Annotated in this window: 37 protein-coding genes; 11 read left to right on the top strand and 26 right to left on the bottom strand. The window is 66.9% G+C overall.

Annotated elements, in window-relative coordinates:
- Nucleotides 1–53: 53 nt before the first annotated feature.
- The 3 genes from QZ332_RS05815 to ilvA form a co-directional block, all read right to left on the bottom strand.
- Nucleotides 54–431: a RidA family protein gene (locus tag QZ332_RS05815; RefSeq protein WP_295763508.1), complete on the bottom strand. Its 378-nt coding sequence runs from the start codon at nucleotides 429–431 to the stop codon at nucleotides 54–56.
- Nucleotides 432–477: 46 nt separating this feature from the next.
- Nucleotides 478–1,665, bottom strand: a complete 1,188-nt coding sequence (locus tag QZ332_RS05820; RefSeq protein ID WP_295763510.1) for a dicarboxylate/amino acid:cation symporter — start codon at nucleotides 1,663–1,665, stop codon at nucleotides 478–480.
- A 116-nt stretch (nucleotides 1,666–1,781) separates the two neighbouring features.
- Complete coding sequence (gene ilvA / locus QZ332_RS05825; RefSeq protein WP_295763513.1) at nucleotides 1,782–2,957, bottom strand: threonine ammonia-lyase; 1,176 nt, start codon at nucleotides 2,955–2,957, stop codon at nucleotides 1,782–1,784.
- 581 nt (nucleotides 2,958–3,538) lie between these two features.
- On the opposite strand from ilvA, the gene QZ332_RS05830 reads away from it, so the two are divergent.
- Nucleotides 3,539–4,777 carry a glycerate kinase gene (locus QZ332_RS05830; protein ID WP_295763516.1) on the top strand — a complete coding sequence of 413 codons (1,239 nt, stop codon included), beginning with the start codon at nucleotides 3,539–3,541 and terminating at the stop codon, nucleotides 4,775–4,777.
- A gap of 306 nt (nucleotides 4,778–5,083) precedes the next feature.
- On the opposite strand, the gene QZ332_RS05835 is transcribed toward QZ332_RS05830, so the two are convergent.
- The 10 genes from QZ332_RS05835 to QZ332_RS05880 all read right to left on the bottom strand — a co-directional run bounded on the left by QZ332_RS05835 (nucleotide 5,084) and on the right by QZ332_RS05880 (nucleotide 13,054).
- Nucleotides 5,084–5,686: a C39 family peptidase gene (locus QZ332_RS05835; protein ID WP_295763518.1), complete on the bottom strand. Its 603-nt coding sequence runs from the start codon at nucleotides 5,684–5,686 to the stop codon at nucleotides 5,084–5,086.
- A 14-nt stretch (nucleotides 5,687–5,700) separates the two neighbouring features.
- A complete protein-coding gene (locus QZ332_RS05840) occupies nucleotides 5,701–5,931 on the bottom strand; it encodes a hypothetical protein (protein WP_295763521.1) in 231 nt (76 codons plus the stop codon).
- A gap of 9 nt (nucleotides 5,932–5,940) precedes the next feature.
- Nucleotides 5,941–7,050, bottom strand: a complete 1,110-nt coding sequence (locus tag QZ332_RS05845) for a DUF6765 family protein (RefSeq protein ID WP_295763524.1) — start codon at nucleotides 7,048–7,050, stop codon at nucleotides 5,941–5,943.
- Complete coding sequence (locus QZ332_RS05850; protein WP_295763527.1) at nucleotides 7,050–8,096, bottom strand: DUF6765 family protein; 1,047 nt, start codon at nucleotides 8,094–8,096, stop codon at nucleotides 7,050–7,052. Before QZ332_RS05850 ends, QZ332_RS05845 begins: the two co-directional genes overlap by 1 nt.
- A gap of 105 nt (nucleotides 8,097–8,201) precedes the next feature.
- The gene (locus QZ332_RS05855; protein WP_295763529.1) at nucleotides 8,202–8,816 is read right to left on the bottom strand and encodes a hypothetical protein; all 615 of its coding nucleotides are present in this window, start codon (nucleotides 8,814–8,816) and stop codon (nucleotides 8,202–8,204) included.
- A gap of 115 nt (nucleotides 8,817–8,931) precedes the next feature.
- A complete protein-coding gene (locus QZ332_RS05860) occupies nucleotides 8,932–9,465 on the bottom strand; it encodes a hypothetical protein (protein ID WP_295763532.1) in 534 nt (177 codons plus the stop codon).
- A gap of 670 nt (nucleotides 9,466–10,135) precedes the next feature.
- On the bottom strand, nucleotides 10,136–10,705 hold the full coding sequence (locus tag QZ332_RS05865) for a hypothetical protein (RefSeq protein WP_295763535.1): 570 nt from the start codon (nucleotides 10,703–10,705) through the stop codon (nucleotides 10,136–10,138).
- Nucleotides 10,702–11,265, bottom strand: coding sequence for a hypothetical protein (locus tag QZ332_RS05870; RefSeq protein ID WP_295763537.1), 564 nt, complete (start codon nucleotides 11,263–11,265; stop codon nucleotides 10,702–10,704). The genes QZ332_RS05865 and QZ332_RS05870 overlap by 4 nt, the downstream gene beginning before the upstream one ends.
- Nucleotide 11,266: 1 nt before the next feature.
- Nucleotides 11,267–12,247, bottom strand: a complete 981-nt coding sequence (pilM, locus tag QZ332_RS05875; RefSeq protein ID WP_295763540.1) for a pilus assembly protein PilM — start codon at nucleotides 12,245–12,247, stop codon at nucleotides 11,267–11,269.
- 33 nt (nucleotides 12,248–12,280) lie between these two features.
- Nucleotides 12,281–13,054 carry an A24 family peptidase gene (locus tag QZ332_RS05880; RefSeq protein WP_295763544.1) on the bottom strand — a complete coding sequence of 258 codons (774 nt, stop codon included), beginning with the start codon at nucleotides 13,052–13,054 and terminating at the stop codon, nucleotides 12,281–12,283.
- A 240-nt stretch (nucleotides 13,055–13,294) separates the two neighbouring features.
- Between QZ332_RS05880 and QZ332_RS05885 the strand changes: the two genes are divergently transcribed.
- Complete coding sequence (locus QZ332_RS05885) at nucleotides 13,295–13,441, top strand: hypothetical protein (protein ID WP_295763546.1); 147 nt, start codon at nucleotides 13,295–13,297, stop codon at nucleotides 13,439–13,441.
- Nucleotides 13,442–13,618: 177 nt separating this feature from the next.
- Here the strand turns inward: QZ332_RS05885 and QZ332_RS05890 are convergent, their stop codons facing one another.
- The 8 genes from QZ332_RS05890 to QZ332_RS05925 form a co-directional block, all read right to left on the bottom strand.
- Nucleotides 13,619–14,122, bottom strand: a complete 504-nt coding sequence (locus QZ332_RS05890) for a prepilin-type N-terminal cleavage/methylation domain-containing protein (protein WP_295763548.1) — start codon at nucleotides 14,120–14,122, stop codon at nucleotides 13,619–13,621.
- Between the two features lie 78 nt (nucleotides 14,123–14,200).
- Entirely contained in the window at nucleotides 14,201–15,409 is a 1,209-nt protein-coding gene (locus QZ332_RS05895) for a type II secretion system F family protein (RefSeq protein WP_295763554.1), read from the bottom strand.
- A gap of 12 nt (nucleotides 15,410–15,421) precedes the next feature.
- Entirely contained in the window at nucleotides 15,422–16,525 is a 1,104-nt protein-coding gene (locus QZ332_RS05900) for a type IV pilus twitching motility protein PilT (RefSeq protein ID WP_295763559.1), read from the bottom strand.
- An 8-nt stretch (nucleotides 16,526–16,533) separates the two neighbouring features.
- Nucleotides 16,534–18,228, bottom strand: coding sequence for a GspE/PulE family protein (locus tag QZ332_RS05905; RefSeq protein WP_295763562.1), 1,695 nt, complete (start codon nucleotides 18,226–18,228; stop codon nucleotides 16,534–16,536).
- On the bottom strand, nucleotides 18,225–18,758 hold the full coding sequence (locus tag QZ332_RS05910; RefSeq protein WP_295763566.1) for a type II secretion system protein J: 534 nt from the start codon (nucleotides 18,756–18,758) through the stop codon (nucleotides 18,225–18,227). The genes QZ332_RS05905 and QZ332_RS05910 overlap by 4 nt, the downstream gene beginning before the upstream one ends.
- Nucleotides 18,755–19,087: a hypothetical protein gene (locus QZ332_RS05915; RefSeq protein ID WP_295763568.1), complete on the bottom strand. Its 333-nt coding sequence runs from the start codon at nucleotides 19,085–19,087 to the stop codon at nucleotides 18,755–18,757. The genes QZ332_RS05910 and QZ332_RS05915 overlap by 4 nt, the downstream gene beginning before the upstream one ends.
- On the bottom strand, nucleotides 19,084–19,875 hold the full coding sequence (locus QZ332_RS05920; protein WP_295763571.1) for a hypothetical protein: 792 nt from the start codon (nucleotides 19,873–19,875) through the stop codon (nucleotides 19,084–19,086). Before QZ332_RS05920 ends, QZ332_RS05915 begins: the two co-directional genes overlap by 4 nt.
- Nucleotides 19,876–19,894: 19 nt before the next feature.
- Nucleotides 19,895–27,124, bottom strand: a complete 7,230-nt coding sequence (locus QZ332_RS05925; protein WP_295763574.1) for a type II secretion system protein — start codon at nucleotides 27,122–27,124, stop codon at nucleotides 19,895–19,897.
- Between the two features lie 168 nt (nucleotides 27,125–27,292).
- Between QZ332_RS05925 and QZ332_RS05930 the strand changes: the two genes are divergently transcribed.
- Complete coding sequence (locus QZ332_RS05930; protein WP_295763575.1) at nucleotides 27,293–27,640, top strand: helix-turn-helix domain-containing protein; 348 nt, start codon at nucleotides 27,293–27,295, stop codon at nucleotides 27,638–27,640.
- Between the two features lie 3 nt (nucleotides 27,641–27,643).
- Here QZ332_RS05930 and QZ332_RS05935 read toward each other — a convergent pair whose 3' ends face one another.
- Nucleotides 27,644–27,880, bottom strand: a complete 237-nt coding sequence (locus tag QZ332_RS05935; RefSeq protein WP_295763578.1) for a hypothetical protein — start codon at nucleotides 27,878–27,880, stop codon at nucleotides 27,644–27,646.
- A gap of 210 nt (nucleotides 27,881–28,090) precedes the next feature.
- On the opposite strand from QZ332_RS05935, the gene QZ332_RS05940 reads away from it, so the two are divergent.
- The 5 genes from QZ332_RS05940 (at nucleotide 28,091) to QZ332_RS05960 (ending at nucleotide 33,116) form a co-directional block, all read left to right on the top strand.
- Complete coding sequence (locus QZ332_RS05940) at nucleotides 28,091–28,840, top strand: LytTR family DNA-binding domain-containing protein (protein ID WP_295763580.1); 750 nt, start codon at nucleotides 28,091–28,093, stop codon at nucleotides 28,838–28,840.
- Nucleotides 28,837–30,282: a sensor histidine kinase gene (locus QZ332_RS05945; RefSeq protein WP_295763583.1), complete on the top strand. Its 1,446-nt coding sequence runs from the start codon at nucleotides 28,837–28,839 to the stop codon at nucleotides 30,280–30,282. Before QZ332_RS05940 ends, QZ332_RS05945 begins: the two co-directional genes overlap by 4 nt.
- A 186-nt stretch (nucleotides 30,283–30,468) precedes the next feature.
- Nucleotides 30,469–32,187 carry a DUF342 domain-containing protein gene (locus QZ332_RS05950; protein ID WP_295763586.1) on the top strand — a complete coding sequence of 573 codons (1,719 nt, stop codon included), beginning with the start codon at nucleotides 30,469–30,471 and terminating at the stop codon, nucleotides 32,185–32,187.
- 31 nt (nucleotides 32,188–32,218) lie between these two features.
- On the top strand, nucleotides 32,219–32,713 hold the full coding sequence (locus QZ332_RS05955; protein WP_295763588.1) for a hypothetical protein: 495 nt from the start codon (nucleotides 32,219–32,221) through the stop codon (nucleotides 32,711–32,713).
- Between the two features lie 16 nt (nucleotides 32,714–32,729).
- Entirely contained in the window at nucleotides 32,730–33,116 is a 387-nt protein-coding gene (locus QZ332_RS05960; protein WP_295763591.1) for a response regulator, read from the top strand.
- A gap of 188 nt (nucleotides 33,117–33,304) precedes the next feature.
- Here QZ332_RS05960 and QZ332_RS05965 read toward each other — a convergent pair whose 3' ends face one another.
- Nucleotides 33,305–34,978, bottom strand: a complete 1,674-nt coding sequence (locus tag QZ332_RS05965; RefSeq protein WP_295763594.1) for a methyl-accepting chemotaxis protein — start codon at nucleotides 34,976–34,978, stop codon at nucleotides 33,305–33,307.
- 472 nt (nucleotides 34,979–35,450) lie between these two features.
- On the opposite strand from QZ332_RS05965, the gene QZ332_RS05970 reads away from it, so the two are divergent.
- Nucleotides 35,451–37,415 (top strand): methyl-accepting chemotaxis protein, encoded by a 1,965-nt coding sequence (locus QZ332_RS05970; protein ID WP_295763596.1) that lies wholly within the window; start codon nucleotides 35,451–35,453, stop codon nucleotides 37,413–37,415.
- A 64-nt stretch (nucleotides 37,416–37,479) separates the two neighbouring features.
- The gene (locus QZ332_RS05975) at nucleotides 37,480–38,433 is read left to right on the top strand and encodes a nucleoside hydrolase (protein WP_295763599.1); all 954 of its coding nucleotides are present in this window, start codon (nucleotides 37,480–37,482) and stop codon (nucleotides 38,431–38,433) included.
- 185 nt (nucleotides 38,434–38,618) lie between these two features.
- Here QZ332_RS05975 and QZ332_RS05980 read toward each other — a convergent pair whose 3' ends face one another.
- The 3 genes from QZ332_RS05980 to QZ332_RS05990 all read right to left on the bottom strand — a co-directional run bounded on the left by QZ332_RS05980 (nucleotide 38,619) and on the right by QZ332_RS05990 (nucleotide 42,671).
- Complete coding sequence (locus tag QZ332_RS05980; RefSeq protein WP_295763601.1) at nucleotides 38,619–39,695, bottom strand: ABC transporter ATP-binding protein; 1,077 nt, start codon at nucleotides 39,693–39,695, stop codon at nucleotides 38,619–38,621.
- A gap of 3 nt (nucleotides 39,696–39,698) precedes the next feature.
- Nucleotides 39,699–41,408: an iron ABC transporter permease gene (locus QZ332_RS05985; RefSeq protein WP_295763604.1), complete on the bottom strand. Its 1,710-nt coding sequence runs from the start codon at nucleotides 41,406–41,408 to the stop codon at nucleotides 39,699–39,701.
- Nucleotides 41,409–41,504: 96 nt separating this feature from the next.
- Nucleotides 41,505–42,671 (bottom strand): ABC transporter substrate-binding protein, encoded by a 1,167-nt coding sequence (locus QZ332_RS05990; protein WP_295763607.1) that lies wholly within the window; start codon nucleotides 42,669–42,671, stop codon nucleotides 41,505–41,507.
- Between the two features lie 388 nt (nucleotides 42,672–43,059).
- Between QZ332_RS05990 and QZ332_RS05995 the strand changes: the two genes are divergently transcribed.
- On the top strand, nucleotides 43,060–43,577 hold a 518-nt coding region (locus QZ332_RS05995; protein WP_295763610.1), incomplete at its 3' end, for a citrate/2-methylcitrate synthase.

A 43,577-nucleotide genomic window follows, 5' to 3' on the forward strand; every position in this document is an offset into this window, starting at 1 on the left:
CGTGCCACCGGATCTCTACGATGTCTTTCATTCTCTCTTCTCCTTTCCTGTGCTCAGCGGCAGACGGCCACGATCTCGATCTCACACAGGACCTGCTTGGGCAGCTCCCGCACCGCCACGCAGGAACGGGCGGGCTTGCCGGTGAAATACTTGCCGTAAACGCCGTTGAACGCAGCGAAGTCTGCCATATCCGCCAGGAAGCAGGTGGTCTTGACCACGTCCTCGAAGCCCAGGCCGTTGGCCTCCAGGATCGCCTGGATGTTCTGGCACGCCCGATCGGCCTGCTCTTCGATGGTGGTCCCGACCACCGCGCCGGTCTCCGGGGACAGGGGCACCTGGCCGGAGGCGAACAGGAACCCATTGGCCTTCATGGCCTGGGAATAGGGACCGATGGCGGAAGGAGCGGCAGAGGTGCTGGTGATCTCGATCATAGCGATCTTCCTTTCTATACTGTGATTTTCAAAGGCCGGCGTCCGGTCATTTATCGCTGCCGCCGTCGATGGCGTCCATCAGGACGGCGATGGCGCCGTCGCCGGTGACGTTGCAGGCGGTGCCGAAGGAATCCTGCGCGATGTACAGGGCGATCATCAGGGTCAGCATGGCCTCATTGAAGCCCAGCATAGACTCCAGGATGCCCAGAGCGGCCATGACAGCGCCGCCGGGGACGCCGGGGGCGGCGACCATGGTCACGCCCAGCATCATGATGAAGGGGAACATCTGCGCGATGTTGACGTCCCAGCCGTTGAGCATCATGATGGCGATGGCGCAGCTGGTCAGGGTGATGGTGGAGCCGGAGAGGTGGATCGTGGCGCACAGGGGGCACACGAACTCGGCCATCTTCTTGCTGACGCCGTTCTTCTTGGTGCAGTCCACGGTGACCGGGATCGTGGCGGCGGAGGACTGGGTGCCGATGGCGGTCATGTAGGCGGGGATCATGTTGCGGACCATGCCGATGGGGTTCTTCTTGGAGAAGGTGCCGGCGACGGTGTACTGGAAGAGGATGATGATGATGTGCATCACGATGATGATCACGAAGACCTTGGCGAACACGCTCATGATCTCCACCACGGTGCCGGCGTAGGTCATGTTGGCGAAGATGCCGTAGATGTGGAAGGGCAGCAGGGGGATGAGGATGTTGGCCACCAGCTTCTCCACGATCTCCTGGAAGCCGAAGAAGATGTCCTTCAGGGGCTTATTGCGGGTAACGGCGATGCCCAGGCCCAGGATGAAGGAGATCAGCAGGGCGGTCATGACGCCCATGAGGGGCGGCATCTCCACGGTGAACAGGCCGGGGAGCATGGTGTCCTCCGCGTTCTGGGCGTTGTCCATCACGATGGAGCCCACCTTCAGGAAGCTGGGGAACAGCACCCGGTCCACGCAGAAGGCGAAGGTGCCCGCGATCAGGGTGGAGATATAGGCGATGCCGGCGGTGAGGCCCAGGGTCTTGCCCGCGCCCTCGCCCAGGTCGGCGATGCCGGGGGCCACGAAGCCGATGATGATCAGGGGGATGCAGAAGTTCAGGAAGTTGCCGAAGATGCTGTTGAACGTCGCGCCGATCCGGACGATGATCGGCTGGTCCATCATCTGGGAGACGGCGCCGACGAGGATACCGAGTACGATCGCGATGACGATCCTGGGCAGCAGGCCTAACTTTTTCTTATTCATGACGCTTTACTCTCCTTTCCAAGGGAGAGCCTCTCCTTTTTCAATATTTTCCATTCGATGCGCGCATGGGGTCAGCGGGCTCGTTGCTGAGGATGCGGTGTCTTTCCCGGTCTTTCTCAATTGATGAACGTATAGCCTTTGGTGCGCAGCGCCTGTTTGATCTGGCGCACATGTTCCATGTTCCTGGTCTCCAGGGACATGGAGACGATGCAGGTGCCGACGTCGGAATACTCGTTGTCCCGGACATGGTTGACGCTGACGATATTGGCCCCGGATTCCGAGACGACCTGGAGGAGCTGGATCAATGTGCCGGGCTTGTCGGCGACCTTGGCGGAGATCTCCGCCAGACGGCCGGACTTGGACAGGCCCTTGCTGATGATGCGGGACAGCGTAGTCACGTCCACGTTGCCGCCGGAGACGACGCAGACGGTCTTCCTCTCGGAGACGTCCACCTTGCCGAACATGCAGGCGGCGACCGTCGTGGCGCCCGCGCCCTCGGACACGGTCTTCTGGCCCTCCATCAGGGCCAGGATGGCGGCGCAGATCTCGTCCTCCGAAACGGTGACGATCTCATCCACATAGTTCTGGCAGATCTCGAAGGTCAGATCGCCGGGGGTGAGGACATGGATGCCGTCGGCGATGGTGTCGCCGTCCTTGACCGTGACGACCTCCCCGGCCTTCCGGGACTCGTACATGGACGCCACCGCGGCGGCCTGTACGCCGACGACGCGGCAGGAGGGCTTCAGGCTCTTGATGGCGAAGGCGATGCCGCTGATGAGGCCGCCGCCGCCGATGGGGACCACCACCTGCTCCACATCCGGGAGCTGGTCCAGGATCTCCAGGCCGATCGTGCCCTGGCCGGCGATCACGTAGGGGTCGTTGAACGGGTGGGCGAAGGTATAGCCCTCCTCCTCGGCCAGGCGGTTGGCCTCCCGGGCGGCGTCGTCATACACGCCGGGGACCAGGACCACGTCCGCGCCGTAGCCCTTGGTGGCCTCCACCTTGCTGATGGGCGCGCCGGCGGGCATGCAGATGGTCGACTTGATGCCCAGCCGCGTGGCGGAAAGGGCGACGCCCTGGGCGTGGTTCCCGGCGGAGCAGGCGATCACGCCTTTCGCCGCCTCCTCGGCAGAGAGGGAACGGATCTTGTTGTAAGCGCCCCGGAGCTTGAACGATCCGGTGAGCTGAAGGTTTTCCGCTTTGATGTACAGGTTCTCCCCGATCTTGGGGGCGGATTCCAGCGGGGTCCGCCGAGAGATGCCGTGCAGAGCGTTCTGCGCATCCCAGATCATTTGCAGAGTCAGCGTAAAGATCCCTCCTTCGGTCAGTTTTCATTCGGTGTGGCAGCCCCGGGCACGATGCCCGGGCCCGATGCGGGACGGGCGTGATATTGCAACAATAGGGATATGGGCCGCAGGGAGCGCTTTGTTGCAATCGCCGACATGTCTCTTGAGCATACACAATTTATTTTGTATGTGTCCTCCTTTCAAAAACAAGTATAAAGGATGGACGGTCGGAAAACAATGCACAAATCTTCCAAATGCCTATGGAGAAAAAATAACAATATGACGGGATGTCTCCGGCGGGGAGACGCACATCCGCCCATGGAGTGCATCCGGCCCGGCCGCCGCTCACGGAGGCGCCCGGCCGCCCTGACAGGAGGCCCGGGGACCGGAGCGTCCCCGCCCCGGTCCCCGGGGGGACACCCCCCGGGAAAGGCCCCCCGCCGTCCCGCGCTCCCCTACCGAAGGCCCCGGCAGATCCGTGAAAACGGGCCCTCGAACTTCGGCCGCCCCCCTTGCCTTCGGCCCGCGGATGGGGTAACATACAGGCAGAGCGGACGAGCGTCATGATAGGGAGAGGAGCGTCGGATATGGACTTGAGGATGCGGAGGGACGCGGACCGGATCGTCTCCGCCAGTCTGCGGGCGGTGCTGCCGGACGAGGCGGTGCGGCGGGCCCTGGAGGCGTTCCGCCCCGCAGGGGGCCGGACGCTGCTGGTGGCCGCGGGGAAGGCCGCGTGGCAGATGGCCGCGGCGGCGGCGGATGCCCTGGGGCACGTGGACGGCGGCGTGGTGGTGACGAAATACGGCCACGTGAAGGGCCCCATCCCCGGCGTGCGCTGCTATGAGGCCGGGCACCCGCTGCCCGACGGGAACGGCGCCTCCGCCACCGCGGAGGCGCTGGCGCTGACGGAGGGGCTGACGGCGGAGGACACCGTGCTGTTCCTGCTCTCCGGCGGCGGGAGCGCGCTCTTCGAGCGCCCCCTCATCCCCGTGGAGGAGCTGCGGGACATCACGCAGCAGATGCTGGCCTCCGGCGCGGACATCGTGGAGATGAACACCATCCGCAAGCGCCTCAGCGGGGTGAAGGGCGGGCGGTTCGCCCTGGCCTGCGCCCCGGCGCGGGTGTTCAGCATCGTGCTCAGCGACATCCTGGGGGACCCGCTGGACATGATCGCCAGCGGCCCCGCCTGCCCGGACAGCTCCACCTGCGCCCAGGCCCTGGCCGCCGCGGACAAATACGGCCTGCGGCTGTCCGCGCAGGCCCGCGCCCTGCTGGCGCGGGAGACGCCCAAGGCGCTGTCCAACGTCACCACCCGCATCACCGGCAGCGTCCGGGAGCTCTGCGCCGCCGCCGCGCGGCAGTGCCGGGAGCTGGGCTACGAGCCGCTGCTGCTGACGGACCGGCTCTGCTGCGAGGCCCGGGAGGCCGGGAGCTTCCTGGCCAGCGTCCTGCGGACCCACGCCGGGGACGGCAGGCGCCTGGCCTTCATCGCCGGAGGCGAGACGATCGTGCATCTGACCGGCGGGGGCAGGGGCGGACGGAACCAGGAGCTGGCCCTGGCGGCGGCCCCCGGCATCGCCGGGATCCCCGGCGCGGCGGTCTTCTCGGTGGGCAGCGACGGCACGGACGGCCCCACCGACGCCGCCGGCGGCTATGTGGACGGGGACACCCTGGCGGAGCTGGAGGCCCACGGACTGGATGTGTCCGCCGTCCTGCGGGAGAACGACGCCTATCCCGCGCTGGAGCGGACCGGCGGGCTCATCATGACCGGGGCCACCGGCACCAACGTCAACGACGTGGCGGCGGCCCTGCTGGCCCCGGAGTGAACAGGACGGCGGCGGAGCCTACGCTCCGCCGCCCAGCCTGTCGAAAAGGCTTTTCGACAGGCTGGGCAAGTTTTCAGGACTTTCAAAAAGTCCTGAAAACTTATGATCTGAACGGTGCAGGAGACCCTTCCTGGGTCTCCCGCACACACTCTCCCTTCCCGTTGGATCGGTCCTCTCTTTTTTGACAAGATGAACGAAAGGGACCCCTATCGGGTCCCTTTCGTGACTCTCTCCCTTCCCGTCGGGGAAGTCTCCTCTGCTTTTTCGGCCACTCGGGCGGCGGAGCCTACGCTCCGCCGCCGTTCGTCAGGGCCGCTGAGGGCCCCTGGCATCGATCAGCCAATAACAGCGGACCTGCCGCCGGAAGGCCGCGGGGTCGCCGTTCGTCCGCCGCTCCTCCTGGCTGGCCGGGTCCAAGATCCGCACCTTGTCGTTCCAGGCCCAGACCAGCACGAAGTGTCCTCTCTTGGTCCAGATCCCCGGCCCCATCAGGGCGATGGCGTAATATCCCTGCCCCAGGCGCTCCCGGACCTGCTCATGGACCGGATGCTCCGGCTGGTCCAAGATCCGCCCGCCCAGCAGCTGCCGGCACTCGATGCCGAACGCCGCCATCTGGGGCTGGAAATAGCTGTAGTAAGTGCCCTGCCCCAACGCCTTATAACCGTTGGCCATGCTCCAGGCGCAGGTGGTCACCGGCGTGACGGATCCGTCCTTCAGCGTGGCGATCGCCATGGCGGCGCAGGTGGGCCCGCACCCGGCGCTGCCGATGGTGGACGTCTCCTTCTTCACCCGATAGGGCTTGTCCCGCCACCTCGGGTCGCTTTGGCAGTAATAGACCGGTTTTTTGTTCCCGGCGCCCTCTCCCGTCCGGCTGCCGCCGGCCGCCGTGAGGGCCTCTGTTCGTTCCATGTCCTTCCTCCTTCTCAATCTCGTCCATCCTGCGGGGCAGGTCCCTCCCGGACGGGGAGCTCCGCCGGGGAGCCGCAGAGGTAGCACGCGGCGTCCCGCCACTCCTCCGGCGGATACGCCTCCGGGCGCAGGGCCCGGAGGGCCTGTACGACCCTGCCGCGGTTCCCGGCCAGATGCAGGTCCGAGAGGAACGCGCATCCGGTCAAGCGGACCAGCGCGTCCAGCAGCGTCTCCTCGGACGCCATCCCGAGACCCTACCGGCCGCCGGCCAGCCCGCCGATATAGTCCCGCAGGGGCTGGCACTCGTCCCACACCAGGGTCAGATGCTCCTTTGCCGCTTTGAGGAACTTCTCCCGCTGCTCTCCCCGCTCCTTGGGCCCTCCGAAGGGCTCATACGGCTGCACCGCCCAAAGCCCGGGCCCTCCCGCCTCCTGCTCCGCACGCTCCGTATAGTCGTACCAGGCCGAGGCCAGGTCCTCGTCGCTCGCGGAACGGAGGAACACGCCGAGCATCTCCCGGGTCTCCTCCCACTGCGGCCCCCTCTGGTCGATGAGGGCGCTCCGGTCCATCCGGACGTCGAAGGGAGCGGCCTCGCCGCCGCCGAGGATATACCGCATCGCGTCCGTCATCTGGAGATAGGCGCAGTAGAACTCCAGCGGATTGTAGCGGGTGATCCAGGGGTCTCCCTCCCCGTGCCATTGGGCCTTGTAATGCAGGGTCTCGCAGGGCAGGTCCAGGCAGGTCCCGATCCGCCCGTGCCCCAGGTACCCGAAGGAGCTCCTGGTGGGCGCGGGGCTGTAGTCCCCGGGCCTGTACCGGACGTCGTCCAGGATGTCCTCCGGCGCGGCGTCCTTCCCCGGGACGATGTGCTTGACCTGGCAGACCTCGTTGAGGTCGTAGGAGGCGATCCCGGCGAAGCCCTGATGGGCGAAGGTGTCCGCCAGCACGTGCATGGCGATCCCGATTCGCAGGAGGGCCTTCTCCCGGTCCTGCCCGCCGTCATAGGACTGCTTCGCCCCCTGGACGACCGCGCCGGCCAGCTTGCTCTCCGGCCCGCAGATCAGCATCTTCTCGGGCGTGAGGGGGCCCTGTCCGCCCCGCATCTCCCCCCGGAAGGACGCATAGTCCCCGGGGAGGAAGTGGAACACCGGCCAGATGAGGGCCTGCGTCCTGCGCTGCGCCCCGCTGCGGTCGAAGACGTCCAGCATGTCCTCGAAGACGATCGTGGAGGCGGACTGCACCGTGACCCCATCGCACTCGTCCACATACCGGGCGGCCCGGGCGATGAGCCGGGCGTCGCCGGCGGAGGCCCCGGCCCGCCGGGCCGCGGAATAGGTGACATAATAGTGGAAATTCAGATCCATCACACCAGACCTCCCGTCTTTTCAGTCTCAGGCCGCTTCGCGCTCCGGCGGAGCGCCGGGCACGCATCCCACACCAGGTCCCGGAACGCGAAGAGCTGGCGGTCGAAGCTGTCGATATAGTCCCGGTCCGTCTCCCAGACAGGCTCCCGGTGATCGCAGGGGCGCCGCCGGCACCAGGCGAACGGCTGCCACCACTCCTCCGGCAGGCTCTCATCCGAGGGGAAGCCGGAGAAGGACAGCGCCAGCCCGCGGGCCTCGTCCGAGGACTCGGAGGGGGGCTCGAAGTCCGCCTTGGCCCTGCGGATGTACGCCAGCGCCTCCTTCATCACGAGATACGCGCCGGCAAAGCGGGACGGGCCGACCCAGGAGACCGTGGGGACCACCCTCCAGGGGGACTGGTAGGTGAAGATCCGGCCGGGGGCCCCGGCCAGCGCCCCCAGCTGCGCGCACCCCAGGAAGGAGGACGGCGGGTCCTCCGGGGCATAGGGCTCCAGCTCGAACGGGTCCTCCGCGGACAGGGGGCCGTCCCGGCCCAGCAGCTGCCGCATCTGCTCCGGAGGGATCTCCTTCGCCGTCAGGATGCCCCCGGCGGCGTTGACGGTCTCGCTGGCCACGCCGGCGAACCCCCGGTGCAGGCAGGCGTCTGCCAGGGCGTGCAGGACGATGCCCGCGGCCTGCCGGGCGCCGGTGTGGGCCTCGTCGTCCCGCCAGCGCTCCCGCGCCCATCCCGCGGCGCGCCGGGAGAGGCTGCCGTCCGGGCCGCTGACCAGGGAGAGCGCGTCCCGCATCCCCGGGGCGTTCCCGGACCGCGGATCTGCCTGCGCCATGGTCCGCGCCGGGTCTCCCGGCAGGTAGTGGAGCGCGGCCATCACCCCCGGCGACGCCGCCTTTTTCGCCGGGGAGGCCGCGTCCCCCTCCCCGGAGCCGTCCGCCGTATAGCTCTCCGCGAAGCGCACGGCCCGCGCGACCGCATCGGCGTCCTCCGCCGTGAGGCCCGCCGCCAGGGCGGCGGTATAGGAGGCGAAGTAGTAAAAATTCTCATTCATGTCATGATGCCGCCTTTCTGCCCGCCCGGGCCGTCCCGGGCGGGCACAGGGTTGGAGATGCGCCGCGGGCGGGGATGGTCCCCGCCCGCGGCATAGGGGAGCCGCTCACTTGAGGATCCAGGAATTGTTGCCGCTGAGCTCCACGGTCCGGGAGAAGACGTTGACGGGGTACTCGATCTCGAACTTCTGGGTCATGCGGTTGACGTCGATGACCTCGCCCTCCTCGAACTTGCCGAAGGCGATCCAGTAGCGGGGGTGGGGCATGAAGGTGTACTTCAGGTTGGGAGCGGCCACGCAGGCCACGGCAGGCTTGCCGGACATGGCCACGCCCACGGAGACGGTGTCGGGGGGGATCGTGCTGTCGCAGACGACGCCCAGCTTGCCGGACTTGGTGGCGTTGTCGGACGCGCCGAAGCGGAACGCGCCCCGGTCGCGGGTCAGCAGCAGCGTGTTGGCGTCGGTGTCGGACGGATCGGCGTCCATGATCTGGGACGCCTGGAACACCACGCCGGGGGTCAGGTCGCCCTGCTCGCTCCAGGCCAGGCTGTAGTCGATGTCCCACTCGAAGCGCAGGCGGGTGCCGGGGTGCGCGGTCTTGTTGAACCACACCAGGGGCCGGATGTCGTCCATCTGGCCGTCATAGGTCTGGTAGAGACAAATGTCCCCGCAGTCGGTCCCCTTGTGGATCACGTCCAGGGTGTAGAGAGTGTGCTTGCTCATGGTGAGTTCCTCCTGATAAGATGTAGATTCAGTCCGTATCGCTCTCGAACTGTGGCCTAAGTATACCATAGGCCGCTGCCGGAGATCGGAAGCCGATCGGAAACTTTTCGGAAGATCAGGAAAAATCCTCCAGCAGCCGCCGGTAGTAACGCGCGGCGGCCCGGTCCCCGGCCTCGCGGAAGTGCTGTTCGGCCAGGGAGAGCAGCTCCATGTAGCGCATGTCGTAATACGCCTCCGCCCGGGCGCTCCACTCGTAATATTCGTTCATGAGGAACGGCGCGGTATACAGCTCGATGGCGGCCGTGCAGCAGCCGATGACGGCCCGGTACCGCCAGAGCCGCTCGAACCGGGCGGCGTCGCTGTCGATCCGGGCCGGATCGAGCCATAAGGTGTCCCGGCTGGCCTGGAGGGGCAGGCCGGGCAGGCGGCGCAGGGCGGCGCAGACCTTATACAGGCTGTCCATGGCGTGGGCGGGGCCGGTCCCCGGCCAGAGGAGCTCGGCGGCGTACGCCTTCCGCACGGCGCGCCCCCGCTCGGACAGCAGGAGGGCCAGCAGCTCCGCGGACTTCTTGTTGGGCAGCTTCAGCAGCCTGCCGCCGCGGTACAGGGAAAACGTCCCGAAGCAGACCGCGTAGAGGTCCGCCTCCAATGGGGGGGAGAGGACGCCGGATCAAGGTCCCTCTCCGGCGTCAAGTATAAGATCCGATCTTCCGTGTGGCAGCAGAGGGCGTCCCCTGCCCGCAGGGACAGCCGCCCCATGACGGGCTCCGGCAGGCGGAGCGAACCGTCCTCTCGTATGACGATCTTCAGCATCGTGATGTTCCTCCCGATCCAAATACTTGTCCGCAGGCGCCCCATCCTGGCCGCGCCGCCGGACGGCGGCGGGCGGGGCGGGACGCAGGGGACAGCATAGGTATCATAGGCATGAGGACCGCGCAAATGTAACTGAAACGCGTCGGATCGGGGAAAAATATCTTTGATTTTGGGGAAATCGGTGCTTTTTTCGACAAAAATGTAAAATTTTGGAAGTCATGGACCCGTTTGGGCCCCGCCGCTCCGCAAGACCCGGGACATCCGCCGGGTCCGGGGCCCGCTCCCCGGCGGCGGGCCCGCCTTCGGACGCCGCTCCTCCGGCCGGCCCGCGGGGGCGGCTGAGCGGCTCCTCCGGCCCCTTATGAGGAGCGGCCGGGGGAGCCGTGCCCGATGTCCGCCATGCCGCCGCACGACGAAAATGGCCAGCAGTGTCCCCACTACTGGCCAAAGATCTTATCCATCCCCCCCGCCCGCCGGGCAGGGGATCGTATCATGTCCGGCCGCGCTCAGGCCGTCTGCCCGGACGGGGCCGCCTGGGGCTGCGCCTGGTACTCGAAGTACACCACGTTCCCGCTGACCGTCACGGGGCCCTGGGCCCCCTGGCCCAGGCTGAGGCTCACGCTGTCCAGCATACAGCGGTAGTCGCTGTCGTGGAGCTGCTGGAGCACCGCCTTGGCGGAATCATAGCTCCCGGTGGCGAAGGTCATGGAGATGCTCCGCCGGACGATGGGCTGGGAGGCGTCTACCGTGCTGAAGGACAGGCTGTAGTCCTCCGTGCCGGAGAGGATGGCGTTCAGCTCGAACATGACGGGCTGGAGGTTGTCATAGTCGGCGATGCTCACCGGCGGCGTGTCGGCGGCGAACAGCTCCTCCAGCTCCCGCTCCATCCGGCGCTTCTCCTCCAGGCGGAGCTGGGCGGCCTCCGTCTGCGTCCGGATGGACTCCGTCTCCCCGACGCAGCGGTCCCGTTCGGCGGTCATGGGCATGTAGAACAGCAGCATATAGCCGCTGACCACCAGGATGACGCCCAGCAGCGCCAGCAGCATCCATTCCCGGGCCGTCAATTGTCTCCTCATCCCGTCACCTCCTTCCGCAGATCGATCAGCACATCGACTTGGACCGAGGCGCCGGCGGGGACGGCCCCTTCCTGCGTGGTGGAGGCCGTGTTCACCGTCGTGCCCGCCACGATGGGCGACGCCTCCAGCACGTGGACGATCTGGGCCGTCTGGGCCAGGGTCACGCCGGAGAATTGGACCTGGACCGTGCCGGCGCTGATGGAGACGGCGTCCATGGCCGCCGTGGTCCCCACGGCCTCGTCCAGCAGGGCCAGGATCTCCATGCGGTCGATGAGGGCCCGCTCCTCATCGGTGGCGGAATAGCGCTGGTAACGCTCCCAGACCTCGCTGTAGTCCGTCAGCTCCAGCATGACGCCGTCCAGCTGGTCCTCCGCCGCGGCGAGGGCGCGCCGGGCCTCGGCGGTCTCCGCCCACAGGTCATAGACCAGGAACTTGCCCAGCCCCAGCAGGCACACCAGGATGAACAGCACGTATAAGGCGATGGTCGCCGGCTTCGTGGTGCGGTCCGGCCGGTAGTAGAGGTTCATGGACCGCTTGGCGGGATAGGCTGTCTTTTTCATCTCATTCCCCTCCCATGGCCGCACCGGCGGCGAAGACGCCCGCCGCCGCCCGCTCCCCGGCCTCCGCCAGCAGGTCCGCCGGGTCCAGCAGCGGAAGGCCCACCGTGTCCTCGATGCTCTGCCGCAGCAGCGGCAGGGCCGCGCCGCCGCCCACCAGGTAGACCCCCTCCAGCGTGCTGGAACGGTAGGTGAACTGGTAGAAGTTGATCACCTTCAAGATCTCCACCGCGATGCGATCGCAGACCTCCGCCAAGGCGGGGATGGTCAGCACGTCCTGGAAGTTCGTCGTCTTGTAGGTGTTGGACAGGAACGGGTCCACGCCCATCTCCCCGGCCACGATGGCGTCCAGGTCCCGCCCGCCCAGGGAGATCTGCCGGGTGGCCTGGATCCGGTCCCGCCAGACCACCGTCATGCGGGTGGACTGGTGCCCCAGGTCCACGAAGCAGAACTCGTCCGCCCCCGCCCCCCGGTACTGGCAGAGCTGGATCAGCGCCATCTCCTGGGGCAGGACCGTCCTCAGGCGGAAGCCCGCCTGGGAGAACATCTGCGCGTACTCCGCCAGCGTCTGCTTCGCCGCGGCCGCCGCCATCATGGGCACGCCCTGGGACTCGTCGTCCCCGTCGGAGCCCGCGCAGACGGCGTAGTCGCAATGATACTGGTCCGCCACGCCCTGGATGAAGTCCGTGAACTCATAGGGCAGGTTCATCAGCAGCTGCTCCGTGGTCATCCGGGGCATGGTCACCAGGCGGCAGATCGCCTGGCTGGGCGGCAGCACCAGCGCCGCCGGCCCCCGGGGGAGGGAGAGCTCCTTCTTCGTCTGTTTCAAGAACTGCGCGAAGGCGTGGGGCAGGAGCACCGCCCCCGTGCCGTCCACCAGGTTCTCCGGCAGGCGGATCTCCTCGATCCGGGGGCCGCTCCCCTGGAACACCGCGATCTTCAGGCTGCTGCTCCCGATGTCGAATCCCAGCCGCGTTTTTCCCATAGTCCCTTCTCCTTCATCCACACACGTCGTCTGTCAAAAAAGACCGAAGTACCACTCCAGCACCGGAGCGCCGAAGCAGACCGTCGCCATCGCCCCCGCCGTCAGGAAGGGGCCGAAGGGCAGCGCCGCGCCCCGCCCCCGACGGGCCAGTCCCGCCCAGCCGAGCCCCAGCAGGCACCCCGCCAGCAGCGTCAGCAAAAGCTCCGCCCAGCTCAGGTACAGCGCCAAGGCGAAGAGCAGCTTGATGTCCCCGCCGCCCATGACCTCCCGGCCCAGGGCCTTCTCCGCCAGGACCACCAGCACCAGCAGCGCCGCCGGGACCAGACACGCCGCCGCCATCGTCATCAGCTCCTCCGCCCCGCAGCCCAGGAGGACCGCCCAGGCCGCCCGGTTCGCCAGCAGCAGCGCCACCAGCCCGTCCAGGATGATCCGCTTCATCGCGTCCGTCACGCTGAGGGCCAGCAGGATCGCCCCGCAGACCGCCCACTGCCCCAGCTCCGGCGACGGGCCGAAGCGCAGGGCCAGGCACCCCATCATCCCCGCCCCCGCCAGCTCCGCCAGCAGGCACCCGCCGGGGATGCGCTCCCCGCAGTACCGGCACCGCCCCCGGCGGAGCAGGAAGCTGAACACCGGGACCAGGTCCCCGGCCCCCAGCGTATGGCCGCAGGAGACGCACCGCGACCGGCCCAGGAACGGGGCCTCCCCCGCCGCCCAGCGGGAGACGGCGCAGTGGAAGAAGCTCCCCAGCACCGCGCCGAGGATGGCCAGCCAGAAGCATGTGAAGGCTGTCCAGATCTGCTGTTCCATCGCTGTGGATCCTCCTTTTGCTGTCAGATCCGGGGGCGTCCTCCCTGCCGTCCCGGCCTCCCCCTCGCTCGGGGTGTGGGGGACCGGACGGGGGGAAGGAGGCGGGGCGGCAGGGAGCGCGCCCCCGGGGATATCGTAACATAAATTTTACGGTTTTCCAAGTTGATAAAGCGGATGTTTCGTGGTAAAATGAGGATAGATGCGAACGGCCCATGGAGACGCGAAAAGGAGGTGGACGGCATGGGCATGACCGACCTGCAGTTCAAGAGCTTTTTGAAACAGATGATCCGTGCTCTGGAACGGGCGGAATCCGAGGAGACTCTGGACGCGGCCCGAAAGGAGCTGGCGAAGATCAAACAGGACCTGCAAGAGGTCATCGAAAGCTGACCGCCGGGACCTGGAGGAAGACCTCCGCGGCTGATCCCGCGCCCCCCTCACGGGGGGCTTTTTTCGCCCTCCAGGGCCCCCGGGAGACCCGGAGGCCCTGGAGGACGCCCGCGTGAGCGGGCGTCCCCTCCCCCCGCCCTGCGCCAACCCGGAAGGGGGCGGGGAAAGGAAAAGAGATCAGATAGTCCAATCCTCGCAGGAATCGATATGACCACTCTTATCCGCCTTAAACGTCCAGCTAGTAGTGATCGTAAACGCAGAAAGCGGATCCGACGAAACCTTGGTAGAATCGTACGTGATCTTTACCATAAGGGGTTTAGCACTTGCACTGGCAACCTCTGTGCACATAGGTAATACTTGCACATCAGCATCGGGAGCAGTACCCTCCTTAGGAACAAGGGCCCCCTGATGATCGCCATCTTCATCCACAATGTAATAATAGAACTTCCCAGCAGCAGGGAATTCATCTTTGGGATTCAGGCTGGCGATCGCTTCAGCGTTACCCAAAGACATCGCGCTCCTCGCATTGGCCGCGTCCACGCCATGCCGCGCCTTCTCCAAGGCGTTGTTGAACATGGGGATGGAGACAGCGGCGAGGATGCCGATGATGGCCACCACGATCAGCAGCTCGACCATCGTGAAGCCGCCTTGCTTTTTCAGCTTGGCTTTCAGGTTTTCCATAGCTTGTGTTCCTCTCTTTCAAAACTTGATTTGAGATCTTATACCCTAGGCCGGGGTTGGCACGGCCTGGAATACCGTTCACATATTGCTGTACAGACTGAACATGGGCAGGTACACCGCGATCAGGATGAACCCCACGAACACCGCCAGCACCACGATGATGATGGGCTCCAGCAGGGTCAGGGCCCGCTTGGTCTTCACGTCCGTCTCGCTGTCGTAATACGCCGCCAGCACCTGGAGCGTCGTCTCCATGGAGCCGGTGGCCTCGCCCACGGCGACCATCTGCGTCAGCATGGGGGGCAGCTCTTTGCTGTAGCTCAGGCACTCGCCGAAGGACCGCCCGCCCTCCACGCCGGGGAGGGCCTCCAGCACGTCCTGGGCCATGCACAGGTTCGTCATGGTCCTGCCGGAGACCTCGATGGCCTGCAGGAGGGGCATCCCGGCGGTCAGGAGCGTGGACATGGTGTGGGCGAACTGGCTGGCCACGGTCATGCGCACGATGCTCCCGATCAGGGGGAGGCGCAGCTGCATCCGGGCCATGATGGGCCCGCCCTTCTCCGTGGTCCCGAAGAGGCGGACGGAGAGGACCGCCAGCGCGATGGCGGCGATGATGGCCAGGAAATATCTGCGGAAGAACCCGCTCAGGGCGATCAGGGCGCGGGTGGCCCAGGGCAGCTCCACGCCCATCCCGTTGAACATGCCGGTGAAGGTGGGGATGACGAAGGCCATGACCACGGCGATGACCACCGCCGCGACGACCAGGACGAAGGCGGGGTACGTCAGGGCCCCGAGCAGGCTCTCCCTGGTCTTGTTCATCCGCTCGAAGTAGTCGGCCATGCGGTCGAAGGAGGACAGCAGGTCGCCGGACTCCTCCCCCGCCCGGACGGTCTCCCGGAAGGTGACGGGCAGGGCGTCGGCCCCCCGCTGTTCGAAGCTGTAGCTGAGGGACCAGCCGTTGGACACGTCCTCGGACACCTGGCGCAGCAGCCGCGCCAGCTCCTTGTCGGCGCACTGCTCCGCCACCAGGTCCACGGTCTGGACCAGGGGCAGGCCCGCCTTGAGGATGATGGAGAACTGCCGGCAGGTGAGGGAGAGGCTCTTGGCCCCGATCTTGCGCAGCTTCGCCAGGGGGGCCTTCGCCGCCGCCCGGGGGATCTCCTTCAGGGAGAGGACGATCTCGCAGCTCTGCCGGATCTTGGCCACGGCCTCGGTCTGGCTGACGGCCTCCACCATGCCGGTGACCTTCTCCCCGCTGGCGTAGGCGCCCTCGTACTTATAGGTGGGCATACGGCGCCTCCTTTACAGCCCGGGCCGCCTGAAGCCGGGGGCCCGGCCCATGTCCGGCGGCGGCGGGGCCTTGGCCCCGGCCGGGGGCTTCCCGCCGCTCTGGTCCCGCAGCGCGGAGCGATAGGTCTCCTGCGAGATCTTCCCGGAGGCCAGCAGGGCGCCCAGCGCCTTGTCCATCAGGATGTTGCCGATGGCCCCGGTGGTCTGGATGGAGTTGGCGATCTGGGGGGTCTTGCCCTCCCGGATCAGGTTGCGGATGGCCCCGTCGGTCTTCATGACCTCGCAGGCCAGCACCCGGCCTCCCCCCACCTTGGGCAGCAGCTGCTGGCTGAGCACGGCCTTGAGGGACATGGACAGCTGGAGGCGGATCTGCTGCTGGCGCTCCGCGGGGAAGACGTCCACGATGCGGTCGATGGAGTCGGCGGCGGAGTTGGTGTGGACCGTGCCGAAGACCAGGTGCCCGGTCTCGGCGGCGGTGAGGGCGGTCTCGATGGTCTCCAGGTCCCGCATCTCGCCGACCAGGATCACGTCCGGGTCCTCCCGCAGCGCGGCCCGGAGCCCGGCGGCGAAGGACTGGGTGTCCCGCCCGATCTCCCGCTGGTTGATGACGCAGCGGGCGGGAGTATAGACGTATTCGATGGGGTCCTCCAGGGTGAGGATGTGCTTGGCCTCCCGGTGGTTGATCTGGTCCAGGATGGCGGCCAGGGTGGTGGACTTGCCGGAGCCGGTCTCGCCGGTGATCAGCACCAGCCCCTGGCTGTAGGCGGGGAACTCCTCCACCACCTTGGGCAGGCCCAGCTCCGAGAGGTCGGGGATGTGCTCGTTCAAAAGGCGGATGGCGGCGGACCAGGACGCCTGCTGGCGGAAGAGGTTGACGCGGCAGCGGACCCCGGCGATGGATTCGGCCAGGTCCAGCTCGCCCACCACCTCGGCCCGGCGGATGTCCGACCCGGCCAGTTCCTTGGCGGCCTCCAGGCAGTCGCTCTCGCTCAGGGGCGTGCCGCCCATCTCCCGGATGGAGCCGTCGATGCGGTACCGGGGGGTGAGCCCCCGGACCAGATGGATATCGGATGCCCCGTCCTGCAGGGCTTTCTCTACGTATCGTTCGATCGTCATGATCCCTCCTAGATCCCGCCAAGACAGCGGTGGATCTCCTCGCTGGAGGTCACGCCGTCCAGGACCAATTTACGGCAGTTCTCGATCAGTGGGTGGAAATCGGCGGCGGCGATGGCCGCCTCCAGCTCCTTGAGGGAGCGGGAATGGATGGCCCGCCGGATGGCGGAGCCGATGGGCAGGATCTCGAAGACGCCCACCCGGCCCCGGTAGCCGGTGCCGAAGCACTCGCCGCAGCCCGCGCCTTTGTAGAAGAGGTAGTCCCCGCCGGGCAGGCCCAGGGCGGCCTGTTCCTCCAGGGAGGGGGTGTAGGGCCGCTTGCAGTGGGGGCAGACCCGGCGGACCAGCCGCTGGGAGACGATGCCCTTCACGGCCCCGGCGATGAGGTAGGGCTCCACGCCGATGTCCAGCAGGCGGTCGATGGAGCTGACGGCGCTGTTGGTGTGGATGGTGGAGAGGACCAGGTGGCCGGTCATGGCGGCGCGCATGGCGATCTCGGCGGTCTCGCCGTCCCGGATCTCGCCCACGGCGATGATGTCCGGGTCCTGCCGCAGGACGGAGCGCAGGACGTTGGCGAAGGTCAGGCCGGTCTTGTCGTTGATCTGCACCTGGCAGACGCCGTCGATGTGGTACTCCACCGGGTCCTCCAGGGAGACCAGGTTGACCTCCTCGCTCTTGAGGCGGTCGATCATGGTGTAGAGGGTGGAGGTCTTGCCGGAGCCGGTGGGGCCCACCATGAGGATGACGCCCTCCCGGGCGCTGTCCACCAGGCTGCAGAAGCGCTCCCGGTTCTCCCCCTCCAGGCCGATGCCCTCCAGGGTGGCCAGCTCCGGCGTCTTGCGCAGGAGGCGGATGACCACCTTCTCGCCGTGGATGGTGGGCAGGGTGGAGATGCGCAGGTCCAGGCTCTCCTGCCGGACGGTGACGACGGCCCGGCCGTCCTGGGGGATCTGCTTTTGGGCGATGTCCATCCGGGCCATGATCTTCATGCGGGAGATGACGGAGCTCTGCAGCTCCCGGGGCACCGGGATGATGGCCCGGAGGGCCCCGTCGATGCGCATGCGGATGGTCATGCTGTCCTCGCCGGGCTCCATGTGGATGTCGCTGGCCCCCTCGGTGCAGGCCCGGTCGATGATGGAGTTCACCAGGCGGATGGCGGGGGCGGCGTCGGCCTCGTCCTCGTCCACGGTCATGGACTGGGGCTGGGCCACGGCCCCGCCGCCGTACTGGCTGCCCAGCAGGTCCCGCTGCATGTCCTCGATGGCCTGCATGGCCCCCTGGTTGCTGTAGAGGTTCTGCACCGCCCGCTCCACGGCGGCGGAGGCGGCGATCATCGGCACCACCCGGCGCCGGGTGACCGCCCCGACCTCCTCCACGGCCATGAAGTTCAGCGGGTCCGCCATGGCCAGCCAGACCTCGGCCCGGCTGGCCTTCACCGGCACCACCATGTGCTTCTTGGCCAGGTTCTTCGGCAGGAGCTGGGCCATATCCGGCGGGATGGCGTAGGTGTTCAGGTCGATGAACTCCACGCCCAGCTGGCTCATCAGGGTGTCGATGAGCTGCTTCTCCGTGATGAAGCCGTGCTTTTGCAGGATGGAGCCCAGGCGTTCCCCGGTCCCCTCCTGGAGCGCCAGCGCCTCGTCCAGCTGCGTCTGGGAGATGTCGCCGCTTTTGACCAGCAGGTCGCCGAGACGGACGTATCTCATGATGTCCCCCCCATTCCTTTCGGCAGGTTCAGGCAGCGGATGACCACGCCGTCCTCCGGCGTCTCCGCGCTGATATCCCCGTCTTTCCAAGTCACTTTCAGATGGAGCGTGAAACAGGACGCCGCCGGGTCGAAGGAGAGGAACTCCCTGCCCGCGATCTCCTCGGCCTGGTACGCCCCGCCGTGGTACGCTCCTCCCGGGCCGCTGCCGGCCTTCCCCGTCGGCAGGAGCTCTTCGTCCCCTGCCAGGACCCGCCCGTCGCGGATGGTCAGGCTGCGGCCGTCGTTATAGGTCAGGGCCCCGGAGCCGTCCGTCTCCGCCCCGTGGGCGTAGCGCAGCTCGTCGGCGATGGCGTCCACCAGGGTGTTCAGCAGCAGCTGGGTCTCCGACTCCGCCGTGATCTCCCGGTAAGTCTCCATCGCCGCCTGCATCCCCGTGCCCAGCATCAGGCACAGCAGGGTCAGGATGGCCACGGCGCAGAGCATCTCCACCAGCGTGAAGCCGCCGCTGCTGTCCAGCTTCTTCCTCATGGCCCGCCTCCTGCCGCCGGCATGGCGTAGGAGAGCAGCCGGTCTTTGTCCCCATAGAAGAAGACCCGGGCAGGATCCAGCGCCACCGCCTCGGCCCCCGTGACCGTCACCGCCGCGCCGGAGGGCGGTATGCTGTCCGACGCGTACTGCCGCTCCGCCTTGGACAGGTCCTCGTAATACTGCCCGTCCGCCGCCTGGGCGGTCAGGTCGATGCTGACGGAGGCCCCCACCGCACCGAAGAGCAGCAGGACCGACAGCGAGCAGATCAGGATGGAGGCCAGCACCTCCACCAGGGTCTCCCCCCGGGGATCTCCCAGCTTGCGTCTCATCCGCCGGCCACCTCCTTCGCGATCCAATCCAGCTCCCAGGTCACGTCGGGGGCCGCGCCCCCTCCCGGGAGGTCCTCCCTCGCCTGCTCGGAGAAGCCCTCCTTGCCCGGCATGGAAGCGTCCCCCGCGAACTCGTCCCCGTCCGGGACGAAGCCCAGGGCGGGGAGGCCGGAGGCCGTCAGCTCCGCCTCCATGCGGTAGGACCGGCCGCCGCCCTCCTTCAGCTCGGCGCTCAGGCGGATGCGCAGGTCCGTGCGCAGCACGGCCTTCACCGTGACCTCCGGGAACTTCTCCTTGACCGCGTCCTCGCCATCCACCGTCACCTTGAGTCCCGACTCGAAGGGGAGCGGGGCGGTCTCGTCCCCGGACAGGGCGGTACGGCCCGGCCCGGTGAACTCCCTGGCATAGACGCCGTCCAGCGCCTTGGTCAGATCCAGGGCGCCGCCCAGCTCGCCGCAGGTCAGGCCGCCCGCCGTCTGCCGGACATGGTAATACTTCGTCTCGCCGATGCGGATGCCCTCCTCATCGAATATGGGCACCACCCAGCGCTGCACCGTGTAGCCGCCCGTGTACTCCGCCTCCGCGATCTGCCCGGCGACCAGCCGGAGGGCGGAGGACAGGGCCAGGTACCTCTGCTGTTCTTCGTAATTGCTGCGGATCTTCCCCGCGTTGGAGGCCGCCGCCATCAGCACGGAGGCGGACACCATCATGCACACCAGGAGGAACAGCAGCGCCAGGAGGATGGATGCCCCGCTCTGGCTCTCCCATTTCCCGCGCATCCGCCTCACCGGGCATCCCTCCTCTCGTTCAAGATCTGCGGTCCCTCCCGCGCCGCCGGCGGGTCCGGACGTCCGGCGCGCCCTCGGCAGGAGGCAGGGCCTCCGGGAGGGGCGTGGCCCGGCCCTCGGGCCCGCCCTCCTGCGGCGCCGATACGCTCAGGGCCAGCTCGTGGATCTGGTCCTCGCCCGCCGGGATGAGCGTGCCGTCCCCGCCGGTCATGGCCAAGGTGACGGCCAGACGGACCTCCGGGATGCCGCCCTCGGGATACGTGAGCTTGATCCAGTCTCCGTCCGGCGTCCCGTCCCCGTCCCGGCTCCAGTCGATCCGGACGCCGTCCGGCCCGGCCGGATCATCCGCCAAGCGGACGTCCACGATCCGGCATCGCAGGACGTCCCCGTCCGCGCCCTCCGTGAGGGCGAGGTCATCGAAGGTGAGGGTGCACACGTCCTGCTCCTTCGTCCCGCCGTCCTCCCCGGTCACGGTCTCCTTGGTGAACACCGCTGCCGGCAGGGGCAGGATCTGGACCTGGACCGGGCTGAAGTCTTTGTATGCCTTCCCACCGTCCGGATCGCCGGGATCGATGGTATAGGTGAACTCGGCGCTGACCGCCGTGGCCTCCTGAGGCGCGCCGCTGGTGGTGAGCCGCAGGGCGTCCCGGGCGCTCCCTCCGTCCGGCTGGACGGCCTGGGCGCTGAGGTAGTGGATGGGGCTGCTGGGATCCGTGAGCTCCAGCACGCCCTGGATGTCCTGGCCGTCCTTGTCCTTCAGCGGCCCGCCCGCGCTGTTGACGGGCGTCATCCGCACCGTGACCGTGTCGTCGGGGAACAGGAAGACCTTGGCGGGCCGCAGCCGGATGCCCACGTTGACATGGACGGAGACCAGGATGGTATAGGGGATGCCGTCCGCCGTCGTGTAGGTCAGCGTCAGCGGGGCGGTGCCCTCGCTCACGCCGGTCACCGTCAGGATATACTCTGTCCCGGAAGCCCCGTCGGGATCGATCCGGAACGCGGCGGTCCCCGTGTCCCCGATGGAGGACGCGGACCAATCGCCGCCCGGGGAGACGCCCTTGAGCACCAGCCTCTCCTGATAGGCGCTGCCGCCGAAGAGGTCGATGAGGATGGGGGTCCCGCCGAGATAGGTCTTGCCGTCCAGGCTCATGCGGGAGAACCCGCTGAGGGGCCAGCGGCCATAGTGGACATGGTAGGTGCCCTCGCCTGCGACGTCCCTTTGCAAAATGGTGGGGAAGGGATAGTCCATCCCCCTCAAAGCGGAGGAATAGTCCTGGTCCTTCAGGGCCGGAGAGGTGTCGGGCGGATAGCTGTACTTGCCGGGGACGGAGATGTCGGTGCCGATGGCCGTATTGCTGACGGGATGGAAGGGGCCGGCCTCCCGGGCCTCCTCGTCGGAGAGGCCGCGTTCGTCGTTGATCAGCTGGTAGATCTTCCGCTGCCCGTCGATGGGCGCCGCGCCGGACAGCTGCTCATAGGACAACCCGGCAGGGCTGCCATAGTCGCTGTCCAGGTCCGTCTTGGCCCCCTGTTTCTTGACCGCCGCCCGGTATGCTTCTATGGTCCCGCCGTTGCTGGCCATGACCTCGCCGGTCAGGTAGTAGCAGTTGGTGATCTTGCAGGTGCCGTGGTTCGCCAGCACCGTCTCGCCCGCAGGGGTCTTGCCGGCGGGATAGAGCTCGCCCGTGCCGCCGAGTGCGTACAGGCTGTCGATATTCTTGTGGGCGTCGGCCGCGGGCAGCCTCACATAGCTGTAGCAGTTGGTCAGCGTGTTGTTCGTTTGATCTTTTTCCTTGTTCTGGTCGCCCTGCGCGCCGATAGTGCGGCCCGTCCCCGCGACCGTCAGGGGCTTCATGTAGCTGCCGCCCACCAGGCCGCCGACGTAGATGCCTCGTTCATTCGGCCGTTCGATCTCCACCGTGCCGATGGAGATGCTGCCTCCGGCGTAGCAGTTGGTGAGATCCCCCTGGCAGATGCCCGCCAGGCCGCCGACACGCATGTTGTCGTTCTCCACGGCGTTGTCGACCTCGATATCCACCACGGAAGAGCAGTTGGAGAAGTTCATGCAGGAGGCGCCCACCATCCCGCCGATGTTGTTCCCGCCCCAGCCGCCGTTGTAGGTGTAGGTCTGGGCGTCGATCGTGTATCCGGCCACGGAGCAGTTCGAGATGGCGTTCCCCTTCTGGTCGCTGGTGCCGGCCACACCGGCCAGGGCGCCCATGCAGAACCAGCGGCTCCGGCTCTCCGGGTCCTTCCTTCCCTCGCGGCTGTTGGTCAGGGTAGAGATCTTGCCCTTGCCGTCGGAAGAGTAGAGGATGATGTTCTCCAGGCTCCCGTCATACACCACGCCGAACAGCCCGGTGCAGGAGGAGCGCGCGTGCCCCTGTATATTGACGTTCTCGATCAGGTAGTACCCGCCGTCGTAGTTCCCGCTGAACCAGCCGCAAATCGTGCCGGTGCCGTTGTTGGCATCGCCCGCGAGATGGTCGTAGTATTCGGCGATGGGGGAATAGGTCTTGTACTCCCCGTCCTCGTCCCGCTCCCCCAGGATGTCGAAGGTCTGTACCCAATCGTAGTCCCCGGTGCCGTTGCCGGAGGAGAGATAGGGGAACTGGGAGATGTTGGACGGCGTCCAGTTTTCCGCGCAGGTTATCACGGTGCTGGTGTCCCGGTTCTCTTTGTTCCAGTTGATCAGCTGGAGCTGCGCGATGGAGCGCACCTCGTAGGGGTTCTTCGCCTGGCCCGGCTGGAAGCCGGGGTCGCTGTCAGCGAACACCACGCCGTCCTTCGTCTCCCAGGTCCCCGCCGGCTTCTGCACCGCCAGCGCGTCGGCGAAGTGGGGATCGAGGTAGAAGGTGACCCTGAGCGCGTCGCCCTGCTCCAGCGTCAGCGTGGCGTTGGGGCTCTTGCCGGAGCAGCCGGGATACAGCCCGCCCTCCTCCCGGTCCAGGGCGAAGCTGTGGAAGGAGTGGAACTCGAACCCCTTCATGAGGTCGGCGAGCTCCTCGTCCACCTTCCGGTCCGGGTCCTCCGGGTCTTCTTTCTTCTTCTTTTCGAGCTGCTCGTACAGCTTCTTGGTGAAAAGGCTCCCCTTCCCCCCGTCGGAGGAATAGTAGAGGTCCTTGGTCCCGGCGTCCACCGGCTTGACCCCATGGCCCGTCTCGTTGTAGAAGCCGTAGCCATAGCGCCGCACCTCCCCGCCGCTGTTATAGGCCGTGGAGAGGGTGAAGGGCTTGCTGATCGTCTTCTGGGCGCCCTCCCCCGTGCCGGGATCCACCGCCAGCAGGCTGATATGGTACGTGGACCTGCCGTCGAGGACCAGCTCCTCCCAGTAATAGACGCCCATGTCGCCAAGGTCCATCGGCTCCGGCCACAGGCCGTAGTGGACGGGCCTGCCCGCCCCGTCGGTCACGCCGGTGGGGTAGGGGAACGCGCCTTCCGCCGTGCATTTGGACATCCCGGAGACGGGATCCTCCTCCGTCAGCTGCTGATAGGTGAGGGGCGCGGCGCCGTTGACGGCCGGATCGTAGTCCGCCAGGAAATAGGCGTCGCGGTAGGTGAAGTTGCCTCGGTTGAGGTAGGCGGTGCCGGACTGCCGCCCGGCGCCATAGGCCGGATCGCAGAAGCCGTGGGCCGACGCGCCCGCGCCGTCCGCGATCAGATCCATCGCCGAATAGGAATCCCGGATCCTGCCGTGGTCCCGGCAGACGAAGCCGCACAGGGAGATCGGGGTGGAGCTCTCCTCCGCCTTGGCGGAGAGGCGGCCCACCGCGTAGGAGCGGAGGATGTCGGCGTTGTTCCGTCCCGCCAGCCCGCCGGCGTAGGCGGGGAGGTGCCTGGAGGCGTCCACGGCCAAGGAGGCCAGCTCGGCGGCGCAGTTGGAGATCGTGTGCTCGTTCACGCCCACCAGACCGCCGATATAGAGCTCGGAGTCGTAGGCGCTGACAGAGAAGTCGACGCCGTCCACGGCGCAGTTGGAGATCGTGCCGCCGTTGATGCCCGCCAGCGTCCCGAAATAGGCCTGCTTCCCCTGGAAGACCCGGGAGAACGTGGTCTGCGGATCGAGCCGGTAGACGATGTTCGACAGGTTCCCGTTGGAGCAGCCGAACAGGCCCATGCAGACGCGGGCGCTGTCGGTCAGGGTGAAGACCACGTGCTCGATGGAGCGGCAGCCGCCGTCATAGCTGCCCCGGAAGGGCGCGGCCTGGGTGCCGATGGGGGCCTGGAGCGTGGAGCCGCCCTCCTTGGGCAGATCGGCGAACCCATGGCCCATGTAATCCTGGTAATCCAGGTCCAGCTCCTGCCGGAAGGCGAGGACGCGCTGGTCGTTGTTGTAATAGTCCCGGTACAGGCTCAGATCGTAGAGGTGCCGGGGCGCACGGACACGGACGCTGACCGTGCCGCCCTTGGGGCTCAGCGTCTGCATATACGCGTCGATCCTGCCCGGGCCCTCCGCGTCGGCGGAGCCCTGCGTCCAGTCGACGAGGGGATGGCCGTCCACAGGCGAGTAAGGTTTCACCGTCTCGGCGAAATGGGGGCAGTAGAAGAACTCGCCGGAGGGACGTTCGAGGCTGGTGCTGGTGAGCGACTGGTCGATCTCGAACCGGAGGTACTGATAAAAGTCCTTGGTGGTCCGGTCCCCCGTGACCAGCCCCTCGGGCAGGGGGGCCAGATAATACTCCTCCTTGATCTTCGCGCCCCCCTCTTCCCGTTCCCAGTCCGCTTTGAGGAGCCGGTCCGTCTCATACTCGACCGTCATGGTCTCCCGGACCGCCCTGCCGTCCGGCCCTTCGCCGAGGTAGGTATAGACGACCCGGAAGGCGCTGACCCTGGGCGAGGCGTCGTCCAGGTCCGACCGCAGCAGCGCCACGGCGTAGCCGTCGGAGGTGATGACCTTGCCGTCCAGCTGGCCGATCAGGTGCCGGGCGTTGCCGCCGGAGAAGCCCCGGGTGCCGTCCTCGTACTCCTCGTAATAGACCAGGCTGGGCTCCTTGAAATACGCCTGCCAGTCGCCGTGATGGGGCAGGCCCTTCAGCCCGGGGAAGCTGTAGGCGGTCAGGTTCTGCTTTTCCTGGAGGTTGTAGGGATAGGTGTTCCGGCTGTCGACGGCGGTCTTATAGCCCTTGAAGGCGAAGGACGCGCCGCCCAGCTCCGCCGCGAAGTCCGGGGCGGACATCTCGTCGTAAGATCTGCCGTAGGCCCATGTGGAGCTGCCGTCCGAGAAGACGCTGCCCTCGCCGAGATAATATGTATCCGTGAAGGAGCTGTCGTTCTTCGCCCCGCCGATCCACTCGACCTTACCGGCGGCAGGATGGCCCGGATAAGACATGGCGGAATACGCGCCCTCGATCACGAGCGGGGCGTTGCCCTGGCAGAGGCCCGCCGCCCCGTCCGCCGCGTCCAGGTCGATGAAGCCGGCGGCGTAGCAGCCGGTGAGCTTGATCTGGTTCGTCGCGTTGCCGATCAGGCCGGCGGCCCTTCGGCCGCTTATGTAGCAGTCGGCGTAGCTGCCGCCGATCGTGACGGGGACGGACTGGGCCTCGCCGATCAGGCCGCCCGCGGACCCGGCCCCCTGGATCATGGAGGCCGCCAGGCTGTCCTCGACCGTGATCTTGGTCGTGTTGCCGGTGGCGCCGCCGGTGCTGACCACGTGCCCGACGAGGCCGCCCGCGTGGGTGCCGCGGATCTGATACCGGTATCCGTCCTCGTCGCTCCCCAGCAGGGAGCGGAGGTCCTCCCGGCCCGCTTCCGGCTCCCAATAGACCCGGCAGCCTTGGAGGAGGGACACGCCGCCGGCGGTGCCCGCGACGCCCCCGGCGGGGGCGGAGCCGGAACGGACCGACGCGTTGACGATCCAGACGTCCTCCGCCTCCAGCCCCTTCTGCGCCCTGCCGATCAGGGCCCCGGCGGGCTGGAGCGCGCCGCCGGCCTCCACCTCCGCGCCGGTGAGGCGCACGCCGGTGAAGGTCATCTTGTCCTTTGCCGAGGCGAAGAGGCCCGCCCCGCCCTTCCCGGCGGCGCTGGCGCCGGTGACCTGGAGCTCCAGGATCCAGTTCCGCTCATGCCCGATGTCCCAGCCGCCGTCGAAAGACGTCAGCTCCTCGTTCTCGATGGGGACGAAGGCATAGTCCGGATAGGTGTCGTTGTCACGGCAATGGATGTCCGCCAGCTGCACGGCGGCCCGTTTCCCTCCGGCCATGGACGTACCGGCGTCCAGGTTCTGTAGGTGCCGCAGGCCCTCCAGCCGGGCGGTGTCCCCGCCGCTGTGCTCGGCGAAGAGGCTGTTGTCCGTGTCGGAGCCGGAGGCGGAGGCGGACCTGCGCCCGTCGGCGGACAGCTCGATCCCCGCCTCGACGGTGAAGTCCCCGCCGAAGCCCGCGATGCCGGAGCCGCCGAACAGCTCGTGGAAATGCCTGCCGTCCTCCAGGGCGTCCAGCACCCAGGTATACCGGATGGAACCGCCGGACAGGCTCCCGGTCCCCAGGGGCCGCTCCATGCGGTCCGAGAAGGGGGACTGGACGGGGGCGGCGGTGTCCAGGAGCACGATCTTCGTCCCCTGGTAGTCCAGCGTCACCTTCCGCGCCGTGCCCTGCTCCAGCCCGGCGCCCATCAGGTCCCGGGCCGCCTTGGGGACCGTGAAGGTGACGTCCACCGTGAGCCGCTCCTCATTGTGGATGACCACCAGCACCTCCGGCGCGGGCAGGGGGGAATAGTCCTGCCGGGGAGCATGTTCGCCGCCGTAATAGCCCAGCATGGGGCCGCTGTCCGGGCGCATCCGCTTGTCCCGGTCCCCAGCGATGGAGAAGGCGTAGCCGATGTCCTGGATGCCCGGGCCCTCCGTGTAGAACACATCGGTGACGGCGGCGCCTGCCGGGTCGTAAACGATATAGAATTCCCCCTCCAGGAGGGCGGGGTCCACCGCCCCGGCGGTCAGCAGGTCCAGGGCGACCACATCGTCCTTCCCCTTCACCACCTGGCTGGGGACGCCGCCCGTCCCGCCGGCCAGCGGGGACGCGCCGACCAGGATGTCCTCCAGCTGTCCGCCGCTCTCCAGCAGCACGGCCCGGTCCTCGGCGGCCATATAGATCGCCCGCGCGGCGTTGTCCAGCTCGGTGATCTTCAGGAGGTCCCGGTAATAGGACACGCCCACGGCGGAAAGGCCGAGCAGGATCACCAGGATCGCCACGGCGGCCAGGGCCTCCACCATGGTGAAGCCGCTGTTTCGTTTGTTGTCGATGTGTTTGCTCATCGGATCACCTTGAACATACGCCTGGCGGCGAAAAATTTAGTGTATATCCTAATCGGACACGGAAAGCATTTTAACATATCCGATTCGGATATACAATGCTGATTGCAACAGTTCCCAAAATTTTTGCCGGGGCCCTGCGGAACGGCTTTTCGATCGGGGGGAGCGTGTATGGAACTTGATTATCAGGCCATCGGCGTGCGGATCCGCCGCCTGCGCAAGGAGCGGGGACTGACCCAGCAGACGCTGGCGGAGATCTCCAGCCAGGAGCCGTCCAATATCTCCCACATCGAGCGGGGAGCCACCAAGCTCAGCCTGCCCACCCTGGTGAGCATCGCCAACGCGCTGGAGGTGACGGTGGACGCGCTGCTGTGCGACAGCCTCCCGGCGTCCCGGACCGTGTTCCAAAGCGAGATGGACCACATCCTGTCGGACTGCACCCACCTGGAGCGGAAGATCATCACGGAGACCATCCGGGCGCTGAAGGAGGAGCTGCGGAAGGCGCGGCTGGGCGGATAGGGCTCAGTCGGCCTGGATCTCCGGCCAGCAGCAGACCCCCACGTCCAGGGGGACCGGCTCCCGGAGGTGGAAATTGGCATACTGGCAGAACCAGCAGCCGCTGCCGCAGCCCAGGCCCACGGTCCGGACGGTGAAGGCGGGGCAGCGCTGCCCCGGCCAGACGCTGGACCCGGTCACGGGCTTGCGGAGGGACCTGGTCCGGGCCGGTTCTCCCAAGTGGTGGTAGGATCGGATCCTCATCGGCTCCCCCTCCTTCCTCCGTCCGCGGCGCAGACCGTGCGGGGATCTGCCTTTCGCGGTCCGTTTTTTTGGCCCCGCAAGGGAAAGCGCTTGACAAGATCGCGGGGACCATGCTATGGTCATTGTAGCAAAAAAATCGGGGAAAATGAGACGTTGCGTAAATTTGGTTTGATTTTGCGTAGAATTTGCACGGTAAGGAGGGACTGGCCTATGATCAAGCTGGCGCTGTGCGACGACGAGGCCGAGCAGCGGGAGGCCATCGGCGCTCTGCTCAAGGACTATGCGGCGGCGCGGTCCGCGCCGGCAGTCAAACTGTCGGTGTTCGCCTCGGGGCGGGACCTGCTGGCGGCGGCGGCGGAATGCGGCGGCTTCGACGTGTACGTGCTGGACATCGTGATGCCGGAGATCAGCGGCATCGAGCTGGGCGTGCGCCTGCGGGAGCTGTACAGCCGCGGGGCCATCATCTATCTGACGATCTCCCCGGAATACGCGGTGGATTCCTACGCCGCCCGGGCGTTCCACTATCTCGTCAAGCCGGTGGAGCCGGAGCGGCTCTACCAGGTGCTGGACGGGGCGGTGGCCGCCCTGGAGAAGCAGCGCTCCGCCTGCGTCGCCGTGCGGACCAGGGACGGGCTCCGCCTGGCGCGGCTGGACGAGATCATGTACGCGGAGCTGGCGGGCCGGGCGGTGCGCTACCACCTGTCCGACGGGACGGCCCTGGACAGCGTCACGGTGCGCGGGGGCTTCCAGGAGGAGACGGCGCCGCTGCTGGCGGACGACCGCTTCCTCCTCTGCGGGGCCAGCTTCGTGGTGAACCTCTTCTACGTCATCGCCGTGGAGAAGGGGGCCCTGCGGATGGACGGCGGCAGCCGGGTCCCCCTGCCCCGGGGCCTGGCCGCGCGGGTGCGGTCCCGGTGGAGCAGCTATTGGCTGGGCACGCTGGAAGGAGGCGCTCCATGACTGTTTTGCGGGACATATCGTTCCTTTGGTCGATGCTCCATGTCGTCGCCATGTTCCTGATCTTCTTCGAGCCCCGCTGTTCCTGGCGGACGGCGCTCCTCGCCGGCTTCGCCGGGACGGGGAGCCTGCTGAGCATCAACGTTCTGGCCATGTTCCGCTGGGGGAGCGGCATCATCATGAGCATCGCGTTCCTCACCTGCACCGTCCCCAGCGCGCTGCTCTTCTTCCTGCTCTCCAAGTACCGGGACGGGCGCTTTTTCTTCCTGTTCTGCCTGACGGACACTCTGTGCTTCTGGCTGCTCCAGGTGACGAACCTCCTGGACCGCCTGACGGGGGACACCTATGTGGTGCTGCTCCTCAGCCGGCTGATCCTGTTCCCGGCGGCGGAGTATCTCATCTGGCGGTACCTGCGCCGCCCGTACCGGGAGCTCCAGAGCAAGCTGGACCGGGGCTGGTGGCTGTTCGCGGGGATCGGCGTGACCTACTATCTGCTGATCATGGTCACCGCGGTGCCGGTGGACGCGCCCCTCCCCGACGGCGCGGGCCTGCTGCGGATGTCGCTGGTGATGCTGCTGATGCCGCTGACCTATATGGCGATCCTGCACTCCCTGTGGCGGCAGATGCAGATGTACGAGGACCACCGCCTGATGGAGCTCCAGCGGCAGGACTACGAGTCCCTGTGCCAGAAGATGGAAGTGGGGCGCATCTACCGCCACGACATGCGCCACCATCTGGCCGCCATGGAGGGGATGCTCCAGCAGGGGGACGACAGCGGCGCGCTGCAGTACCTCCGCTCCCTCAGCGGCGGGCTGGAGAAGCTCACGGAGCCGGCCCGCTGCGCCAACGCCGCCGTCAACGCGGTGCTGACGGCCTACATCGTCCAGGCCGACAACGAGGGCTGCACGGTGGAGACGGAGCTCCGGGTGCCGGAGAAGCTGCCCTTCGAGGAGACCGACCTCTGCGTGATCCTGGCCAACGCCCTGGAGAACGCCATCCACGCCTGCCGGGAGCTGCCCCGGGACCAGCGGAGGATCGACCTGGGGATGGAGCTGACGGAGAACCGGCGGCTGGTGATCTCGATGGGGAACCCGTGCCCCCGGCCGGTGGCCTTCGGGCCGGACGGCCTGCCGGACGTCCCCAAGCGGGACGGGCACGGCCTGGGGCTGAAGAGCGTGAAGCGGGTCGTGGAGCGGTACGGCGGGCTCTTCCGCTGCCAGTGGGAGCAGGAGCGCTTCCTGTTCCGGGCGGTGCTCATGCCCCCGGACGACCCGGCGGTCCGCAAAGACAGACGCCGCCCCAGCTGGAAGACGGCCGCGGCCGCGGTGCTCCTGCTGATCTTGGGCGCCGCCCTGGCGATGGCGGATACGCCGGAGGAGATCCCGCTGCTGTCGCTGCTGGAGCAGGCCATCCGGGCGGCGGGCCTTTCCCTGCCGCCGTCCTGACACGATGCGCCGCCGGGACGGACCGGCGGGGCCCCGGAGGCGGGCCGCGGCGGGGCCGTCCCCCTTCGGCACGTTCCCAGCGTTTTCCACAAAAAGGGTTGCCAAGGACCGCCGCAGGGCGTATAATGAGTCCAGATCGACCATGCGGCCAGGACGAGGACCGGCCGCTGAACAGGAGGTGACGGCATGGCGTCCATCGATTCGATGCTGTCCAGGTTATTCGGCAGGGCGAAAGCCCCGGCGGCCCCCGCGCCGGAGGCGGCGGCCCCGGCACCGGAGGAGGCCGTCCCCGCGCCCGCTCCGGAGCCGCCGGAGCCCGACAGGCCCCGGCCCGAGCTCCAGCTCCCGCCGGAGCACCCGCTGGAGCGCTTGTGGAGCCTATACAGCCGGGAGCGGCCGGAGCTGTCCCCGCCCCGGCTCTGTCTCGAGGCGCGGGAGGACATGTCCCAGGACGATGTGGAAGCGGAGCTGGCCCAGCTCCAGACGTTCGTCAGCTCCACGGCGAAGCGCCGTCTCGAGCTGGCCCAGCCCGAGCGGCAGGAGGAGGGAGGGCCCTCCCTCCCCGATCTGGACGCGCAGGCGGCGGTCTTCGTCCCCAGGAGCGGGCTCGCCGCCTGGGTGCTGGTCTATCCCCCGGTGGGCGGGGGCAGGGAGCTGGGACGGGAGGACCTGACCCAGGCCCTGGAGCAGGAGCAGGTGAGCTACGGCGTGGACGACGCCCTGCTGGACGCGCTCCCGCAGAAGCCGGACCGGTACTTCCGCCTCTTCCCCGCCGCCCGGGGGGACGCGCCGGAGCACGGTGCCGACGGGAAGGTGATGGACCTGTTCCCCCGCACGGTGGAGCGGAGCTTCGCCGTGGGCGAGGACAACCGGGCCGACTACACTTCGATGACGCTGTTCAGCAACGTGGAGAAGGACAGCGTCATCTGCCGCATCCTCCCCCCTGCCGAGGGCGTCCCCGGCCGCACCGTCCGGGATCAGGAGATCCCGGCCAGGGACGGCCGCCCCGCCTCCGTCCCCAAGGGGCGGAACACCCATGTCTCCGAGGAGGGGGACGCCCTGCTGGCCTCCATCTCCGGACAGGTGGAGTTCAGCGGGCGGAGCTTCCAGGTCAAGCCCGTGCTGGAGATCCCGGGAGACGTGGACTTCTCCACCGGGAACATCAATTTCGTCGGCGACGTCCACATCCGGGGGGACATCTGCGCCGGCTTCACCGTCCGGTCCATGGGCAGCATCACCGTGGACGGCGTGGTGGAGGCCTGCTCTGTGGAGGCAGGCGGCGACCTGGTGGTGGCCCGGGGCGTCCAGGGGGACGGCCAGGCCGTCATCCGGGCCCAGCGGGACATCTTCGCCAAATATCTGGAGAACTGCACCGTCTACGTCAAGAAGACGCTGCACACCGACTGCGTGATCAACTGCAGCGTCTACTGCGACGGCGTGGTGGAGGTGCGCTCCGGTCGGATGACCATCATCGGCGGCACCATACGGGCCGCCCGGGAGGTCACCGCCGGGACCATCGGGTCCCGCATGGAGGGCCGCACGGACATCATCCTGGGCGGGGAGCCCTGCGGGGACCTGGACTACGACCTCCTGATCCGGGAGGCCCGGGAGCTGGGGGACGAGATCCAGCAGGTCGAGCGCCAGCCCGACAGCCCCATGAAGCTCAGCCGCCTGAGCAAGCTGCGGGTGAAGCTGATTGTGGCCCAGAAGAAGCTGGCCGAGCTGCACCGCGACGAGGAGCCGCCGGAGCCCGAGGGAGAGCCGGAGGCAGGCCCCCGCCGGATGCAGTGCGACACCGTCTATCCCGGGACCGTCCTGACCATCGACGGGACCGTCTATACGTTCGACCGCAGGCTCTCCCCCTGTTCGGCATCGCTGGCGGACGGGGAGATCCGCCTGATCTGAGGCTGCCCGCGCAGCGGGAGGAGGCGATCGCGTGAACACCGCTTTGCCGCAAAAGGAGCTGGAGGACCTGCTGGACGCCGCCGTCCGGGAGGTCACGGCGAAGATCGCCGGGGTCCGGCTCTCCCGGGGCGGAGGACCGCCCGGGGCGGATCTTTGCACCGTACACATCGCGTTCCGGAAGGAGTTCCGCTCCAGCCTGTCCCTGCGCGCGGACAGGTCCATGCTCACCGACCTGGCGCGGAGCGCCCTCGAAATGGACAAGGTCGCCCCCCAGGACCTGGAGGATTTCGCGAAAGAATATTTCAACGTGCTGTGCGGGAAGATCGCCGCGATCTTTTTCAAGACCACCAAGAAGCCCGCACGCTTCAGCGTGCCCGCCTTCTACTGGGGCGGCTACGAGCCGGAGGGCCAGCGGCGGCAGTTCGCCCTCGACTATTCCGATGAGCGGGGCCGGAGCGCACAGCTCATCCATCACGTGCCCTGCCTGGATCGGGGGGACGCCGCTCCGGATACGATCTCAGCCTAGGAAAGGAGAAAGAACGATGAGGAAGCGCATCATGGTCGTGGACGATTCCCGCATGGTCAAGCTGCAGATGGAGAACATGCTGGCCGACACGCCCTATGAGATCGCGGCATACTGCCGCAGCGGAGAGGAGGCCGTGGAGCAGTACGGGAAGGTCCTGCCGGACGTGGTGACGATGGACATCATCATGCCCGGCATGGACGGTCTGGAGACCGCGCAGGCCATCCTGGAGGACCACCCGGAGGCCCGGATCGTCATGGTCTCCTCCCTGGCCTATGAAGACACCTTCGAGGAGGCCCAGTCCATCGGCGCGAAGGGCTTCATCGACAAGCCCTTCGACCGCGACCAGCTGCTGGAGCTGCTGGGCCGGGTCCTGGAGATCGGGGACCGGGACGCCGGATCGTGAGCCCCTCGAGATCTGCTGGAAACGGGCCCCGCCCGGTCCGGACAAGCTCAGGCTTGTCCGGACCGGGCGGGGCCCTCCTCATGGGGCGGGGGCGCCGGCGGCCCTCCTCCGGGGGCAGACGGCAAAAGGCCGGGGGATCGCTCCCCCGGCCTCTCTCGTTCGGCGGTCCGGCAAGCATCGATCTGCGCTTACCAGCGCGGCCGCTCCTTCAAACGGAAGGAGCTCACCAGCCCATCCAGCAAGCCCGCCTGAGAGGACAGCTCCTCGCTGGCGGCGGCGCTCTCCTCGCTGGTGGCGGAGTTGGTCTGGACCACGGCGGAGATCTGATCCACGCCCTCGGTGATCTGGCTGATGGCGATCGTCTGCTTCTCCACGGCCTCCACCACGACGGACATCCTGCTGGTGACGCCCCCGGCGATCTGGCTGGTCTTCTCCAGGGACTCCGTGACCCGGGCCACCACGCCGCTGCCGTCCCTGACGGCGGCGATGGAGTCCTCGATCAGCTCCTTGGTGGCCTTGGCGGCCTCGTCGGACTTGGAGGCCAGGTTGCGCACTTCATCGGCGACCACGGCGAAGCCCTTGCCGGCGGAGCCCGCCCGCGCGGCCTCCACGGCGGCGTTCAGCGCCAGGATGTTGGTCTGGAACGCGATGTCCTCGATGGTGCTGATGATCTTCTCGATCTCCTCCGAGGTGTTGGAGATCTGCTCCATGGCCTCGTTCAAGTGCGTGACGTATTCCACGCTGACGCCCAGCTGCGCGCCGGCCTGGTCGACAGACTCGCTGACCTCTTCCGCCGCCCGGGCGGTCCGCTTGGCATCCTGGGCGATCTCGCCGATGGTGGCCGCCAGCTCCTGCACGGAGCTGGCCTGCTCGGTGGCCCCCTGGGCCAGGGCCTGGGCGCTGCTGGACACGTGCCCGGCGTTGGCGGACACCTGGTCCGCGCTCTCCCGCATCCGGCCGATCGTGCCGGCCAGCTTGGCCTCGATGCCCTCCAGGGACTGCTTGATGGACACGAAGTCCCCTACGTACTCCTGCTGGACGCAGTTGGTCAGATCGCCGTTGGCGATGGCCCCCAGGATCTTGGAGATCTCGCCGATATAGTCCCGCATCCGGCGGATGGTGCCCTCGAAGATCTGGCCCAGCTCTCCGATCTCGTCGTTGGAACGGACGCTCACCCGGATGTCCTCGTCCCGGGACAGGCCCAGGTCCCCCCGCTCCAGGCGCCTCGCGACGCCGGTGATCTCGGCCAGGGGCACGGAGACCCGCTTTTTCAGATAGAGCACCATGAGCACCACGCAGATCACGATGGCCGCCACGCTCACCGCGGCGGAAAGCGCGATGACCAGGGCCGTCTGCCGGTCCGCCGAGGCCTTGGAGATCCCCGCGAAGAGCAGGCCGTCCACCTGTCCGTTGGCCCCCGTCGTGGGGACGTAGGAGCACAGGTACTTCTCATCCAGGATCTCCGCCTCGCCCACGAAGGACTTCCCCTGCTGGAGCACGACGGCAGCGATGTTGGAGGACAGCCTGGTGCCTACCACCCGCTTCCCGTCCTGGATCACGGTGGTATAGGCCCGCGTATCGCCCTCGAAGATGGTGAACTCACAATCCATGCGGCTCTTCAGTTCGTCCAGCATCCCGTTGATGTCCTCCCGGCCCTCGGCATGGCTGAGCTCGTAGGCCAGCATGTCCGTGCCGCTGACGCAGCGGTCGTGCAGCATCCCTGTCACCAGGGAGCGGAACATGACCACGCTCAGCGTCATCACCAAGACGATCGACAGCGCCAGCATGACGGCGACCACCCTGCCGAGGTCCTGGCTGATCTGCTTTTGTTTCCCGCCCTTAGACGGCCCTCTCTTTTTCATAGTCTATCACTGCCCCTCACTCGATCACAAAATAATGGGCCATGGGCGTTCCTCGACCCATTTTATCTATTATAGCACATCCGCCCATCTATTGGAAGGACTTTTTTCGGATTGGCACGTTTTTCCTCTCATCCTGCCGTCCCCGGGCGGGGACGGAGGGGGCCCCGTACGCCGTCCGCGGCAGGACCCGTGCCGCGCCCGCCGGGACCCCCCCGGAGGCGCGCGGGCCCCCCTGGAGGAGGCAGGAGGGGAGGGACGGACGGGCCCCCGGGAGAGGGCGGGAGCGGAGGGACGGGCGGGCCTCCCCGCGGCCCCGTCCGGATCTCACGGGAGCGCCCGCGAAACACACGGCGGCCGCGCCAAAAATGAAGGAGACCCATTGACAAAGGCCCTCCCCTTTCCATATAATATAGGCGATCCGGCTGGGCGGCAGGCGCCGCCCGGTCATAGAACATCATTGAGGTGAAGAGAGATGAACAGTATCCGCAAGAAGATCACGATATGCCTGATGGCCACGGTCCTGATCGCGCTGGCTGCAGTGGGGATCTCCAGCATCACCCTGAGCTACCGGAACACCGTCGCTACCGTGGAGCAGCTGATGAGCGAGACCGCCGTGCTGGCGGCCGAGCGCATCGAGGAGGAATTGACCGCCTATAAGAACGTGGCCATGGACACCGGGCGGATCGCCCAGCTGTCCAATTCCTTCACGTCGCTGGAGGAGAAGCGGGCCATCATCGACGAGCGGGTCAGCCTCCACGGCTTCCAGCGGGGCAACATCATCAACACGGAAGGCGTCAGCATCTTCGACGGGAACGACTATTCCGACCGGGAATACGTGAAACAGGCCCTGAAGGGCAACGTCAGCGTCTCTGAGCCCCTGATCAGCAAGGTCACTGGGGAACTGTCCATCATGGTGGCCGCCCCCCTCTACTCCGGACGGGGCATGATCGCCGGCGTGGTCTACTTCGTGCCGCCGGAGACCTTCCTGAACGACATCGTCTCCTCCATCAAGATCGGCAAGGACTGCCGGTCCTATATGATCAACAAGTCCGGGGACACCATCGCCGACATCACCCTGGACACCATCACCACCCAGAACATCGAGCTCCAGGCCCAGACCGACCCCTCCCTGAGGAGCCGTGCCGAGATCCACGCGGCCATGCGCCGGGGCGAGAACGGCTTCGGTTCCATCCGCGCCGAGGACGGCCCCCGGTTCCTGGCCTACGCCCCCGTGAACGGGACCGACGGCTGGAGCGTGGCCGTCGCCTCGCCGAAGGCGAACTACCTGTCGGATACATACTTCGGCATCGCGATCAACGTCATCGTGATCGTCGTCTCCATCCTGGCCTCCATCGCGGTCGCGCTGAAGCTGTCCAGCAACATCAGCGTGCCCATGCGCGCCTGCGCCGAGCGGATGAAGCTGCTGGTGGAGGGCGACCTGGACTCCCCCGTCCCCAAGGCCCAGGGCCAGGACGAGACGGCGGAGCTGACCCGCTCCACGGCGGAGATGGTGTCCGGCCTGAACACCATCATCAACGACATCGCCTATCTGCTCAACGAGATGTCCAACGCGAATTTCGACATCCGCTCCTCCCACCGGGACGCCTACGTGGGCGGGTTCCACACCATCCTGCAGTCCATGCGCACGCTGAAGGTGGAGATGAGCAACACCATACGCAACATCGAGGCTTCCGCCGGGCAGGTGTCCTCCGCCAGCGCCCAGGTCTCCACCGGCGCCCAGACCCTGAGCCAGGGCTCCATGATGCAGGCCAGCTCCGTGGAGCAGCTGGCGGCCACCATCAACGACATCGCCTCCAACGCCAAGAAGACCTCCGCCGCCGCGGAGGAGGCCGGCCAGCTGGTGGGCCAGGCCGGCGCCCACCTGGGCGTCAGCGTGGAGCACGTCAAAGATCTCAACGCCGCCATGGAGAAGATCTCCAGCTCCTCCGAGGAGATCAGCAAGATCATCGCCACCATCGAGAACATCGCCTTCCAGACCAACATCCTGGCCCTGAACGCCGCCGTGGAGGCCGCGCGGGCGGGCTCCGCCGGCAAGGGCTTCGCCGTGGTCGCCGATGAGGTCCGGAACCTGGCCACCAAGTCCGACGAGGCCGCCAAGGCCACCAAGGAGCTGATCGAGGGCTCCATCGCCGCCGTCACCGAGGGCGGACAGGTGGTCAGCAAGGTCACCGAGGCCCTGGAGAAGACCAGTGTCAGCGCCGGGGGCGTGACCGAGAAGATGGGGATCGTAGTGGAGGCCGTGGACGAACAGACCACCTCCATCGCCCAGGTCACCGAGGGCATCGACCAGATCTCCTCCGTGGTGCAGACCAACAGCGCCACCGCCCAGCAGAGCGCCGCCGCCAGCGAGGAGCTCTCCGCCGAGGCCGCCAGCCTCAAGCAGCTGGTGGACCGCTTCACCCTGGCCAGGGATTGACCGGACATCACAGCGTCCGGCACGGGGACGTGCCGGACGCTGTTTTTAGGGAGGAGGAGCCATCATGGCAAAGCAGAAGATCATCTACGACTGTGACCCCGGGCACGACGACGCCGTCGCCCTGCTGCTGGCGGCGGGCAGTCCGGAGCTGGAGCTCCTGGGCGTCACCGTAGCGGCCGGGAACCAGACCCTGGAGAACACCGTCCGCAACGCCTGCCATGTGCTGCAGTGGCTGGGCCGGGAGAGCGTCCCGGTCTACGCGGGCTGCAGCCGCCCCCTGGTCCGGGAGCCGGTCACGGCAGGGGACATCCATGGCAGCACCGGCCTGGACGGCCCGGTCTTCCCGCCGCTCCATAAGGCGCCGGAGCGGGAGCACGCGGCAGCGTTCCTCATCCGGACCCTGCTGGCCTCCGACGGGGACATCACCGTGGTCACCTCCGGGCCCATGACGGACTTGGCCATGGCCCTGCGGCTGGAGCCGGCGATCGGGCCGAAGATCCGGCGGATCGTCCTGATGGGCGGGTCCTATACCAACGGGAACGTGACCCCGGCGGCGGAGTTCAACATCCTCGCCGACCCGGAGGCCGCCCATGTGTGCTTCACCGCCGGGAGGCCCGTCACCATGATCGGGCTGGACGTGACGCGGAAGGTCCTCTGCTATCCGCAGACCGTGGAGCGGATGGCGAAGGTGGGGAACGACGCCTCCCGGCTCTTCACCGCTTTGATGGGGCACTTCTGCAAAACGCAGGCGGAGGTCTTTGGCTGGGAGGGAGGGCCCCTGCACGATCCCGTGACCATCGCCTCCCTGCTGGACCCGTCGCTGGTCGTCACGAAGCCCATGAACGTGCAGATCGATCTGAGCCATGGGGACTCGTACGGCCGGACGAACTGCGACTATTTCGGCTACCTGGGCCTGCCCGCCACGGCGGACGTGGCGGTGGACATCGACGTCCCCCGCTTCTGGGACATCATCGAGGACGGGCTCCGCCGTTACGGCGGGACGCGGCCGCAGGCATGAGGGGCCTCCGCTCCGGCGGCGGGAGGCGAGACCGTCCCGCCGCCGGGGCCGGGACGGCGCCCCATCGTGCGGAGCCCTCTGGATGAGCCCTTGCGCAGGCGGAACGGCCTTGAGAGGTCAGGACAGCGGCATGGAGCCTTCTCCATGCCGCTGTCCTCATCGTTATCCGTCCCCCCGTCCTCCGGTCACAGGATATGGACCGACTCCGGGTCGAAGACCAGGGAGCAGTCCTCTCCGACCTGATAGATCCGCTTGTTCTTGGGGTTATAGTCCGTCAGCTTCACCAGGGCATCCCCCACCGTCACGTGGTAGTTCTGGTAGGAGCCCATGAAGCAGGACAGGACGACCCTGCAGGGCAGGCCGCCCTCGTCCTTCAGGACGGCGGACTCGGGCCGGAGGACCACGGTGTACTCCTTCCCCGCCTGCATCCCCTCCTTGGCGGGGACGCGGGCGGGATGGCCCCCCACCCTCAGGACGGCATGGCCGCCGTCCATCTTATCCAGCGTGCCCTTGAGGAAATTGGCCTCGCCGATGAAGTCCGCCACGAACTCGTCCACCGGGTGATAGTAGATCTCCTGGGGCGTGCCCATCTGCGCCACGACGCCCTTGTTCATGACGATGATCTCATCGGAGAGGGCCATGGCCTCGCTCTGATCGTGGGTGACGTAGATGGCGGTGATGCCCACCTCCTGCTGGATGCGGCGGATCTCCGTGCGCATGGAGACCCGGAGCTTGGCGTCCAGGTTGCTCAAAGGCTCGTCGAAGAGCAGGACGCTGGGCTCGATGACCAAGGCCCGGGCCAGGGCCACCCGCTGCTGCTGGCCGCCGGAGAGCTGGTTCGTCATCCGGGCCTCCATGCCGCTGAGCTCCACCAGGTCCAGGATGTGCATGACCCGCTCCCGGATCTCGGCGGCGGGGACCTTGCGGAGCTTCAGGCCGTAGGCCACGTTGTCGAAGACGTTGTAATGGGGCAGCAGGGCGTAGCTCTGGAAGACCATGGCCGTGTCCCGCTTGTTGGGGGTCAGGGCGTTGATGGCCTCGTCCCCCAGGTAGATCTCGCCCTCGTCGGGGCTCTCGAAGCCGGCGATCATCCGCAGGGTGGTGGTCTTGCCGCAGCCGGAGGGGCCCAGCAGGGTCACGAAGGAGCCGGGCTCGATGGTCAGGGAGGTGTCCTTCACCGCGTAGAAGTCCTTGCCGGTCTTGGGATCTTGGTAGATCTTGGAGATGCGGTCCAGCCGGACCCCCTTTTTCATCTTTGCCATGGCTTACTCCTCCTTGATTTTCTTGCTGGTCCCGAAGTACTTGATGAACAGGTCCATCAGCAGCACGGAGCCATAGGTGATCACGATCAGGATCGTCGCGAAGGCGCAGGCGATCGAGTAGGCCCCCTTCTCCGCGAACTCGTTGATCTGCACGGTGATGAGCAGGAAGCTGGGCGTCACCAGCAGGATGATGGCGGAGATGGCGGTGATGGAACGGACGAAGGCCGTCACGAGGCCGCTGAGGAAGGAGTCCTTGATCAGGGGCAGCGTCACGGTCAGGAAGACCTTGAGGCTGTCCGCGCCCATGTCGTAGGCGGACTCCTCGATGGACTTGTCGATCTGCCGCAGGGCGGAGATGCCGCTCCGGGTGCCGGTGGGCAGGGAGCGGACCACGAAGACGATCACCAAGATCAGCCCCGTGCCGTAGATCCCCTGGAGGAAGCCGGTGTGGAACACGCCGCCGGAGAAGCCCCGGATGTAGCCCACGCCCAGCACCGTGCCCGGCACGGCCATGGCCAGCATGGACACCGCCTCGATGAAGCCCTTGGCCTTGAACTTCCGCTTGACCACCAGATAGGAGATGATCATGCTGAGCAGGGCCGTGACCGGCGCGGCCACCAGGGAGAGCAGGAAGGAGTCCTTGAACGCCTTCAGGCCCTTGTACTTGCTGAAGACCTGGCCGAACCACTTGAAGGTCAGCGGGGTGAACTTATAGCCCCAGGTGGGGAACAGGGCCCCGATGGGGACGCAGAGGTACATCAGGATGACGAAGAAGGCGGCCAGGCCGCACAGGACCGTCAGGGGGACGGTGACGCTCTTGTCCTCGATGAGCATCCGGCCCCGGGAGGCTTTGCCCGTCAGGGTGGCGGCGGTCTTGGCCTCTAAGTAATACTTCTGCACCGCGAACATCAAAAGCGTGATGCACAGCAGCACCACCGCCATGGCCGCCGCGCCCTCCTTGTCGTATGCGCCGGTGATCTGGAGGTAGATCGTGGTGGCCAGGGTGTCGTAGGACCCGCCGATGATCATGGGGTTGGCGAAATCGGCGATGGACTCGATGAAGGTCACCAGGAACGCGTTGCCCAGGCCCGGCAGCAGCAGCGGCAGCGTCACGGTCAGGAAGACCTTGGACCGGCTGGCGCCCATGTCCCGGGCCGCCTCCTCCAGGGAGGGGTCGATGTTCTTCAAAAGGCCCTTGAGCATCATGTAGCACACGGGGAAGAAGGTCAGGGCCTGGACGATGACGATGCCCCAGAAGCCGTACACGCTGTTGTCGTAGATGCCCAGCAGGAAGCGGGTGACCAGGCCCGCCTTGCCGAAGAGCATGATCATGGACAGGGACAGCACGAAGGGCGGTGAGACCACCGGGAGCATGGAGACGACCTTGAACAATCCGCCCACCACCTTCCCCACCCGGACATAGACCTCCACATAGGCGAAGAGCAGGCCCACGACGGTGGACAGGATGCCCACCAGGAAGCCCACCTTCAGGGTGTTCCCGATGGCTCTGATGAAGTTGGGCATGGCCAGGATGCGCTGGAAGGTCGCCAGGGTGAAGCCGGTCCCGCCGTAGAAGCTGTCGACCAGCAGGATGGCCAGGGGATAGAGGATGAACAGCGTCAGGAAGGCGATCAGGACCACGATGGTGCCCACCATCACGGGGTCGGCCATCAGCTTCCTGCGGTCCAGGGCCGCGCTTTGGCTCTTTGCCATGGAGGAGCCTCCTTTCATGTCAGGGGAGATCGAAGGCGGGGGCTGGCGGTCTCACGCCAGCCCCCGCCTCTTCGCGCTTCGTCGTTGGGTCTTGGATCACTCGGTCTGGAAGCGGTCGTCGGCGGCGCTGCCCAGCGCGGTCATGACCTCTTCGATATAAGTGGTGATGTTGTTCTTGGCGTCCTCGAAGTCATACTTCATGACGTTGTCGGGATCCAGGCCGAACTCGGCGGCCTGAGAGGGCTGCTCGGCGTTGTCGATCACCAGGAACTGATAGGAGCCGAAATCGTCGGCCTGCTCCACGCACTCGGGGGACAGGGCGTATTCGATCCAGAGCTTCGCGGCGTTGGGATGGGCCGCGCCCTTGAAGATGGCGGTGGCGCCCACCTCGAAGGAGGTGCCGCTGGAGGGGATCACCAGCTCGATGTTCTCATAGCCGTTGTCCACGATCTGGGTGATGCCGTCGTGCAGGAAGCCGATGCCGATGACGCACTCGCCGGTGCCCACGTTCTTGGACGGGCCGGAGCCGGACTTGGTGTAGACCTCGATGTTCTTGTCCAGGTCCACCAGGTACTGGATGCCGTCGTCATGGCCGTATTTCTGGATCATGGTGTTGATGACCAGCTTGGCGGTGCCGGCGGTGTTGTAGTTGGACAGCCAGATCAGGCCCTTGTACTCGGGCTTCAGCAGGTCGGGCCAGTCCTGGGGGGCCTCCAGGCCCTTCTCGGCCAGGCTGTCCTTGTTGACCATGAAGCCCAGGATGCCGGTGTAGATGCCGTGCCACATGTTGTCGGCGTGCTTGTACACGGGCTTGGTGATGTGGGAGGCGTTGATGGCGGCGTAGGGCTCCAGCAGGCCCTCGGCGGCTACCACGTTGTAGGGGTCGGTGGTGCCGCCGAACCAGACGTCGGCGGAGGGATTGCCGTTCTCCTCCTCGATCTTGGCCTGGACCTCGCCGGTGGACAGGCGCTGATAGGTGGTCTTGATGCCGTAGAGCTCCTGGAAATGCTCGCAGGCGGCGGCCAGGTACTCCTCCTCGCAGGAACCGTAGACCACCAGCTCGCCCTCGGCCTTGGCGGCCTCGATCAGGGCGTCCATGCCGGAGGCGGGCTCCTGGGCGTCGGCGGGGGCCTGGGCACCGCTGTCCTGGCTGCCGCCGGTGCTGCTGCCGCTGTCTGCGGGGGCGTCGCTCCCGCCGCCGCAGGCCGCCAGGGCAAGGACCATGGTCAGAGCCAGCAGCAGGGACAAAAATCTCTTCTTCATCATTTGCTCCTCCAATCGAAATTTGCCGGGGCGGGACCATGGGACGGCCCCTTCCCCATGCGGATATCATTGTAATACGATCGGTTAAAAATGTCAATATATCCAAAAATTCTTTTGCGTCCCCCCTCCCTTTTCAGCTTTTCCACGAGAGGCGGACGAAGAAGCGCCTCCGAAGGACGGCGCTCCCGCCTCCGCCGCTCAAAAAGTCAGCTTTTCCCTCCCCGCAGGCGGGATGATCGGTAAATTGTGTCATTGAAAAACCCCGCCGGATACAGTATAATAGGCGGAGCTTTCAGGAGGCCCGCGGTCCTGCGCGGCGCTCAGCGATCTTTGTTTTTAAGAGGAGCATCCATCTATGCCTTATAAGACCGAACGCGACCTTCGTCAAATGCTCCTGCATCAGGAGCTGATCGAGTCCTCGCTGTCCTTCGTCAGCGGGTCCGAGGACTTCATCCTGGAAAACGACATCTTCCCCTCCACCAGCCGGACCGACCGCGACGTCATGCGGGGCCTGCGCTATCCCAACGGCACCGGCGTCATCGCCGGCGTCACCAGCATCGGCGACGTCGACGGCTATGACCTCGCGGACGGGGAGAAGATCCCCCGGAAGGGCCGGCTCTTCTACCGGGGCATCAGCATCGACGACCTCATCCAAAGCTGCATCAAGGAAGACCGGTTCGGCTTCGAGGAGACGGTGTACCTGCTCCTCTTCGGCCAGCTGCCCACGGCCTCCCAGCTGAAAGACTTCCAGTACCTCATGGCCCGGTGGAGCCAGCTCCCCAGCTACTTCACCGAGGACATGATCCTCCGTTCCCCCAACAAGAACATCATGAACAAGCTGGCCAGCTGCATCCTGGCCCTCCACTCCCACGACGGCGAGGCGGAGAACATGACGCTGGAGAACGA

It is taken from the genome of uncultured Oscillibacter sp. (genome assembly GCF_910584465.1).
In the GTDB taxonomy this organism is placed as follows: Bacteria; Bacillota; Clostridia; order Oscillospirales; family Oscillospiraceae; genus Oscillibacter.

What these genes read in the sequence shown, in the direction of transcription:
- QZ332_RS05815 (WP_295763508.1), bottom strand. Translation starts at nt 431, where the DNA reads ATGATCGAGATCACCAGCACCTCTGCCGCTCCTTCCGCCATCGGTCCC.
- QZ332_RS05820 (WP_295763510.1), bottom strand. Translation starts at nt 1,665, where the DNA reads ATGAATAAGAAAAAGTTAGGCCTGCTGCCCAGGATCGTCATCGCGATC.
- ilvA (WP_295763513.1), bottom strand. Translation starts at nt 2,957, where the DNA reads ATGATCTGGGATGCGCAGAACGCTCTGCACGGCATCTCTCGGCGGACC.
- QZ332_RS05830 (WP_295763516.1), top strand. Translation starts at nt 3,539, where the DNA reads ATGGACTTGAGGATGCGGAGGGACGCGGACCGGATCGTCTCCGCCAGT.
- QZ332_RS05835 (WP_295763518.1), bottom strand. Translation starts at nt 5,686, where the DNA reads ATGGAACGAACAGAGGCCCTCACGGCGGCCGGCGGCAGCCGGACGGGA.
- QZ332_RS05840 (WP_295763521.1), bottom strand. Translation starts at nt 5,931, where the DNA reads ATGGCGTCCGAGGAGACGCTGCTGGACGCGCTGGTCCGCTTGACCGGA.
- QZ332_RS05845 (WP_295763524.1), bottom strand. Translation starts at nt 7,050, where the DNA reads ATGGATCTGAATTTCCACTATTATGTCACCTATTCCGCGGCCCGGCGG.
- QZ332_RS05850 (WP_295763527.1), bottom strand. Translation starts at nt 8,096, where the DNA reads ATGAATGAGAATTTTTACTACTTCGCCTCCTATACCGCCGCCCTGGCG.
- QZ332_RS05855 (WP_295763529.1), bottom strand. Translation starts at nt 8,816, where the DNA reads ATGAGCAAGCACACTCTCTACACCCTGGACGTGATCCACAAGGGGACC.
- QZ332_RS05865 (WP_295763535.1), bottom strand. Translation starts at nt 10,705, where the DNA reads ATGAGGAGACAATTGACGGCCCGGGAATGGATGCTGCTGGCGCTGCTG.
- QZ332_RS05870 (WP_295763537.1), bottom strand. Translation starts at nt 11,265, where the DNA reads ATGAAAAAGACAGCCTATCCCGCCAAGCGGTCCATGAACCTCTACTAC.
- pilM (WP_295763540.1), bottom strand. Translation starts at nt 12,247, where the DNA reads ATGGGAAAAACGCGGCTGGGATTCGACATCGGGAGCAGCAGCCTGAAG.
- QZ332_RS05880 (WP_295763544.1), bottom strand. Translation starts at nt 13,054, where the DNA reads ATGGAACAGCAGATCTGGACAGCCTTCACATGCTTCTGGCTGGCCATC.
- QZ332_RS05885 (WP_295763546.1), top strand. Translation starts at nt 13,295, where the DNA reads ATGGGCATGACCGACCTGCAGTTCAAGAGCTTTTTGAAACAGATGATC.
- QZ332_RS05890 (WP_295763548.1), bottom strand. Translation starts at nt 14,122, where the DNA reads ATGGAAAACCTGAAAGCCAAGCTGAAAAAGCAAGGCGGCTTCACGATG.
- QZ332_RS05895 (WP_295763554.1), bottom strand. Translation starts at nt 15,409, where the DNA reads ATGCCCACCTATAAGTACGAGGGCGCCTACGCCAGCGGGGAGAAGGTC.
- QZ332_RS05900 (WP_295763559.1), bottom strand. Translation starts at nt 16,525, where the DNA reads ATGACGATCGAACGATACGTAGAGAAAGCCCTGCAGGACGGGGCATCC.
- QZ332_RS05905 (WP_295763562.1), bottom strand. Translation starts at nt 18,228, where the DNA reads ATGAGATACGTCCGTCTCGGCGACCTGCTGGTCAAAAGCGGCGACATC.
- QZ332_RS05910 (WP_295763566.1), bottom strand. Translation starts at nt 18,758, where the DNA reads ATGAGGAAGAAGCTGGACAGCAGCGGCGGCTTCACGCTGGTGGAGATG.
- QZ332_RS05915 (WP_295763568.1), bottom strand. Translation starts at nt 19,087, where the DNA reads ATGAGACGCAAGCTGGGAGATCCCCGGGGGGAGACCCTGGTGGAGGTG.
- QZ332_RS05925 (WP_295763574.1), bottom strand. Translation starts at nt 27,124, where the DNA reads ATGAGCAAACACATCGACAACAAACGAAACAGCGGCTTCACCATGGTG.
- QZ332_RS05930 (WP_295763575.1), top strand. Translation starts at nt 27,293, where the DNA reads ATGGAACTTGATTATCAGGCCATCGGCGTGCGGATCCGCCGCCTGCGC.
- QZ332_RS05935 (WP_295763578.1), bottom strand. Translation starts at nt 27,880, where the DNA reads ATGAGGATCCGATCCTACCACCACTTGGGAGAACCGGCCCGGACCAGG.
- QZ332_RS05940 (WP_295763580.1), top strand. Translation starts at nt 28,091, where the DNA reads ATGATCAAGCTGGCGCTGTGCGACGACGAGGCCGAGCAGCGGGAGGCC.
- QZ332_RS05945 (WP_295763583.1), top strand. Translation starts at nt 28,837, where the DNA reads ATGACTGTTTTGCGGGACATATCGTTCCTTTGGTCGATGCTCCATGTC.
- QZ332_RS05950 (WP_295763586.1), top strand. Translation starts at nt 30,469, where the DNA reads ATGGCGTCCATCGATTCGATGCTGTCCAGGTTATTCGGCAGGGCGAAA.
- QZ332_RS05960 (WP_295763591.1), top strand. Translation starts at nt 32,730, where the DNA reads ATGAGGAAGCGCATCATGGTCGTGGACGATTCCCGCATGGTCAAGCTG.
- QZ332_RS05965 (WP_295763594.1), bottom strand. Translation starts at nt 34,978, where the DNA reads ATGAAAAAGAGAGGGCCGTCTAAGGGCGGGAAACAAAAGCAGATCAGC.
- QZ332_RS05970 (WP_295763596.1), top strand. Translation starts at nt 35,451, where the DNA reads ATGAACAGTATCCGCAAGAAGATCACGATATGCCTGATGGCCACGGTC.
- QZ332_RS05975 (WP_295763599.1), top strand. Translation starts at nt 37,480, where the DNA reads ATGGCAAAGCAGAAGATCATCTACGACTGTGACCCCGGGCACGACGAC.
- QZ332_RS05980 (WP_295763601.1), bottom strand. Translation starts at nt 39,695, where the DNA reads ATGGCAAAGATGAAAAAGGGGGTCCGGCTGGACCGCATCTCCAAGATC.
- QZ332_RS05985 (WP_295763604.1), bottom strand. Translation starts at nt 41,408, where the DNA reads ATGGCAAAGAGCCAAAGCGCGGCCCTGGACCGCAGGAAGCTGATGGCC.
- QZ332_RS05990 (WP_295763607.1), bottom strand. Translation starts at nt 42,671, where the DNA reads ATGAAGAAGAGATTTTTGTCCCTGCTGCTGGCTCTGACCATGGTCCTT.